A 56,357-nucleotide genomic window follows, 5' to 3' on the forward strand; every position below is an offset into this window, starting at 1 on the left:
GTTGGACCGTTGGACCGTTGGACCGTTGGACCGTTGGACCGTTGGACCGTTGGACCGTTGGACCGTTGGACCGTTGGACCGTTGGGCCGCGGCTGGCGAGCCGCAAGGGCACGCGAGCGGGCCCTTGCTGCAAGCCGACGGACGTGCGTGTGCCGCCTCCGCCCGTTCGCGAACGTCGAACGCCGATCGTGCTCGGGTCCAGGGTCGGTCGGGGCGCTGGTCCCCGGTCAGGAGGCGCCGTCGCCGGGGGCCGGAGCACGACCGGGGTGCGCCACACCTCCGGTCCGTGCGCCTGCGTCCGCACGGGAGCCCGGTCGCTCCGTGCAGCGCCTCGGCCCCCGACGGCGGTACAATCGACGCCGCCCGCCTCCGTAGCTCAGTGGATAGAGCAGGTGGTTTCTACCCTCCGTGTCGCGGGTTCGATTCCTGCCGGGGGCACGAACACGAGAGGCCGCCATCCCGATCGGATGGCGGCCTCTCGCCGTGGGAGCGGATGCTGCTCAGTCGTCGTCAGCAGCGCGTCGACGGAGCTCGCTCGCACTGATCGGCTGCGTGTACGGCGACACCTCCCGGTCGTCTCGGACGTCCCGGTCGTCCGGGTCGGCACCGCGGGACGCGGACCCGTCCGGAGCACCGGCGCGGTCGAGCCCGGACGCGGATGCCGAGGCACGGTTCACGTGGGCGTCGGCCGAGGTCGGGCTGGCCACGCGCGGTGCCGAGCCCGGACGCGGTGCAGACCCCTCCTGGTCCGTCACGTCGACGGCGGACGCGTCGGAGGTGTCGGCGTCCGAGCTGCCCACGTCGTTCCGTGTCGTCGTCCCAGCGCCGCCGGGGCGGGCCGACGCGATCGGGGACCCCAGCGGTGGCCGCACGGGCGACCCGTCGAGCTGCACGGTCTCACCCGCACCGTACGGTCGCGTGCGATTGTCGGTCGCCGGGCGGACGTCGTTGATCGGCGTGGTCGCGTCCAGGTCACGGCTGGGAGCCGACGAGGGCGACGACGTGCGCGGCCCATTCGCGGCGGCCGTACGCGCTGCGGCGCCGGTCGGCTGGGACGGCGCGGGACGCAGCGACGTGGTCGTCGGCGTGGGGCGCACGGAGCCGGGGTCGGTGCCGGTGCCGGTGCCGGGTCCGGTCGTGGTGGCGGTGTCGGTCGTGGTGCCTGTGCCGCGCTGCGCCTGCCGCCCCGCGTTCCAGTCCTGCTGACGTGCGATCAGTTCGGCGTCGGGGTCCGGGGAGTCGAACTTCCAGCGTTCCAGGTCCGACCTGAACAGCTTGCGCGCACGGTTCGGACGGGCCTGCCACTCGAGCAGGCGGTCCCGGAACTCGCCGAGCGACTGCTCGGCCTGCGAGGTGAAGGTCGACGAGTTCCGCTTGATGTCCGCGATCTCGTGCTGCGCCCAGTCCGCGGCGAGTGATGCCCCGCTGACCGGGAGCAGACGGAGCTGGATGTCGGCGTCCTCCGCGAGGTGGTCGGCGTACGCACGTTCCTCGTGCCCGAGCGCTCCCCAGCGCGTCGCCTTGCGGGCCGCGGACAGCACACCGGCGACCGCCGCGTTCCGGCTCTCGCGATCGTGCAGTGCGACGACGCGCTTCGCAGCCGCGCGACCGATCACCGCCGCGATCACCCCGGCGACGACGATCGCGACGAAGGGGATGATCGCTCCGGACAGCACCCGCCATCCCTCGTCGGACGCGGTCCAGTCGGTCAGGTCGTTCCACCAGTCCATGGGCGAACCCTACGCAGCCACGAGCGCCGATCCGCGGAGGCGGGGCGGCGTTCCGCGGACACGGTCCACGAGCGCCGATCCGCGGAGGCGGGGCGGCGTTCCGCGGACACGGTCACGAGCCGGTCGTGCAGACGCGGCGCTCAGCCCCATCGCAGGCAGTCGACGGCGTCGTCGGCGGACCAGACGTTCGGCAGCTCGACGAACCGACGCTCGGTGGCCACGTAGCGCCGCGCGCGGTACGCCGTCCCCCCGGCGACGTCCACCCGGTCGACGTAGCCGACGATCTCCCCGTTCGCCCGCGTCACCCGGCTCAGGTCATCACGGACGTCGAGGACCCGGAGGTCACCACGACTGCGAGCGACCGGCGTGGTGCGGATGCGGAACGCGGGTTCGGTGCTGGTCTGCACGGGGTGCCTCCTGGTCGTCGGTGGTGTTCTCGTACCCCAGACGGTAGGCCGGACCACCGACAGCGGCAGGGCTGCTGTCCCGGGCTGGGGAACGGCCGTCGGCCCTCCCGGCTTGTGCAGGAGCGACACCTGTCACGGCTCCGGAGGAGCCCCGGGAGGTAGGTTGACCGCATGACGACGTTCGTGCTCGCAGGTGGGTGTTTCTGGTGTCTCGACGCCGTGTACCGCACGCTCGAGGGCGTGCAGGACGTGGTCTCCGGCTACGTGGGCGGTGCCACTGAGAACCCGTCCTACGAGGCCGTCTGCACCGGCACCACCGGTCACGCCGAGGCGGTCGCGGTGACGTTCGACGAGTCCGTCATCCCCGCCGACGTCGTCCTCGACGTGTTCTTCACGCTGCACGACCCCCGTCAGCTCAACCGTCAGGGTGCAGACGTCGGCACGCAGTACCGCTCCGCGATGTTCCCGGCGGACGACGAGCAGCGGACGCTGTTCGAGCAGGCGATCCGGCGCGCCTCCGACATCTGGGACGGCGACGTCGTGACCACGATCGAGCCGTTGAGCACGTTCTTCCGTGCGGAGGAGTACCACCAGGACTTCTTCGCGAAGAACCCGGGGCAGGGGTACTGCATGGCGGTGGCACTGCCCAAGGTGAACAAGGTCCGCAAGGCTTACAGTCAGTACATCTCGGCGTCCTGACAGGCGGGCGCCGGAGCCACGAGGAGGTGGTCGAACGATGATGGACAACACCGGGACCTGGGTGGCCGTCGGTCCGGCTGGTGCGGTGGGGAGCATCCGCCGCGCGACGGACGGGTTCCACGTCGAGCTCTACGGTCGACGGGGCCGAGGGGGTACGTACCCCTCGCTCGAGTCGGCGAAGGGCGCGGTCCACGCGGCCCTCGGACCGCTCGCGGAGCGTCCCGAGTTCCGCGCACACTGACGGCGACCGGCCTGGAGGCACGGGGGACTCTTCCTCCACAGCCCACCTGATCGGGTCGTCCAGTCACAGGTCGAGCCCCGGCGCGCTGCCGCGCACCGGGGCTCGACGACGATCGAGACATGAACGACACCATCACCGTCTGCGGCATCGTCGCGACCGAGCCCCGCCACCTCGTCACCGACACCGGCATCGCCATCTCGAGCCTGCGCCTGGCCTCCCCGTCCCGCCGATGGGACCGCGGCACGTCGGCGTGGACCAACGGAACCACCAACTGGTACACCGTGACGGCCTTCCGATCCCTCGCCGCCAACGTGCACAAGTCACTGAAGAAGGGCGACCGCGTCGTCGTCACGGGTCGGGTGCGCATCCGCACCTGGGAGCGCGACGGTCGCGGGGGCACGTCGGTCGAGATCGACGCCGAGGGCATCGGTCACGATCTCGCCTGGGGCATCAGCAACTGGATCCGTGTGCCGCGGCACAGCAGCGAGTCGACGGCGGTGCCGGGCGATGCGCCCTCGGTCGACCCGCAGACCGGCGAGGTGCACAGCACGGCCGGTCCCGGCCAGGGGACGGGCCGTCCTGATCACGGCCCGGGCGGACCCGACCACGGCGCGGGAAGGGCGACGCCGGGCGCGACGGGTCCGGTGCAGGACCCCGAGAGCATCGAGGCGGTCACGGGCACGGTCGTGGCCGATGGGGTCGGCGTGGACGGCGAGGACCTGCCCGACCCGGCAGAGGCGGCGCGTCAGACGGCCGCGGTCCTCGGCGGCGACTTCGGGCCCGCGTCCGAGCAGGACGACCCGGAGCGAGCCGTTGCGTGATGCTGCGTCAGGCCGCTCAGCACCGGCAGGACCGGCAGGACCGGCAGGACAGGCAGGACCGGCACGTGCGACGCCGGGACGTCACACGTGCCGGGGAGGGCGCTGGCTCGCTCACCGGTGCCCGGCGCTCAGCAGCGTCGCACGCTCACCAGCGCTGGGTGATCATGGCGATGCCGGCGACCTCGGTCGTGTCCCAGTTCCCGCCCTTCGGCAGGCCGCTCACCCGGCCGTCGACCCAGAAGCTGGCGCCCTGGTCCTTGGCGGAGTTCGTCTGACGTGCCTTGAGCCCGTGGAACGAGAACTTCGTGTTCCAGGTGCCCTGCAGCCCGGTCACACCCGGACGGTTCCGGGTGATGATCTTCACGTTCTGCATGGACGAGTGCACGACGTCGCCGTTCAGGCGTGCGTTGCCCTCGACGTTGAAGAAGAGCCGGCCCTTGAGCGTCAACGGCACGGCGGCGACGGTGTGCCCGTTCGCCAGGAAGGTCCCGACGTTGTTCGGGTACCAGCGCAGCATCACGGGCGTCAGGCCGTGCGTGGCGGGCCCGAGGTAGCCGTACGTGAACTTGCCGTTCTGCACGCGCTCCCAGATGAAGCGGGGCTGCCCCTTGCTGACGGTCGAGCCCTTGTCGGACTGGATGCCGACCGAGAAGGCGTTGTTGTACGCGTCGTGCACGTTGATGTACGACGAGTACCCGGTCCCGGTACCGGTCTGCGAGATGTTCGCCGTGTACTCGACGAGCGGGGTGCCGTGCGGTGCGACGGTCGCCGCGGAGGCAGTCCCGCCCGGCACGACGAACCCGAGGGTGAGTGCGATCGCACCGACGAACGGCAGCACGATCCTGCGGAGGCGCTTGGTGGTCATCGTCCCTTGTTCCTGATCCCTGTCGGCTGCGTCGGGTTCCGCAGCGTGTCCCTGCCGCTGCGTCGGGTCCCGCAGCCGCCTCCCTGCGAGGCGATGGGTACCGTACGTCGTCCGCGCCTCGTGCAACAGCCCCCGTGCGGGATCCGCTCCGAGGACGCTCGGCGAGCACGGGCAGTGGCCGAGCACGGGGCAGTCACCGAGCACGGGCAGTGACCGAGCACGGGTGCGGCGGCGCAGTGTCGGGAACGGCGCCGTGTCAGTAGACTTGGCGCGATATGGCTGAGTACATCTACCAGATGGTCCGCGCCCGCAAGTCGGTCGGCGACAAGCTGATCCTCGACGACGTCACGATGTCGTTCCTCCCCGGCGCCAAGATCGGCGTCGTGGGTCCGAACGGTGCGGGCAAGTCGACGATCCTGAAGATCATGGCGGGTCTCGACCAGCCGTCCAACGGCGAGGCGAAGCTGACCCCCGGCTTCACCGTCGGCATCCTCATGCAGGAGCCCGAGCTCGACGAGTCGAAGACCGTCCTCGAGAACGTGCAGGAGGGTGTCGGCGAGATCCACGGCAAGATCACGCGCTTCAACGAGATCTCCGCGCTGATGGCCGAGCCGGACGCCGACTTCGACGCGCTCCTCGCCGAGATGGGCACCCTGCAGGAGGAGATCGACGCGGCTGACGCGTGGGACCTCGACTCGCAGCTCGAGCAGGCCATGGCCGCGCTCCAGTGCCCCCCGGGCGACGAACTCGTCACCCACCTGTCCGGCGGTGAGAAGCGTCGCGTCGCGCTCTGCAAGCTCCTGCTGCAGAAGCCCGACCTGCTCCTCCTCGACGAGCCCACCAACCACCTCGACGCCGAGTCCGTCCTCTGGCTCGAGCAGCACCTGCAGCAGTACCACGGTGCCGTCCTCGCCGTGACGCACGACCGGTACTTCCTCGACCACGTCGCCCAGTGGATCGCCGAGGTCGACCGCGGTCGTCTCTACCCGTACGAGGGCAACTACTCGACCTACCTCGAGAAGAAGCGCGCCCGGCTCGAGGTCCAGGGCAAGAAGGACGCGAAGCTCGCCAAGCGCCTGTCCTCCGAGCTCGACTGGGTCCGCAGCAACACCAAGGGCCGCCAGGCGAAGTCGAAGGCCCGCCTGGCCCGGTACGACGAGATGGTGGCCGAGGCGGAGCGCACGCGGAAGCTCGACTTCGAGGAGATCGTGATCCCGGTCGGTCCTCGCCTCGGTTCGCAGGTCATCGACGCCGAGAAGCTGCACAAGCAGTTCGGTGAGCGGGTCATCATCGACGACCTCTCGTTCACGCTGCCCCGCAACGGCATCGTCGGCGTGATCGGCCCGAACGGCGTCGGCAAGACCACGCTGTTCAAGACGATCGTCGGCCTCGAGCCGCTCGACGGGGGCACGCTGAAGATCGGCGAGACGGTCGACATCTCGTACGTCGACCAGAGCCGCGGCGGCATCGACCCGAACAAGAACCTGTGGGAGGTCGTGTCCGACGGGCTCGACTACATCCAGGTCGGCAAGACCGAGATCCCGTCCCGCGCCTACGTGTCGCAGTTCGGCTTCAAGGGCCCGGACCAGCAGAAGCGTGCCGGCATCCTGTCGGGTGGTGAGCGCAACCGTCTGAACCTCGCGCTCACGCTCAAGCAGGGCGGCAACCTCCTGCTGCTCGACGAGCCGACCAACGACCTCGACGTCGAGACCCTCGGCAGCCTCGAGAACGCGCTGCTCGAGTACCCCGGCTGCGCCGTGGTGATCACCCACGACCGGTGGTTCCTCGACCGCATCGCGACGCACATCCTGGCGTGGGAGGGGCTGAACGAGGACGGTACGCCGAACTGGTACTGGTTCGAGGGCAACTTCGAGGCGTACGAGGAGAACAAGGTCGAGCGCCTCGGCGCCGATGCGGCGAAGCCCGGCCGCGCGACCTACCGCAAGCTCACGCGCGACTGACCCGTGGCGAGGCTCCACGCTCCGATCCGCCTCCGGTGGAGCGACATCGACGCGTACGGCCACGTCAACAACTCCGCGATGCTGCGTCTCCTCGAGGAGGCGCGCATCGCGGGGTTCTGGGGGCACGACCCGTCCGACGTCGACGCCGACGGCGACCTGCCGGACCCGATCATCGACGGTCGGCCCGGTTCGGGCACCATGACGGTGATCGCGGCGCAGCGGCTCGAGTACCTCGCGTCGATCCCGTACCTGCGGCGGCCGCTCGACGTGCAGCTGTGGATCGGCCGCATCGGGGGTGCGAGCATCGACGTGTCGTACGAGGTGTGGTCGCCCGTCGGCGTCGAACCCGCCGTGCTGTACACCCGCGCGACCACCGCGCTGGTGATGGTCGACGCCGCGACGAACCGCCCGCGGCGCCTGACCGAGGCCGAGCGGGCGGCGTGCGCGCCGTACATCGAGGAACCGGTCGCGTTCTCACGCCCGTAGCCGATCGGACGTCGTGAACGCCGCGGGCGCCGTACGCAACCGCGGCCGCAAGCTCGTGCCGACGCTCGCGCGCCCGCACGTTCGTACCTGGATCCGTAGGTCCGTAGGTCCGTAGGTCCGTACGCCCGGAAGGAGCGCGCCCCGCTCAGCGCGGCACGCGCATCATGCCCTCCTGCGCCACGGACGCCAGCAACCGCCCGTCGCGCGCGAACATCCGTCCGAACGCCAGGCCCCGCCCGCCCTGCGCGCTCGGCGATTCCTGCACGTACAGCACCCAGTCGTCCGCTCGGCCGTCGCGGTGCCACCACATCGCGTGGTCGAGGCTCGCCAACTTCACCCCGGGCGTGCCCCACGCGACCCCGTGCCCACGCATGATCGGCTCGAGGATCGACATGTCGCTCGCGTACCCGAGCACCGCGCGGTGGAGTGCCGGGTCCTCGGGCAGGTCGCCCTCCACGCGGAACCACACCGCCTGGTGCGGCACCCGGTCGCCCTGCACGTCGACGAACACCGGACCCTCGACGTGTCGCAGGTCGAGGGACCGCTCCGCCCAGGCCCGCGCGGTCGGGTGGTCGATCGCCGACAGGACCGACGCCGCGGACGGCAGCGTCTCCGGCTCCGGGACGTCGACGGGGAAGGGGTCCTGGTGCTCCACGCCCTCGTCCGGCCGCTGGAAGGACGCGATCATCGAGAAGATCGGGATGCCGCGCTGGTACGCCTGCACGCGCCGCGTGGCGAAGGACCGACCGTCGTGGATGCGCTCGACGGCGAAGGTGATGGGCACGTCGATGTCGCCCGGGCGGAGGAAGTAGCCGTGCATCGAGTGGATGTCGCGGTCCTCGATGGTGTGCTGTGCGGCGACGACGCACTGCGCGAGCACCTGTCCACCGAAGACCCGTCCGCCCGGCGACCAGTGGCTCGCCCCCGTCAGGATGGTCTCGCCCGTGCTCGCGCCGGTGTCCTGCAGGCGGAGGGTGCTGAGGAAGTCGGGTTCGCCGTTCACACCCGCAGTCTACGAACCCGCCGCCGGTAGGATCGATGACGACATGGGCACCTCGTTCACGCTTCCCGACGCCGCTTCGCTCGGCGACCTCCGCACCTACCTCGGACGCGCTGCCCGCATCGAGGACGGGTCCGTCCGACTGATCGCCGACAACGGTGTCCTCGCGGTGTACACGGCGATCCTGTACCCGCTCGGTCTCCTCGACGAGCTCCCCACGGTGCTCGGCCTGCGCACGTTCTCGCTCACCGAGCCGGTGACGATCGACGCCGTCGTGCCGCTCGCCTCGCTGCAGGAGCGGCTGCGGGTCCTGGCCGAGGAGCACGACGCCGCCGGAGCCGACGGAGCGGACCCGACCCGCGCGACCCCGGTCGAGGTCGAGCTGCCGCACGAGGTCCACACCGTCACCTGGGCCGCCATCTCCCCGCCGCGCGGTGGCTGGGTGCCGCTGCCGGACGTCTCGCCGGAGCTCCTCCGGCGTGCTGCCCGCGACGGCATCGCCGAGGTCGCCGACGCCGTGCCGTCGAACGCGGGCGAGGCGATCGTCCGCCGCATCCGCGCCGAGGTCTGGGGCCGTCCGGTGCCGGGCATCGAGCACGTGCCCGCCGCGGCCGGCTTCGCGGGGGAGAGCCTCGGGTTCCTCGGACACGACCCGGTGCGCCTGTTCGAGAGCGGACCGTGGAGCCGACTGACGTCGTCCCGTGGGCACGTCCTCGTCAAGCGCCGCACCTGGAGCCTCGACCACTAGGCACGAGCGCCGCCGGGCGCGAGTACCGCCGGGCACGAGTACCGCCGGGCGCGAGTGCAGCCGGGCACGAGCGATCACCCCGCACCCCGTCGCCCGTGGTTGAGTGGCGCCGTGCACGTCTTCCTCACCGGCGCGTCCGGCTACATCGGGTCCTCCGTCCTCCGCGCCCTCGTCGCCCACGAGCACGAGGTCACCGCGATCGTCCGCTCCGACCAGAAGGCCCAGGCGGTCCGCGATGCCGGAGGCCGCGCCGTCGTCGGTGACGTCACCGACACCGATGTCGTCCGTCGGCTCGCGCACGAGGCCGACGCGGTCGTCCACACGGCCTCCGCCGAAGCGGTCGACCCGGACTTCACCGCCACGGTGACCACGGCCCTGACGGGCACGCTGAAGCCGTTCGTGCACACCGGCGGCATCTTCACCTTCGGTGACTCGACCGACATCTCCGAGCAGTCGCCCGTGTCCCCGCCGGCACTCACCGCGTGGCGTGCGCCGATCGAGGCGCGCGTCCGCGCGAGCGACGTCCGCACCACGATCGTCGCCCCGGGCATCGTCTACGGACGTGGTGCGGGCATCCCGGCGATGTTCGTCGGGGACGGCGAGCACGAGGTCCGCCTGGTCGGCGACGGCTCCCAGCGCTGGACGACGGTGCACGTGGACGACCTCGGCGAGCTGGACGTCCTCGCCCTGGAGCGTGCAGAGCAGGACGGGTACGTCGTCGCGGCGACCGGCGACAACCCGACGGTGCGTGCGATCGCCGAGGCGGGAGCGCACGGCTCGCCCGTGGTCGCCGAGAGCGCTGACGACAGCAGGCAGCGGCTGGGCACCGCGTACGCGGACGCCCTGCTCCTGCACCAGGAGGCCTCGGGCGCGCACGCGCGCGCCGCGTTCGGGTGGCGGCCGACCCGGCCGTCCCTGGTCGAGGACCTGACGGACGGCTCGTACGTCCGGTAGACGCACCACGAGACGGACGGTCAGTCGAACGTGTTCGTCATCGCGTGTGCGGCGCGGTCGAGGTACGCCCACAGTTCGGCCTCGTCGAGGGGCGCCAGCCCGAGCGACTCCACGGCCTCGTGCATGTGGTGCAGCCAGCGCTCGCGGGCCTCGGACGTGATGCGGAACGGGTTGTGGCGCATCCGGAGCCGCGGGTGGCCGCGTTCCTCGCTGTAGGTGCCGGGCCCGCCCCAGTACTGCTGCAGGAAGGCCGACAGCCGCCAGATCGCGCCCTCGAGGTCCTCCGCCGGGTACATCGGCCAGATGACCTCGTCCTGCTGCACGCCCTCGTAGAACCGCCGCACGAGCCGGTCGAAGGTCGGCGCTCCGCCGATCCGCTCGTACAGCGAACCGGTGGCGCTCGCCCCGTGCTCGCCGACCCGCAGCGTGATCGGCTGGGCGGGGACGCCGCGGGGGACGCTCCCGGGCACGTGCGGGGTGGGGTCGCTCACTGGTGGTCCTTCCCGGGGTCCTGGTCGCGGCGCTGGTCGTCCGTGCGGATCGCCCGTCCGAACAGGTTCCCACGCTTGCCGCGGGACTTCGTCGGCGCGGGGGTCGGCTGCGTCCGGACGGAGCGGAGCCCGTTGATCGAGGTGGCGTTCTCCCAACCCTCGGGCATGATCATCGCCATCGCCGGCAGCGTCACGCCGAGCTCGTCGATGGCGCGCTTCAGGCGGATGCGCATCTCGCGGCCGACGGCGTCGAGCTCGGCAGCGCGGGTCTTCACGACCAGGCGGAAGACCATGCCCTCGTCGGTGATCGACTGCAGCCCCCAGATCTCCGGCTTCTCGACGATCCGCTGACGCCACCGGGGCTCCTGCGACATCGTGACGGCGGCGCGGAGCAGGGCGTCCTGCACGGCGTCGATGTCGGTGTCGTAGGGGACGGTGACGTCGACGAGCACGCGGGACCAGCCCTGCGAGAGGTTGCCGACGCGCAGGATCTGCCCGTTCGGCACGAACCAGAGGATGCCGTTCACGTCGCGGATCTGCATCACGCGCAGCCCGACGTTCTCGACGACGCCGGTGGCGGGGCCGGTGTCGACGACGTCGCCGACGCCGGCCTGGTCCTCGAGGATCATGAAGACGCCGGACAGCAGGTCCTTCACGATGCTCTGTGCGCCGACGGCGAGACCGGCCGCGACGACCGAGGCGCCACCGACGATGCCGACGGCCGCCGTCGGGAACGACGTCGAGATGATGATCGCGAGCGCGATCACGGCGATGACGACGGTGGCGAGGTTCTCGAGCACGCTGCCGAGCGTGCGGGTCCGCTGCACCACGCGGGCCGTCTGCACCGGTGACGCGATGAGTGCCTGGGTGTCCTCGGCCCCCTGCCGCTTCTTCACGCCGTTGACGACACGGTCGACCACCTGCTTGATCGTCCGACGCAGCAGCAGTCGCAGGATGACCGCCGCGAGGATCGTGACGACGATCGTGATGGGGACGTGCCAGGTTTCGACGAACTGGGTGAAGGCGTTCGATGCCCACTTCGATACGTCGTCGGTCGTGTTCGCAGCCAGGATCATGATCGGACGATGCTAGACGGCGGGGCCTCGGTGTCCCTTGAGGAACACCGAGGCCCCGCGCCGATCCGCGTGTGTCGGTCGGATCAGGCGTCGGCCGCCTGGACCCGCAGGGCACGCTCGGTGCCCGCGAGGTTCTCGGACACGATGCGACGCAGCGCCGGGGTCTCCGGGTGCGCCTCGAGCCACGCGTTCGCGGCGTCGCGGAGCTCGACCGACGCGAGCGGCGCCGGGTACAGGCCGCTGACGATCGTGTCGGCGATGTGGTAGCTCCGCTCGGCCCAGATCCGGGTCAGCACGTCGAAGTACTTCGACACCAGGCCCTCGAGCACGACGGGGCTGTTGGTGTGCTGGAAGCCCACGGTCGTCTGACGGACGATCGCGTTCGGCGCCTCGGACGAGTCGACGAGCGACGAGAACGCCGCGAGCTTGCCCTCGGCCGTCGGGATCGTCGCGCGGGCACGAGCGGCCGCCTGCTCGCCGGACGCGGTCTTGTCGGCAGCCAGCTCGGCGTCGACCTCGGCGTCACCGGCGGCACCGGCGAGCACGAGGCCCTCGAGGAGCTCCCAGCGCAGGTCGGTGTCGATCTCCAGGCCCTGGAGCGTCACGGAGCCGTCCCGCAGGCCCTGCAGCGTCGTGACGTGCTCCGGCGTCGACGCGATCTGCGCGAAGAACTTCACGAACTGGAACTGGGCGTCGGACCCAGCCTCGGCCGAGGAGGCCAGCTGCCAGAGCGTGTCGCCCACCGTGCGGACGGTGGCGTCGACCTTCGCCGGCGCGACGTAGTTCCGGGCGGTCAGCAGCAGCTGCGAGAGCGTGGTGCGGATCGTCGTCGACTCGGTCTCGGTCGCGATGTTGCCGAGCACCAGGCGGACGTAGTCGCTCGCGGGCGACTCGGCGTCGCGCGTGGCGTCCCACATCGCGCCCCACACGATCGAGCGTGCGAGCGGGTTCGCGATCGAGGCGAGGTGCTCGATCGCGGTGCGGCGGGACTGCTCGTCGAGACGGATCTTCGCGTAGGCCAGGTCGTCGTCGTTGAGGAGCACGAGGTCACCGCGGTGCACGCCGACGAGCTCGGGGACCTCGGTGCGGGCACCGTCGACGTCGATCTCGACGCGGTGCGCACGCTCGAGCTTGCCGCCGGCCGAAGCGGTGTCCGCGCCGAACGGGGCCTCCGGGTCCTGCGCGAAGGAGTAGACCCCGATCGCCAGGCGGTGCGGGCGGAGGGTCGGGTGGTCCGCCGGGGCTTCCTGCAGCACGGCGAAGGACGTGATCACGCCGGACTCGTCGACCTCGATCTCGGGGCGCAGCGTGTTGACGCCGGCGGTCTCGAGCCACAGCTTCGACCACTCGGACAGGTCGCGGCCGCTGGTCGCCTCGAGCTCGACGAGCAGGTCGCGGAGCTCGGTGTTGCCGTGGTGGTGCTTCTTGAAGTACTGCGAGACGCCCGCGAAGAACGCGTCGATGCCGACCCACGCGACCAGCTGCTTCAGGACGGAGCCGCCCTTGGCGTACGTGATGCCGTCGAAGTTGACCTGGACGTCCTCGAGGTCGTTGATCGTCGCGACGATCGGGTGCGTCGAGGGGAGCTGGTCCTGGCGGTAGGCCCAGGACTTCTCCATCGCCTGGAACGTGGTCCACGCCTCGGTCCACTCGGTGGCCTCGGCCGTGGCGATGGTCGACGCCCACTCGGCGAACGACTCGTTGAGCCACAGGTCGTTCCACCACTTCATGGTGACGAGGTCACCGAACCACATGTGGGCGAGCTCGTGCAGGATCGTGACGACCCGGCGCTCCTTGATGGCGTCGGTGACCTTCGAGCGGAAGACGTAGGTCTCGGTGAAGGTGACGCAGCCCGCGTTCTCCATCGCGCCGGCGTTGAACTCCGGCACGAAGAGCTGGTCGTACTTCTCGAACGGGTACGGGACGTCGAACTTCTCCTCGTAGTAGGCGAAGCCCTTCTTCGTGGTCTCGAAGACGTACTCGGGGTCGAGGTACTCGGCCAGCGACCGGCGCGCGAAGACACCGAGCGGGATGGTCCGGCCGTCGCGGCTGGTGAGCTCGTCGCGCACGACCTCGTACGGGCCGGCGACGAGCGCGGTGATGTAGCTCGAGATCTTCGCGGTCGGGGTGAACGACCACGTCGCGACCTCGCCGTCGACGTGGGGCTCGGGCGTGGGGGAGTTCGAGACGACCTGCCAGCGGGCCGGAGCCGTCACGGTGAAGGTGAACTCGGCCTTGAGGTCGGGCTGCTCGAACACCGCGAACATGCGGCGGGAGTCGGGGACCTCGAACTGGGAGTACAGGTAGACCTCGTCGTCGACCGGGTCGACGAAGCGGTGCAGGCCCTCGCCCGTGTTCGTGTACATCGCGTCGGCGACGACGACGAGCTCGTTCTCGGCCTGCAGGTCCGCGAGCTGGATGCGCACGCCGTCGTTCACCGCGGCGACGTCGAGCGCCGTGCCGTTCAGCGTGACCGCGTGCACGGTCTTCGTGATCGCGTCGATGAAGGTCGAGGCGCCGGGCGTCGCCGTGAACCGGACGCGCGTGGTGCTGCCGAAGGTCTCGGCGCCGCGGGTCAGGTCCAGCTCGACGTCGTACGTCTGCACGTCGACGATCGCGGCACGTTCCTGGGCTTCGGTTCTGGTGAGGTTCTCTCCGGGCACGGACGCTCCAACTTCGCTTGCGGCGCGGACGATCGATGTCCGCGGTGAGGGGATCCCGGCAGGCGTCGTGCGCCGTCGGGACGATGGGATCAGCCTAGCGAGCGCGCGTACGCTCGCAGCGTGACCGAGACGACTGTGGACAACGCCGAGACCGCCCGCACCGCTGTGGAGTTCTGGTTCGACCCGAACTGCCCGTGGGCCTGGATGACGAGCCGCTGGGTGGGCGAGGTCGAGCGACAGCGCCCGATCGACGTGACCTGGCGCGTGATGAGCCTGTTCGTCCTCAACGAGGACCAGGACATCCCCGACGAGTACCGGGAGCGCATCCACAAGGGGCAGCTCTACCCGCGCATCGTGACCGCAGCGCTGCTCCGCCACGGCCAGGAGATCGTCAAGCCGCTCTACGACGCGCTCGGCGAGCACGTGCACCACCGCCAGGAGTCCGACCCGGACCAGGTGGTCCCCGCCGTCCTCCGCGAGCTCGACCTCGACGAGGACCTGCTCGAGTACGCCTGGACGGACGAGGTCGACCAGGCCGTGCGCGCGAGCCACCAGGACGGGATCGACCGCGTCGGGCAGGACGTCGGCACCCCGGTCATCGCGGTCGAGGGCACCGCGTTCTTCGGCCCCGTCATCTCCCCGGCCCCGAAGGGCCAGGAGGCGCTCGACCTGTGGGACGGTGTCGTGGCGGTCGCGAAGTACCCCGGGTTCTTCGAGCTCAAGCGCTCGCGGACCGTCGGCCCGATCTTCGACACGGTCGCGTAGCTCGGCGCGCCGGGGCGCGGACGATCGCACTCTGCTGTGGACACCGCGCCACGTCGTGACGGGGTGCGACGTCCGTAGCGGGGTGCGGTCCGCGAGGTGACCACCGGACGGACGGGAGGCGCGGTGACGGCTGGCAACGCGCCTCCCGTCCGTCGTCGGCCGCTCGCTCAGGTGAGCGGCAACCGCATCAGGGTCAGGTCCAGCCAGCGGTCGAACTTCCGGCCGACCTCGGGCAGCACGCCGACGACGGTGAAGCCGAGGCGGTCGTGCAGGGCGATCGACCCGGTGTTCGTCGAGCAGATGCCCGCCATCAGGACGTGCATGCCGGCCGCGCGGGCGTGCGCGACGAGGGCGTCCATGAGCACGGTCGCGATGCCGCGGCCGCGGAACGCCGGCACGACGTAGACGCTGTGCTCCACCGTGTGCCGGTACCCCTGGTGCGGCCGGAAGGCGCTGTACGTGACGTAGCCCGCGACCGCGCCGTCGACCTCGGCGACCAGCACGGGCAGGCCCGCCGCACGACGCTCGGCGAGCCAGCCGTCGAAGTACTCCCGCGGGTGCGGCTCCTCCTGCCAGATCGCGGTGGAGTGCAGGACGGCGTCGACGTGCAGCGCGTGGACGACGTCGAGGTCGCGCGGCTCGCAGTCCCGCACCGTGACCGGGGCCGCCGACTCCGTCGCATATGCTGTCGCCATGTCTCAGATCGTAGACGAACCGGTGGCGGAAGCGGAAACCGGCGGCGAGCACCCGGACGACGCCGACCAGCGGCGCCTGGGTGAGCGCCTGCAGCGTCTCCGCACGGAGCGGAAGTGGAGCCTGACCGAGCTCGCCGAGGAGTCCGGCGTCTCGCGCGCGATGATCAACCGCGTCGAGCGCGGGGTGTCCAGCCCGACGGCGACGATCCTCGGGCGACTGTCCGGCGCGTTCGGGCTGACGATCTCGCAGCTCCTCGACGAGGCACTCGACCACGAGGTGCCCAGGGCGACCGATCCGGACGAGGCACGTGGCGTGCAGCGGGGCGCGACCGCGGACTCCTGGACCGACCCCGAGACCGGGTACCGCCGTCGTCCGGTCTCGAGTGCCGAGTTCCCCGCGGACGTCACCGAGGTGCGCCTCCCGGCCGGTGAGCAGGTGGCGTACCCGGCGTCCGCGTACGCGTTCCTCCGGCACTGCATCTGGGTGGTCGACGGCGTGCTCGAGGTCGTCGTCGGCGGCGAGTCGACCCGCCTCGGCGCCGGCGACCGCATCGAGCTCGGGGAGCCCGCCGACGTCGTCTACCGGAACCCGGGCCCGGAGCCCGTGCGGTACGTCGTGGTGGTGGTCCGGGCCGCGCGGGGCCGGGAATAGGATCGGAACCATGCGCATCCACCTCGGAACGGACCACGCCGGCCTCGAGTTCACCAAGACCCTCGCCCAGCACCTGACGGAGGCCGGGCACGAGGTCGTCGACCACGGTCCGACCGAGTACGACGCGCTCGACGACTACCCCTCGTTCTGCATCAACGCCGCGCACGCCGTCGTGCAGGACCAGCGTGCGGGCGTGCAGGCGCTCGGCGTCGTCTTCGGCGGGTCCGGCAACGGCGAGCAGATCGCCGCGAACAAGGTCGAGGGCATCCGCGCCGCGCTGGTGTGGAACGAGTCCACCGCGCTCCTCGCCCGCCAGCACAACGACGCGAACGTCATCTCGATCGGTGCCCGCCAGCACACCGAGGACGAGGCCATGCGCTTCGTCGACCTCTTCATCGCGGAGCCGTTCTCCGGCGAGGAGCGTCACGCCCGCCGCATCGCCCAGCTGGCCGAGTACGAGACGACGGGGCACATCGCCGGTCGGCAGATCGACGAGTAGTCCGGGGAGGCAGGACCGATGCCCGAAGGTCACTCCGTCCACCGGATCGCGAACCAGTTCTCCCGGCACTTCGTCGGGAAGCGTTGCGAGGTGTCGAGCCCGCAGGGGCGCTTCGCCGCCGGCGCCGCCCAGCTCGACGGCAAGCGCATGATCGCGGCGCGGGCCGTCGCGAAGCAGATGTTCCTGGAGTTCGAGGACGACCTGTTCCTCCGCGTCCACCTCGGGCTCTACGGCGCGTGGGACTTCGCGGGCGTGATCTCGTCGGCCGAGGCACTGTCCGAGGACGGTGACGGCGAGGAGTCCCTGTCGTCGATCGGCGCCCCGCGGCTCGCCCGGTACCGGATGGCCGAGCAGGAGAAGGCCGAGGACCCGATCGAGTCCTTCCCGCCGGACCCCGTCGGGCAGGTCCGCGTCCGGATCCTGACCGAGGACACCGTCGCCGACCTCCGCGGTCCGACGGCCTGCGTCGTCGAGGACCCGGCAGGGGTGCAGCGCGCGCTCGACAAGCTCGGGCCGGACCCGATCAACGATGACGGCCCCGAGGCCGAGCAGACCTTCGTCGACAACGTCCGGAAGCGGAACGTCGCGATCGGGCAGCTGCTCATGGACCAGGCCGTCGTCGCGGGCATCGGCAACATCTACCGCGCCGAACTGCTCTTCCGGCAGCGCATCGACCCGTACAAGCCCGGCAAGAAGATCACCGTCAAGCAGGCGCGGGCGCTCTGGCAGGACTGGTCGAAGCTCCTGCACGCGGGCGTCCGCGACGGGCTCATGCTCACGATGGACGACCTGTCCGAGGCCGACCACGCCAAGGCCGTCCGCTCGCGGAAGGACCGGCACTGGGTGTACCACCGCCAGGGCGAGCCGTGCCGGGTGTGCGGGACCGAGATCCGGATGGCCGACATGGCCGGCCGGAAGCTCTACTGGTGCCCGAAGGACCAGAAGTAAGTCGGGGACCAGGAGGAGCCGACCGCCCGTCACACCTCTCGGTGCGTGAACCGCCCGGCGATCGCCGTCGCGAGCACCCGCATCCCGCGGAGCCCCGTCGAGGTCGCCGTCAGCGGGTCGTCCGCGAGCAGCACCAGGTCGGCGACGTCGCCGACCGACGGCGCGACGGCCCGACCGGTCGTCGAGGCACGCCACGCGGCGAGCGCCGAGAGCCGTTCCTCGGGGTGCCACGGCTGGCGGCCGTCGCGGTCCCGCCCGACCGCGGCCGCCATCGACACCCACGGGTCGAGCGGTGCGACGGGAGCGTCCGACCCCAGCCGGAGCTCGGTCCCCGCCCGCAGCAGCGACGCGAAGGGGAACGCGCGCTCGGTCATGCCGTCCCAGTACCGGTCGGCGATGTCCCGGTCGTCCATCGCGTGCTCGGGCTGCACGGACGCGGCGACCCCGAGCCGCGCGAACCGCTCGACGTCGGTGTCGACGAGGAGCTGCGCGTGCTCGATGCTGCCCCGGACACCGACCGTCTCGAAGACGTCGAGGGCGAGGGTGTTCGCCCGGTCGCCGATGGCGTGCACGGCGGGGACGAGTCCGGCGTCGGCGGCACGTCGCACCATCGCGACGAGGTCGTCGAACGCGTACGCCAGCACGCCCTCGCCCGACGTCATCGCGGCCGTCCGCGTGCCGAGGGACCCGTCGGTGATGACCTTGAACGGTCCCGTCCGGACCAGCCCTCGAGTCCCGTCCGCCACGTCGCCGGTGCGCAGACCGCGGGCGATCGCCGCGTCGAGCTCGCCCGGGTAGACGCCCGAGTCGACGCGCAAGCCGTCCGTGCCGCCCTGGACCCGTCGGACCCAGCGGTCGAGGCCGGACACCATCTCGAGGTCGACCACCCGCGTCACGCCGCGCGCTGCGGCTGCGTCGACGGCGTCGGCGACCCAGGTGTCGAGCACGTCGTCCGGCACGCGGGACAGCGCGGCGGTCACGTCGAAGGCGTCCTGCTCGCGCAGGACCCCGTCCTCGTCGGCCGGCAGCGGCCGTCCGACGAGCGCACCGAAGTGCGCGAGGGCGGTCGTGTTGCACCACACCGCGTGCAGGTCCGCGCTGATGACGACGGCCGGGAGGCCCGGTGCGGCCCGGTCGAGCAGCTCGCGTCGCGCAGGGCGGGGCCACATCCCGTCGCGGTAGCCGTGGCCGACGAGGACGCGGTCCGGCGCGTCGGTGCGTGCGACGGCGGCGAGCAGGTCGGCGGTCTCCTCCGCCGAGCCGCACCCGGAGACGTCGACGCGTCGGCGGACGAGGGCCCACTGGTCGAAGTGCACGTGGTGGTCGACGAGGCCCGGACCGAGCCAGGCGCCGCCGGCCTCGACGACGTCGGTGTCGGCCTCCGTGACGTCGAGCGTGCCGGCGGGGGCGACCGCCTCGACACGTCCGCCGACGATGCGGACGTCGCACGGAGCGCCGGAGGTGCCCACCCGCCGGACGGTGCGCAGCAGGACGTCGTTCACCGTGCCTCCCGACCGTCGACACGTGCGGTGTGCGCGCGTTCGACCTCGTCGGCGAGCGCCGGGGAGGCGTAGGGGCCGTCCCCGCGGAGGCCCGCGATGATCCGCTCGACCACCTCGGGTGCCTTGTTCTGGGACAGCTTCGCGCGGGCGTCGAAGCGTGTCACCCGGATGCGGATGCCCACGGTGCCCTTCGCGATCCGACGGGCGGTGTCCTCGTCGACGTCGAGGGAGACCGGCTCGGGCATCGCCCGTTCGAAGTGGTCGACGAGCTCGCCGAGGACGCGGAAGTTCTCGTCGTCGGACAGGACCTCCGGCGTGCCCCACAGGTGCGCGGTCACGTGGTTCCACGTCGGGACGAACTGCTCGGGCGGGTACCAGGCGGGGGAGACGTAGCCGTGCGGCCCCTGGAAGACGACGAGGACCTCGTGCTGCCCGAGCTCGTGCGCGACCTCGTCCGGACGCCCCACGTGCGAGACGAGCACGATCGCGTCCGGGTCGTCCTCGGCGCCGCGCTCCTCGAGCAGCACCGGGTAGTGCGACGCGACGATCCCCGCCGCGGTGTGCGACACGATCGTCGCCCACGGGTGCTCCGAGACCACACGCTTCACCGCGTCAACGTCAGTCATCACGAAGTGGGGTGTGTGCCGCATGCGACGAGCGTGGCACATGCGAGGCTGGTCGGCATGGAGAAGCGCGCCGCGTACGAGTCCGTCCTGCCCTACGTCCGTGAGTGGATCGCCTACAAGGTGTGGCAGCTCCGGCTGCCGGGCGTGCAGGTCGCGATCGGCTTCGAGGACGAGGTGCTGTTCTCCGAGGCCTGGGGCTGGGCGGACGTCGAGGCCGGACGGCGCCTGACGACCACGGACCTGTTCCGGATCGCGTCGCACTCCAAGACCTTCACCGCCACCGCGCTCCTGCAGCTCGCCGACGCCGGGCGGCTCCGGCTCGACGACACCGTCGGTTCGTTCGTGCCCGCCCTGGTCGACGCCGGGTCGCCGATCGCCGACGCCACCGTCCGCGAGCTGATGGAGATGGGCGCCGGGGTCGTCCGCGACGGCGCCGACGGCGACCACTGGGCCCTCGCGCACCCGTTCCCGGACGCCGACGAGCTGGTGGCGCTGGTCGTCGAGGGCGGTGCGAAGGTGCCCGTCGGGTCCGCGTTCAACTACTCGAACCTCGGCTACGGCCTGCTCGGACTCGTGATCGAGGCCGTCACCGGCACGAGCTACGCCGAGCACGTCCGTGCGGCGATCACCGAGCCGCTCGGACTCACGGGCACCGGGCCGGAGTTCGACCCGGCACGCGAGGACGAGTTCGTCGTCGGCTACACCGGCCTGCACACCGCACGCACCCGACAGCGCGTGCCGCACGTGACGACCGGGGCGCTCGCCGCGGCCACCGGCTTCCACGGCACCGCGTCGGACCTCGTGCGCTACTTCTCGGCGCACGTGCCCGGCCGGGGCGCGCTGCTGTCCGACCACGCCAAGCGGCTGGCGCAGCGGAAGGCCTGGAGCGCCCTCGACAGCGACCCGGCCGCCCGCGGCTACGGCGCCGGGTTCGTCGCCGACCGGATCAACGGCCGCGAGGTCCGTGGGCACTCCGGAGGCTTCCCCGGGCAGATCACCCAGTCGGTGTTCGACCCGGCGTCCTCGCTCGTCGTGTCCGTGCTGACGAGCAGTGCGACCGGCCCCGCGACCATGCTCGCGACCGGCATCGTGCACCTGCTCGACGCCGCCGCCGACGAGCACGCGCCGGGTCCGGAGCTGCCCGCGGACGTCGACACCGACCGGTACACCGGCCGCTTCACCACCTTCGAGGGCATCACCGACGTCGCCCGCATCGGGGACCGGCTGCTCGCGATCGACCCGACGCAGCCGGTGCCGACGGAGTCCCCGGTGCGGCTCGAGGTCGTCGACGCGGACACGGTGCGCATGGCGTCGGGCAACCGGTTCGGTTCGGTCGACGAGCTGATGACCTACGCCCGCGACGCCTCCGGCGCGATCGTCTCGGTCCGCGGTGACAGCGGCATGACGCACCGCCCCTGGTCGGTCCCCGAGGAGTCCCCGGAGGTCGCAGCCGCACTCGTGTGAGTCCGCCCTGTCACGGGGGTCGTGGTCAGCGCACCTCGGCGGTGTCGAGCAGGTGCCGGACACCCTTGCCGAGCGCGACCCACACCGGGCCGGTGACCAGGACGACGGCGACGAGGTACGCGGCGGTCCGGAACAGGACCGGGCCGGAGACCCAGAGGAGCGCGGCCGGCGACGCGCCGGTGAACGGGATGCTCGACGACGCAAGCGGCACCACGAGCCAGAGTGCCGCGAGGACAGCCAGAGCCCGGCCGAGGACGGTTCGCGCGATGAGCCCCGCCGCCACCAGGCATGCCTGCGCGACCGAGACGAGCACGATCGAGGACGGACCCGACACCGCCGCGGCGAGCGCCAGCGCGAGGGCGGACACGGCGACCGTGGACCGCACCCGGTCGTCGAGCCGGAGCGCGACGGGGATGCTGACCGCAGCGGCGGCACCCGAGACGGCAGTGCCGATGAGCAACCTCGTGGGGGAGGCGTCCGGCAGGAGGATCACCACCACCTCCGCGAGACCGGTGACGGCCGGGAGCAGGGCCGCTACGAGGGTGGTGACGACCACGAGACGTTCCTGGGTCTTCCTTCGCATGGGGCACACGGTACGGAGCGGACGGCCGCGGGCCATCCCTCTTCTGGACGAGGTGACGGGGGGGTAACCCCACCACGGACCTGGGAGGCGGCAGGATGGGGCGCGGGGTCCCGCTCCGGAAGGCTGGACCCATGACCGACACCGACCGCCTCGACCAGGCCGAGACCGTCCCGCTGGACGACCACGCCGCCGATCGTGCACGCACCGTCCCGCTGGACGACGCCGTGCCGCAGGGAGCCACGAAGCCGATGCCCGAGCAGCCCCGGACACCCGAGGCCGGTCCGGCGAGCGCCCCCGCGGGGTGGGCGGCGACGCCCGCCGCCGGGTCGTCGCCGTTCGCCGAGGCCGCTGCGCCCGGTGCACCCGGTGCGTCCGGTGCGCCCGGCGGTCCGGTCGGGGGCAGCGGCGGGGCCGGGGGTGGCGGGGCCGGGTCCGGGATGACGGCCGGCCGCTTCTACCGCGAGGCGTGGCGCCGCCTGCCGCGCGACGTCGGCTACATGGCGCTGACGACCGTGCTGCTCTGCACGCTCTACGCGGCCTTCCCGGCGGCACTGTTCGGCCGCGGCCTGCGCGACCTCTTCAACCCGTTCGTGCTGCTCATGTTCTTCATCGCACTGTTCGTGGCACGGTGGCTCGGCCAGTTCGAGAAGCTCCGCATCGGCTGGGCCGACCCGCGACCGATCCGGCCCGTCGACTGGACGCCGCGGTGGCAGCAGAACTGGTGGACCCGCACGGGGTCCGCGGTGGCGAACCCGCACTACTGGCTGTACCTGCTGCACGCGTCCGTGGTCTACCCGCTCGCGGCGGTGATCACCGTCGGGGCGGGAGGCGTCCTGGTCATCGGGTTCGCGTGGCCGCTGGTCCTCGGCACCGTGTTCCTGCTGAACGACGTCCGCGCCGGGTACTCCGGGGGCAGCGAGTTCGGCTTCCTGGTCGGGGTCGGGCTGCTCGGCCTGCTGTCGATGGCGGCGTCGGTCGTCCTGCTGCCGCTCTGGGCACGCGCGTCGGTGCTCGCGCACTACTGGATCGACTTCGGGCTGCTCGGCGGGTTCCGTGCGGAGCAGCTCGAGCGCCGCGTCGCCGGACTGCAGGCATCGCGAGCCGGTGCGGTGACCGCCGAGGGGCAGACGCTCCGCCAGATCGAGCGCGACCTGCACGACGGTCCCCAGCAGCGACTCGTCCGGCTGCGGATGGACCTGGCAGCCGCCGAGCGTGCGTTCGACCGCGATCCGGACCGGGCGAAGCAGCTCATCGCCGAGGCCACCGAGCACGCACAGGACGCCCTCGACGAGCTGCGCGCCCTGTCGCGGGGGTTCGCGCCGCCGATCCTGCTCGACCGCGGCCTGGTCGCCGCGCTCGAGGCCCTGGTCGCGCGCACGCCGATCCCCGTCGGCCTCGACGTCCGTCTTCCCGAGGGACTCGAGCTCGCGACCGAGATCCAGCGCAACGTGTACTTCACCGTGAGCGAGCTCCTGACGAACACCATGAAGCACGCGGGTGCCTCGGCCGCCGGGGTCTACCTCGGGCTGATGGTCGACGCCTCCGGGCTCTGGTACCTGACGGTCAGCGTCACCGACGACGGCCGGGGCGGTGCCCGCCCGCAGCAGGGCCACGGGCTCGAGGGGCTGAGCGGCCGGATGCGGGCGCTCGACGGCGAACTGGTGGTGAACAGTCCCGAGGGCGGTCCGACCGAGGCCACCGCACGGATCCCGCTCGGCGCCCTGAACGGCGTCCCAACCGGACGGTCGTGACGCCTCGGGGAGCGCGACCGCTCCCACTAGGCTGGTCGGCATGAGCGACGGCCCGGGTGCAGCACGCATCCGGGCCGTCGTCGTCGACGACGCCGTGCTCCTGCGCGAGGGTCTCGCCCGCGTCCTCGACGAGGCCGGCATCGAGGTCGTCGGGCAGTACGCCGACGCGGACGCCTTCCTCGCCACGCTGCCGCAGGACGCACCGGACGTCGTCGTGATGGACGTGCGGATGCCGCCGACCTTCACCGACGAGGGCGTCCGTGCCGCCGTCGAGACCCGTCGGGTCGCACCCCGCACCGGGGTCCTGCTGCTCTCGCAGTACGTCGAGGCCACCTACGCCGAGGACGTCCTCGCGGCCGGCGCGACGGGCATCGGCTACCTGCTCAAGGACCGCGTGACCCGGCTCGAGGAGATCGACGACGCCGTCCGCCGCATCGCCGCCGGCGGCACGGTGCTCGACCCCGAGGTCGTGACGCAGCTCATGGGCCGTCGCCGGGACCCGCTGGCGGCCCTGACGCCGCGGGAGCGTGACGTGCTCGGGCTCATGGCCGAGGGACGCACGAACGCGGCGATCGCCCGCGCGCTCGTGATCGGCACCGGTGCGGTCGAGAAGCACGTCTCGAGCATCTTCGGCAAGCTCGCCCTCGAGGACACCGGTGAGGACCACCGCCGGGTGCTCGCCGTGCTCGCGTACCTCGGCTGACCCGACGCATGGCGACCGCACCGTGACCCGGGTCCCCGCGCCGCTGTTGGCGCTCGCCGCGATGGTCTCCGTGCAGGTCGGTGCCGCGGTCGCGAAGACCCGCTTCGACGAGGTCGGCTCGGTCGGCGCCGCGACGCTCCGGCTCGTGATCGGCGCGGTCGTGCTCGTGCTCGTGGTGCGCCCGCGCGTGCGGCACTGGACGCGCTCCCAGTGGACCGCGGCGGTGCTCCTCGGACTGGCGCTGGGCGGCATGAACGTGTTCATCTACGTGGCGTTCGCGACCATCCCGATCGGCGTCGCCGTGACGATCGAGTTCCTCGGCCCCCTCGCGCTCTCGCTCGTGCACACCCGACGGTGGCGGGACGTCACCTGGGCGCTGCTCGCGCTCGCCGGGGTGGTGCTCCTCGGCGTCGGTCCGGCAGCGGTCACCGCGGTCGGGGGCGTGGTCGCCGCGGTCGCCGCGGCCGTGTGCTGGGCCGGGTACATCGTGATGAACCGACGGGTGGGCGCCGCGATCCCCGGGGTGGACGGCCTGGCGGTGTCGATGGTCGTCGCGATGCTCGTGTCGCTGCCGACCGGGCTGCGGCCCGCGGTCGAGGGCGTCGCCGGAGACCCGTCGCTGTTGCTCGTGTTCGGTGCCGTCGCGGTGCTGTCGAGCGTGCTGCCCTACGCGCTCGAGATGCTCGCGCTGCGGCGGATGCCGACGCGGGTGTTCGGCGTGCTGCAGAGCATGGGTCCGGGCATCGCGGCGCTCGCCGGCCTCGTGGTCCTGCACGAGGGACTCGCCGCGCAGGAGGTCGTCGCCCTCGCGTGCGTGAGCGTCGCGAGCGTCGGGGTCACCCTGTCGGCGCGACGTGCGCGCGGTCGGGCAGGCGCGGGCGGAGCCGGGGGCGCGGAAGCCGTTCCCTGAACCGGGGACGGTGGCCGCGCCCCCCCCCCCGGAGAAGACCGCCTACTCGACGCGGAGGAAGTCCGCGTACGTGGGTTCTGCCTGCACACCCGACAGCAGCGCCGGATCGTTGATCCGCCGCTCGACGTAGGCCGCGATGACCTCCGGCGGGGTGAGCACGTGCGCGACCCAGGACGGCACCTCGTGCTTCTTCATGGTGCCTCCTTCCGTTCGGCCGTCGTGACGAACTACACGATCAGTGAGTATCTCGACGCACCGGTGTGTCCCAAACGATCCTCGCGATGCCGGTGGAAGTCAACGCGGTGCGTTCGCCGGATGCCGATCGGCGCGGTCGGTCCGCAGAGCGCGGTGCTTCACGGCGGACCGCCAGACCCAGGCGTCCGCCTGCTGCCCGAACTGTGCCCACTCCACGAGCACGGCATCACGCGTCCAGCTCTTCGCGAAGCCCTTGACGCGGATGTGGAACGTGGGGAACTGGACCCAGGCCCAGACCGGGGCGGGCGTGACGGCGTGGCAGACGTCCGGTCCGCGGGCCTCCTCCGACAGGGAGTAGGCGCGCGGGCGTTCGACCTCCGGGTGCTCCGGGGGCTGCCACCGGTTCTCGCGACGCCGTCCCACACGGGTATTCGAACGTGTGTTCGAACCGCCGTCAAGTCCAGCGCGCGGTCACCGCGGGGAGCGGCCCGACGACGGGCGTGTCGGTGCCCGCCCGGTCGAGTCCCGCACGCTCAGTGTCAGGGACGGCCCGGGTCGGGACGGCAGGGTCGTCCCGCTGTCGATCTGCTCGCGCAGGAGCACCGCCGCACGCTGGCCGAGTTCGACGGTGTCGCGTGTCAGGGACGTGATCGCCGGGCGGACCAGTCGGATCATCGCCGAGTCGTCGAACGAGACGATGGACACCGCGCCGGGCACGGCGACGCCCATCTCGCTCGCCACCCCGAGCCCCGCGACGGCGAGCACGTCGTTGTCGTAGACGATGGCGGTCGGACGGTCGGGCCCGGACAGCAGTGTGCGGGTGGCGCGGGCCCCCTCGTCCGCGGAGTAGTCCGTCGGCACAGACACGGTCCGCTCGAGGCCCGCTGCCGCTGCGAACGTCCGGAGGCGCTCGACGCGCATCGCCGTGTGCTCGAACTCGGGGCGGCCCGAGACGTGCGCGATGTGCCGGTGCCCGAGTGCGTGCAGGTACCGGAGCACCGTGTCGGTCGCGTCCGAGTCGTCGATCCAGACGCTGGGGGCCGTGCCCTCCAGGGTGGGGTGCGACCCGACGACCACGGCGGGCATCCCCAGCTCGGCGAGCAGCGTGAGCCGGTCGTCGTCGCGGCGCGGGTCGATGACGATCACGCCGTCCACGCGGTGCCCGCGCCACCAGTCGCGGTAGGTCGTGAGCTCCTCGTCGGCATCGCGCGCGACGAGGAGGTTCATGCCGACGTGCGAGCCGGCGAGCCCGAGCTGGATGCCCGAGATGAGGTCGCCGAAGAACGACTCGGTACCGAGCGTGCGCGCCGGGCGGTTCAGCACGAAGCCGATCGACCCGGCCCGGGCGCCGCCGAGCGCACGTGCGGCGGTGTGCGGCTGCCAGTCGAGCTCGCGGGCGATCTCCTGCACGCGGCGCCGGGTCTCGGCCGACACCCCCGGCCGGTCGTTCAGCGCGAACGACACCGCGCTGATGGACACGCCGGCGCGGGCGGCGATGTCGGCGATCGTCGTCCGACGCTTCGAGGGCACGGGGTTGACTATAGCGCTTTAGTCCCGCACAGTGGCAAGCACATTGCGGATCAGCACACGACAGCTGAACCGCTTGAGCAGGATGACGAAGGAGTCACAACGCCATGAGGACCACACCGAGAGCGACGAGGGGCCGCGCTGCAGCGCTGCTCGCGACCGCAGCCGCCACCGCACTCGTCCTGACCGGCTGCTCGGGCGGCAGCAGCGGCGGCGCCAGCGGCGGGGGCAGCGGCAAGGTCGAGGGCACCATCACCCTGCAGACCTGGGCGCTCACGCCGACCTACACGGACTACCTGCAGGGCGTCATCGACGGCTTCGAGAAGGAGCACCCGGATGCGAAGGTCAAGCTGCAGGACCAGCCGGGCGACGGCTACGCCGACAAGGTGCTCAGCCAGGCCTCGTCGAACTCCCTGCCCGACGTGATCAACCTGCCGCCGGACATCGCCCTGCCGCTCGCGAAGCGCGGGTTCCTGCAGGACGTCTCGAAGGACGACAGCAAGCTCTCTGACACCTACGTCGCCGGCGCGCTGGACTCGTACGAGTACAAGGGCCTCGACGGCACCTACGGCTACCCGTGGTACCTCAACACCGACGTCGACTACTGGAACAGCGACATGTTCGCGAAGTGCGGACTCGACGCGAACGACCCGCCGAAGACCACCGACGAGCTGTTCACGCAGGCGAAGACCATGCACGAGAACTGCCCGGACGACTACCTGATGAGCCGGAAGCCCGGCCTCGGCGACTTCACGCTCGCCGGTGTCAAGGTGGTGAACGGCGACGGGACGAAGTTCACCTTCGCGGACTCGTCGAAGGCCGCCGACCTGATCGACCGCTACAAGACGGCGTACCAGGACGGCTACATGCCGTCGAACGTGCTGAACAGCGACTACCTCGGCAACTCGACGCTCTTCACCCAGGGCAAGGTCGCCTGGACCACCGGCGGTGCGACGAGCCTGGCGGACTTCGAGAAGAACAACCCCTCGCTCAAGGGGAAGGTCACGGTGAGCCCGGCGCTGGACACCCCGCCGCTCTACGTGCAGGGTCTGTCGGTCTCCAGCAAGTCGAAGCACCTCGCCACGGCCGAGGCGTTCGCGCGCTACATGACGAACGCGACGAACCAGGAGGCGTTCGCCCACCAGGTGAACATCTTCCCGTCCACCATCTCGTCGCAGTCCGACCCGTACTTCTCGAAGGACGACGGCACCGTGAACGGCAAGGCCCGCGTCCTGGCCAACGAGGCCCTCAAGGAGGCGAAGGTCCTCAACCCGGTCGAGGCGAACTCCGCGATGACGGACTTCCTCGACCAGCAGATCGCCCTCGCGATGAAGGGCCAGGTCTCCCCGGAGAAGGCCCTGCAGACCGCGCAGGACAAGATGAACAGCCTGCTGGCCAACGGCTGATGCGCGCCAACCGCTGGTTCACGCCCTGGCTCCTCGTCCTGCCGGCGCTCGTCTGGCTCGTCGGGTTCAGCCTCTGGCCGTCGATCAACACCGTCCGGTTGTCGTTCACGAACGCCAGCCCGCTCGGGGGCGTGAGCCAGTGGGTGGGCGTCCGGAACTTCCAGACCCTGCTCGCCGACCCGCAGGTGTGGGAGGCGCTGCTCAACAGCGTCATCTACATGGCGGTGTGCCTGCCGCTGCTGACCGTCGGCCCGCTCCTCATCGCCGTGCTCGTGCAGCAGAAGCTGCCCGGCATCGCGTTCTTCCGGACCGCGTTCTACACGCCGGTGATCGCCAGCGCGGTGGTCGTCGGGCTCATCTGGACGTGGATCCTCGACGACCGCGGCGTCGTCAACGAGATGGCGCAGGCGCTCGGCGTCGTGCAGGGCGCCGTCCCGTTCCTGACCGACCGGTGGCTGCTGCTCTTCAGCGCGATCAGCCTGACGGTCTGGAAGGGCCTCGGCTACTACATGATCATCTTCCTGGCGGCGCTCGGGAACGTGGGCAAGGACCTGCACGAGGCCGCGGCGCTCGACGGCGCCGGAGCCGTGCGCCGGTTCTGGTCCGTCACGATGCCCGGTGTCCGCGGCACCATGACGCTCGTCGGCATCCTCGTGTGCGTCAGCGCGCTCCGGGTGTTCAGCGAGCTCTACATCCTCACGAACGGCACGGGCGGCCCCGGCGGGCAGGACAACTCGCTCGTCATGCTCATCCAGCAGTACGCCCGCGGCTTCACCGGGAACCTCGGCTACGCATCCGCGCTCAGCCTGCTGCTCTTCGTGGTGACGCTCGTGCCGATGCTCGCCCTCGCGCGCATGAACAGCAAGGCGGACAAGTGACCAACACGACCAGCACCACCGAACCGGTCATCGGGGGCGCCGCCGGCGCCGCTGCACCCGCACCGGACGTGACCGGCGCGACGGACGGACGCCGCGCCTCCCGGCCGAACGGGCGAGGCGGGCGCGACGGACGAGGCGGAACCCGCCGGCGCCGCCAGGTCTGGGGCGTCATGTCCACCCGCGAGAAGGTCGTCCGCTACGTCCTCCTGATCGTGGTCCTCTTCATCACGATCGGCCCGTTCCTCTGGCAGCTCTCCACCTCGCTCAAGGGCGCGGGCGAGGACATCTACACCGCGAACCCGTCCTTCATCCCGAGCGAACCGACCATCGAGAACTACCTCAAGGTCGCCGCAGCGATCCCGGTCTGGCGGTACATCGGCAACTCGCTGCTCGTCGCCGCGATCGACGTGTTCGGCAACATCGTGTTCGCGACGCTCGCCGGCTTCGCGCTCGCCCGCCTGCAGTGGCGCTACCGCAAGGTCGTGCTCGGCCTGTTCCTGGCGACCCTCGTGCTGCCGGGCGAGGCGACGATCATCAGCCAGTTCGTCACCGTCAAGGACCTCGGCCTCGCCGACAACCTGGTCGGCGTCGCGCTGCCCGGCATGATCGCCGCGCTCAACGTCCTCCTGATGTTCAACGCCTTCCGGCAGATCCCCGAGGAGATCGACCAGGCGGCCGTGATGGACGGCGCGAACGCGATGCAGCGCCTCCGGTACATCTCGCTGCCCGCGGTGCAGGGGACCATCGCCGTGATCGCGATCTTCTCGTTCATCGGTGCCTGGGACGACTTCCTGTGGCCGCTCATCGTGCTGCAGTCGCCGGAGAACCTGACGCTCACCGTCGGTCTGCAGTACCTGCAGGGCACGTTCGCGACCGACCAGCGCATGATCGCTGCGGGCACGATGATCGCGTTCATCCCGATCGCCGTGATCTTCGCCGTCCTGCAGCGCTTCTTCTTCAAGGGCGTCGAAGAGGGCGGGGTGAAGGGCTGATGCGCTTCGGTGTCAACCACACCCCGTCGGTCGGGTGGTTCCACTCGTGGCTCGACTTCTCGGCATCGGACACCGCGCGCGACATGGAGCAGATCGCGTCGATCGGTGCCGACCACGTGCGGATCTTCCCGCTGTGGCCGGTCGTGCAGCCGAACCGGACGCTCATCCGGCAGGCGGCGCTCGACGACGTCGCGACCGTCGTCGACATCGCCGGGTCGTTCGGGCTCGACGTCAACGTCGACGCGCTGCAGGGGCACCTGTCGAGCTTCGACTTCGTGCCGTCGTGGCTCGACAGCTGGCACCGGCGGAACATGTTCACCGACCCGGACGTGGTCGCGTCGACCGCCGCGTACGTCGAGGCGCTCGCCGCGGCGGTCGCCGACAAGCCGAACCTGCTCGGCATCTCGGTCGGCAACGAGGTCAACCAGTTCGCGCACGCCCCGCACCCCGCCCCGCACGACATCACCGCGGAGCAGGGGCACGCGTGGGCGGCGGCGATGGTCGCCGCGGCGCGACGCGGGCTGTCCGGCGGGTCGTCCGTCGGGGCAGCGACCGGCCGGGAGGCACGGCACGGGTCCACGCCGTCGCGCACCGCCGCCACCGGGTCACCCACCGCCCCGCTGGTCACCGTCGCGCAGTACGACGCGGCCTGGTACGACGACGCCCAGCCCTTCGGGCCGGAGCACGCGGCGGACCACGGTGACGCGACCGTCACGCACTCGTGGGTGTTCAACGGGTCGGCGGCGCTCCACGGCGCGCTCGGGGCCGGGTCGGTGCGGCACGGCGAGTACCTGCTCCAGCTCGCCGCCGCCTGGAACCGGGAACCCGGGCGGCCGAACTGGCTGCAGGAGGTCGGCGCCCCGACGAACGTCGTCGACCCGGCCGACGCTGCCGCGTTCACCGAGCGGACGATCCGGCACGTGGCCGGCACCCAGGACGTGCTCGGCGTCACCTGGTGGTGCTCGCACGACGTGTCACGGTCGCTCGCCGACTTCCCCGAGCTCGAGTACGACCTCGGGCTGTTCACGAACGACGGTCGGCTCAAGCCCGTCGGCGAGGCCTTCGCCGCCGCCGCTGCCGCCGCTCGCGCGAGCACGACCGCGCGGGCCGCGCCGCCGTCGACCGCGATCGTCCTCGACGACGTCCTGGCCGACGGATCGCCCCGGTACGGCACCCGCGCCGACTGCGCACCGGGCGGGCGGTTCGCCGCCGCCTGGCTGTCCCTCGCCGAGGCCGCGGCGGACGGCCGGGGCCCGCAGGTGCTGCTCCGCTCGCGGATAGACGACGCGGTCCTGCGGACGGCGCGCGGGATCACGACGATCGTGGACGTGCCGGCCGACCTGGACGGCACCACCCTGACCGTGGCACACCCGGCGACCATGCCCTGACCCGTCCGCCCCGGCACCACGCCCGACCCACTCGCTCACGACCCTGCCGCCGGCACCGACGCCGGCCCCCGATCCGTGAAGGACCCCATGCACGACGACATCCCCCTCACCACCGGACGCGCCCGACGGGTCCTCGACGAGCGCATCCTGCCGGCCGTCCACGCGACGGCGACCCCGCTCGAGACCGCCTGGCACGAGCTGCCGGGCGAGCCGATCGCCCCCGCGGACGGGCTCGCGCTCGAGTTCTCGCCGTACGAGGTCGGCACCCCGTGGGGAGCAGCGTGGGGCACGACCTGGTTCCGGCTCACCGGGACGGTCCCCGCCGAGTACGCCGGGCAGCGGGTGGAAGCCGTGATCGACCTCGGCTTCGACAAGAACATGCCCGGGTTCCAGTGCGAGGGGCTCGTGTACCTGGCCGACGGCACCCCGGTGAAGTCGATCAACCCGCGCAACCAGTGGGTGCTCGTCACCGAGCGCGCCGAGGGCGGCGAGACCGTCGAGCTGTTCGTCGAGGCGGCGTCGAACCCCGTCCTGCTCGACTACCACCCCTTCCTGCCGACGCAGGAGGGGGACGTGCAGACCTCGTCGGCGAAGCGCCTCTACACGAGCCGCCGGATGGACCTCGCGGTGTTCGCGTCCGACGTGCACGAGCTCGCGCTCGACCTCGAGGTCCTGCTCGAACTGCAGGCCGAACTGCCCCAGGGCCCGCGCCGGATGCGGATCCTGCAGGCGCTCGACGACGCCCTCGACCGGCTCGACCTCCAGCACATCGCGGAGACCGCCGCAGACGCCCGGGCCGCGCTCGCCGACGTGCTCGCCGCCCCCGCCGACGCCTCCGCGCACACGATCTCGGCGATCGGCCACGCGCACATCGACTCCGCCTGGCTGTGGCCCGTGCGCGAGACGATCCGCAAGGTCGCCCGCACCACCTCGACGATGACCGAGCTCATCGACCAGACCGACGACTTCCTCTACGGCATGTCGAGCGCCCAGCAGTACGCCTGGATCAAGGAGCACCGGCCCGAGGTGTACGCCCGCGTGCAGGCAGCCGTCGCGGCCGGGCGGTTCCTGCCCCTCGGCGGCATGTGGGTCGAGTCCGACACCGTGATGCCGACGGGCGAGAGCATCGTGCGGCAGTTCTCGCAGGGCCAGCGGTTCTTCGAGCGGGAGTTCGGCATCCGACCGAAGGGCGTCTGGCTGCCGGACAGCTTCGGGTACTCGCCGGCGCTGCCGCAGCTCATGCGTCGCGCGGGCTTCGCGTGGTTCTTCACCCAGAAGATCTCGTGGAACCAGGTGAACAAGTTCCCGCACCACACGTTCCTGTGGGAGGGCATCGACGGATCGCGGGTGTTCTCGCACTTCCCGTCGATGGACACCTACAACTCCCGGCTCAGCGGGGAAGAGGTGGCGAAGGCCTCGCGGCAGTTCCGCGAGAACCGCCTCGCCACGGGCTCGATCGCGCCGGTCGGCTGGGGCGACGGTGGTGGTGGCACGACCCGTGAGATGACCGGCACCGCGCAGCGCCTGGCCGACCTCGAGGGCAGCGCGAAGGTCCGGTGGGAGCACCCCGACGCGTTCTTCGACCGGGCGAGGTCGGAGCTGGCGGACCCGCCCGTCTGGGTCGGCGAGCTCTACCTCGAACTGCACCGGGCGACGCTGACGAGTCAGCACCAGACCAAGCAGGGCAACCGTCGGTGCGAGCAGCTGCTCGTCGAGGCCGAGCTCTGGGCAGCGACCGCCGCCGCGCGGACCGGTTTCGCGTACCCGTACGACGAGCTCGACGCCCTCTGGCAGCAGGTCCTGCTGCAGCAGTTCCACGACATCCTGCCCGGCACCTCCATCGCCTGGGTGCACCGCGAAGCGGTGGCGCAGTACGCCGGGACGGCCGCCGCGCTGACCGCGATCATCGAGCGGACGCTGTCGGCACTGACGGGTGCGGGCGACGCGACGGTCGTCGTCAACCCGGCCCCGTTCCTCCAGGCCGGTGCACCCGCGCAGGGCGCGGTCGCGGCGACCGACGTGTCGGGCGCGACCCCGGTCTCGCTGACGGAGCAGGACGGCGGGTACGTGCTCATGAACGAGCTCGTCCGGGTCGTCGTCACCGCCGAGGGGCTCGTCACGAGCGCCGTCGACCTGACCACCGGTCGCGATGCGATCGCCGCGGGGCAGGCCGCGAACCTGCTGCAGCTGCACCAGGACTTCCCGAACATGTGGGACGCGTGGGACGTCGACCGGTACTACCGGAACCGGGTCGAGGACCTGGTCGCCGTCGACTCGATGGAGGCGTCGGTGGACGCCGAAGGCGTTGCTCGCATCGTCGTGTCGCGCTCGTTCGGGGTCTCGACCGTCGAGCAGCAGATCGTGCTCGCGCCCGGCTCCCGGACCCTCGAGTTCGACCAGACGACCGACTGGCACGAGACCGAGAAGTTCCTCAAGGTGGCGTTCCCGCTCGACGTCCGCGCCGAGCACACCGTCGCCGAGACGCAGTTCGGCGCGCAGAAGCGGGTGACGCACACGAACACCTCGTGGGAGGCCGCGAAGTTCGAGACCTCGATGCACCGCTACGTGCTCGTCGAGGAGCCGGGGTTCGGCGTCGCCCTCGTGAACGACTCGATCCACGGCTTCGACACCACGCGCGACGCCGTCGACGGCCACGTCACGACGACCGTCCGTCTGTCGCTGCTGCGCGCCCCACGGTTCCCGGACCCGGAGACCGACCAGGGCGTGCAGACCCACCGGTACGGCATCGTGATCGGGACGGACCAGCTCGGGGCCACCGCGGCCGGTGTCGTCATGAACGCCGGAGCACGGACCGTGGCCGGCGCGCACGGGTTCGACCCGCTCGTGCAGGTGTCCGGCGACGTCGTGCTGTCGAGCGTGAAGCTCGCCGACGACCGCTCGGGCGACCTGGTCGTCCGCGTGTACGAGCCGGCGGGACGGCGGGGGACCGGTGGGATCGCGATCGACGGGCCGTTCGCCGAGCCGGTCGAGGTGACGCTGCTCGAGGAGGCCGACGAGACGCTGCCCGGTGTCGCCGGGGTCACCGGCGGTGTCGCGGCCTTCCCGGTCGACGCGTACGAGGTGCGGACCTTCCGCTTCCCGCACGCCTGAGACCCCGCCGCCGGGGCTCCGGGTGCCCCGGCGGCGGTCCCCGGCCGACGCCTGTCGACCGGTCCATCGCTCGACGAGGAGTGACATGAAGCAGTCCGTGAAGATCGGGATCGTGGCGGCGCTCGCCGCGATGCTCGCAGCACCGATGGTGCCCGCCGCAGCGTCGGCGGCACCGTCACCCACCGGCCTCGCACACGGGGTCGGCGCGCACCACGGCGTCGGCCACGGGAAGCAGCCCAACGCCGTCCCCACCAAGTCCGGCCCGACGAGCATCGCCTACGTCGAGGTCAACAACGACCAGCTCGCCAACGTCGGCCGCTACCAGCTCGCGAACGGTGCGAACGCCTTCGACGTGGCGATCATCTTCGCCGCGAACATCAACTGGGACGGCTCGAAGGCGGTCCTGTACAACAACGAGAACGTGCAGCGCACCCTCGACGACGCCGCCACGCAGATCCGCCCGCTGCAGGCGAAGGGCATCAGGGTGTCGCTGTCGATCCTCGGCAACCACCAGGGTGCGGGCATCGCGAACTTCCCGACGCAGCAGGCGGCTGCGGACTTCGCGGCGCAGGTCTCCGCGACCGTCGCGAAGTACGGGCTCGACGGGGTCGACCTCGACGACGAGTACTCCGACTACGGGGTGAACGGCACCCCGCAGCCGAACCAGCAGTCGATCGGCTGGCTCGTCAGCGCCCTGCGCGCCGACATGCCCGGCAAGACCATCTCGTTCTACGACATCGGTCCGGCGTCGGACGCCCTGTCGTCGTCGAGCAGCACGATCGGCTCGCAGCTCGACTACGCCTGGAACCCGTACTACGGCACGTACTCGGCACCGTCGATCCCGGGCCTCGGCAAGGAGCGGCTGTCCGCAGCGGCGGTCGACATCCAGAACACCCCGCAGTCGACCGCGGTCTCGCTCGCGAAGCGGTCGCAGGCCGACGGGTACGGCGTCTTCATGACGTACAACCTGCCGGACGGCGACGTCTCGCCGTACGTGTCGTCCCTGACGAACGTGCTCTACGGGCAGGCCGCGTCGTACCACTGACGCGCGTCCCGTGCGGCGGCTCGCGCCCCGCGTCTCCTGGCTCCGGCCAGGAGGCGCGGGGCGCGTCCGTTTCGTCGTGTCGGTAGTGAGGGGGACCCGCGTGTACCCCGTTCGCGGGCTGTCGTGTCCGTGGAACGCGGAGTGGAATGGACGGTGCAGGACACCCCTGTGCGCTTCACCCGAAGGAGCCGCATGACCGTCACGCTCTCCCGGTCCGGACCGGTGCCCGTCGGGACCGCGCCCGCCGCCGCGACGCTGCGCCCGCTGCCGACCCGCACGGCGCGCTGGCTGCTGCGTGCCGCCCTCGCATCGCCGTACGTCGTCCTCGCGCTGATCGCCGGGCAGGCCACGCCGACGACGCTCCTCGGGCTGACGGGCAACCAGGTGACGCTCGAACGGGCGACGACCGCGCTCGACGCCGGCGTCGTGCAGGCCATCGGTCAGCTCTACCCGCTCCTGTCCGGGGTGCTGCTCCGCTTCATGCCCTTCGGTGCGCAGGGCGCCGCTGTGCTCGGCGGGCTCGTCGCCGGCGTGCTGCTGCAGCTCCTCGCGCAGGACATGCTCCGCCGCGGCCTGCGCATGCGCGAGGTCGTCGCCTTCACCATCGCCCTCGGCGCGAACCCGCTGTACGCGTTCGTCGCCCTGAACGACCTGCAGGCGTTCCTCGGGATCGCGCTCTTCGCCCTGGCGGTGGTCGACATGGTGCGGTTCTTCGCGTGGGGTGACACCCAGGCGGGCTTCCGAGCCGGCCTCGCGCTCATGCTCTCCACGCTCGTCGACCCGATGGGGTTCGTCTACGTCGGCATCGCCGCGCTCGCGGCGCCGGTCCTCGACCTCGCACGCCACGAGCAGCGCGGCATCCGGCAGGCGAACGTCCTGGTCCTCGTGTTCCCCAGCGTCGCGGTCGCGGTCTCCATCGCCGCACTCGACTGGATGGTGCTGCACGACCCGCTCGCCGCGATCCGTGGGACCGTCGACGTGTCCGAGCAGCGCCTGGCCGGCCTGCAACACCTGTTCGCCACGGCCGACGGCCTGCTCCTCGTCGCGATGGTCGTCGCCGGAGCGACGCTGGCGCTGCTCGTCGGACGTCCGGGGGCGATCGCGCTCGTCGTCGCGCTCTTCGGCGGGGTCATCGGCGGCTACGCGATCGGACTCGTCCCGGTCGCAGCGGCCGGCAACGTCTTCGTCACCATGCTCAGCGTCGCGATCGCGATCCTGCCGCCCGTGCGGGGCCGGGTGACGAGCACCCTCGTCGTCGTGCTCGCCGTCCTGCAGGTGCCGCTCGCCTGGGCCGCGGCGTTCCAGCGCCAGGTCGTCGTCGAGTGGATGCACGCCCTCGTCGCGGTGGTGCTCCGATGACCACCGTCGAACCGCTGCCCGTGGACGTCACCTCCGACCGTGCGGGGGTCGGCACGGCCGACGCGCTCGTCCTCCGGCAGGGTCGACACCGCGGTGAGGAGTCGGACTGGCGCCCGCCGCACCGGTGCTCGGTGCAGCGGCACGTCGACGAGGGCTGGGTCGCCTCCGCCCGGCTCCGCGAGGGCGTGCTCGTGCTCACGAGCGGCCGCTCCGACCCGGAGGTCCTGCGGGCGGCACTCACCGAGGAGTTCGGCGAGCCCGTCGTGCTGCGCACCGCGTCCGAGGCCGACGTGCGGCAGCGCATCGCCTACGAGCTCGAGGAGGAGGTCGCCGACCTCGCCGCCCACGGCCTCGCGCGGACGAACCCGGCGCTGTCCGCGAAGACCGTCCTGTCGCGCGGACAGCAGATCGGCGGCGCGGTCGCCCTGCTCGTCGTCGCGGTGTGCCTCGTCCTCGCTCCGGGCAGCACCGTCGCCGTCGCGACCGCCGTGCTCTCGCTGGGGTTCCTCGCCGGCATCCTCTTCAAGTTCTGGGTCTCGATGGTCGGCGCGCGCTTCGACCTCGTCGAACAGGTCTCCGTCGAGGACGTCGCCGCCCTCGATGACGAGGTCCTGCCGACCTACACCGTGCTCGTCCCGGTGTTCCGCGAGGCGAACATCGTGCACGACCTCGTCCGCAACCTCGAGGTCCTCGACTGGCCGAAGGACCGGCTCGAGGTCCTCGTGCTCGTCGAGGCCGAGGACCACGAGACCCGACAAGCCGTGCTCGACGCCGAACCGCCGGCGTGGATGCGCATCGTCATCGTGCCGCCGGGGTCGCCGCAGACGAAGCCGCGAGCCTGCAACGTCGGTCTGGCCATCGCGCAGGGGGAGTACGTCGTCATCTACGACGCCGAGGACCGCCCCGACCCGGACCAGCTGAAGAAGGTCTTCCTGACGTTCGACCGAGCCGGCGACGACACCGTCTGCGTGCAGGCCGCCCTGAGCTACTTCAACGCCGACGAGAACGCGCTCACCCGCATGTTCACGCTCGAGTACTCGTACTGGTTCGACTACATGCTCGCCGGCCTCGACGCCCGCCAGCTGCCGATCCCGCTCGGCGGCACCTCGAACCACTTCCGCACCGACCTGCTCCGCGAGCTCGGCGGCTGGGACCCGTACAACGTCACCGAGGACGCCGACCTCGGCATCCGCGCGTCCGCCGTCGGGTACCGCGTCGCCGTCGTGAACTCCACGACGATGGAGGAGGCGAACACCTCGATCCCCAACTTCGTCCGGCAGCGGTCCCGCTGGATCAAGGGCTACATGCAGACCGCCCTCGTGCACGCTCGGCGTCCCCGGGCGCTCGTCGCCGAGATCGGCCTCCGGCGCGCCGCCGCCTTCGCCCTGCTCATCGCCGGCACCCCGCTGACGTTCCTCGGCATGCTGCCCGGCATCGTCGTCACGATCGCGACCCTGGTGCTGCCGGCGGACTGGACGGCGCCGATGTTCCCCGCCCCGGTCCTCTGGCTCTGCGTGCTCGACTTCCTGCTCGGCAACGCGACGATGATCTACCTGACGATGATGGGGCCGTACAAACGGGCACGGTTCGACCTGATGGGGTGGGCGCTCCTCAACCCGCTCTACTGGGTCCTGCACTCCGTCGCCGCGTACAAGGGTCTCTGGCAGCTCGTCACCCGCCCGCACTACTGGGAGAAGACGGAGCACGGCCTGACGAAGACGACCGCCTGAGCCGTACGATCCCCGCGTGGACATCGAGTTCGACGGCGACGTCATCGAGTGGCGGGGGCCCGCGCCGTTCGTCTTCGCGGTCGTCCCGCCCGAGGTGGTCGACCTCGTGCACGAACTGGCGTCCGAGCTGACCTACGGGTGGGGCGTCGTGCCGGCCGGCGTGACGATCGGCAGTGTCCGTTGGACCACCTCGTTGTTCCCGAGGGACGGCGGCTACCTCGTGCCCCTGCGGACCGCGGAGCGGCGACGAGCGGCGGTCGAGGTCGGCGACACGGTCCACCTGACCCTGACGTTCGCCGCTCCCTGACCACGCGAGCTCCTCGCACGGGTAGCGGTGACCGACTCCACGCGCTCAGCGACACGTCTCGCGCGCCACCGCCCGAGAGGTGTCGCCCAGCGCGTGAGATCGAAGCCGACGCGGGCGAGGCGACCGCTCGGAACGCTGCGACGAGGTGGTGCCACCGCCCTGCAGCTCCGGGTCGATCGACCGACGACCGCGCGGAGCGCTGACGAGAACGGAGGGGATGACGGGAATCGAACCCGCGTGGCCAGTTTGGAAGACTGGGGCTCTACCATTGAGCTACATCCCCGCGCTGCGACACCAAGTCCGCAGCGCCACCATCGTAGCGGACGAACGACCTCCCCTCATGCCATCGAACGTGCTGCCCCAGCCGGACGGCTCCGACACACGCCGCATCAAGCGTTCGCGGGTGCTCTCGTTCGTGTTGCTGGCCGTCGCCGCCGTGGTCTTCTCACTCCGTCCGGAGGCCTTCGGCGACCCGCAGACCCAGCCGTGGCACGCCCTGCTGCACGTCTGGCGCATCGTCCTCGGTGTCGCGCTCATGGTCGCCGCGCTCGGGGTGCAGGTGGTCGTCGGCGTGCGGTGGCGGCAGGGGCTCCGACGCGACGCGGAGGCGGAAGCATCCACACACGGCACGCCGCCCGGGAACCGCGCACCGGGGGACCGCTAGACTCGTCGCGGTCGTGCGTGCCCTCGGGCGTGCGCGACCACCCTGGCCCAGTCACGGGGCGTAGCTCAGCTTGGTAGAGCGCCCGCTTTGGGAGCGGGAGGTCGCAGGTTCGAATCCTGTCGCCCCGACCAGGTCCACACGAACGTCAACCAACAGGAGTACATCCCTTGGCCACCAGCACCGTCGACAAGGTGAGCGACACCCGCGTCAAGCTCACCGTGAACGTGACGCCGGAAGATCTCAAGCCGAGCATCGACCACGCCTACAAGCACATCGCCGAGCAGATCAACATCCCCGGCTTCCGCAAGGGCAAGGTCCCGCCGGCGATCGTCGACCAGCGCGTCGGCCGCGGCGAGGTCCTGAACCACGCCGTCGGTGACGCCATCGACACCTTCTACCGCCAGGCGGTGGAGGAGCAGGAGCTGCGCATCCTCGGTCGTGCCGAGGCCGACGTCGCCGAGCTCCCGAACGTCAAGGACTTCTCGGGCGACCTCGTCCTCACCTTCGAGGTGGACGTCCGTCCGGAGTTCGACCTGCCGAAGTACGACGAGTACGAGCTCACGGTCGACGCCGTCGAGGTCTCCGACGACGAGGTCGAGGAGGAGCTCCAGAACCTGCGCACCCGCTTCGGCACGCTCGTGACGGTCGACCGTCCGGCCAAGACCGGCGACTTCGCCCAGATCGACCTGACCGCCACCATCGGCGACGACGAGGTCGACTCGGCCACCGGCGTCTCCTACGAGATCGGCTCGGGCGACCTGCTCGAGGGCATCGACGAGGCGCTCGAGTCCCTCACCGCGGGTGAGTCGACCACGTTCGAGTCCACGCTGGTCGGTGGCGACCGCGAGGGCGAGACCGCGCAGATCGCCGTCACCGTCACCGCCGTCAAGGAGCGCGAGCTCCCCGAGGCCGACGACGAGTTCGCGCAGATCGCCAGCCAGTTCGACACGATCGACGAGCTCAAGGCGGACCTGAAGGAGCAGATCGCGAAGTCCAAGACCTTCGGTCAGGGCGCCGCGGCCCGCGACAAGCTCGTCGAGAAGCTGATCGAGGACGTCAACATCCCGATCTCGGAGCAGCTCATCGAGGACGAGGTGCACCGTCACCTCGAGCAGGAGAACCGTCTCGAGGACGAGGAGCACCGCAAGGAGGTCTCCGAGTCCAGCGAGAAGGCCTTCCGCTCGCAGATCCTCCTCGACGCCATCGCCGAGAAGGAGGAGATCCAGGTCTCCCAGGAGGAACTGACCCAGTACCTCATCCAGGCGGCGGCGCAGTACGGCATGGAGCCGGCCGAGTTCATCAAGGTGATCGACCAGAACGGCCAGATCCCCGGCATGGTCGGCGAGGTCGCCCGCTCGAAGGCGGTCGCGACCGTCCTGTCGAAGGTCACCGTCAAGGACACCAACGGCGACGCCGTCGACCTCTCCGCGTTCACCGCGGGTGTCGCGCAGGAGTCGGCGGACGACGAGTCGGCTGATGCCGACGAGACCACCGAGGCCGACGCGAAGTAACGCGACGCGCTGACGGACGGGAGGCACGGTGCCAGCTGGCACCGTGCCTCCCGTCCGTCGTTCCCGGACCATCCGACCGCCCAGAGCGAACACAGGCGAAGTGGTGCGTTGCACCCGATAAGTTCGACATCAAGCGACAACTGAACGGGAGCTTTTCCATGGCCGAAGCGACACTGAACCCCAGTGTTTTTGACCGCCTTCTGAGAGACCGGATCGTGTGGCTCGGCTCTGAGGTCCGCGACGACAACTCGAACGAGATCGCAGCGAAGCTGCTGATGCTCGCCGCCGAGGACCCCGAGAAGGACATCTACCTCTACATCAACTCGCCCGGTGGCTCGATCACCGCGGGCATGGCGATCTACGACACGATGCAGTTCGTGCCGAACGACATCGTCACCGTGGGCATCGGGCTCGCGGCCTCGATGGGGCAGTTCCTGCTCTCGTCGGGCACCCCGGGCAAGCGCTACATCACCCCGAACGCCCGCGTGCTCCTGCACCAGCCGTCCGGTGGCTTCGGCGGTACCGCTGCCGACATCCAGACGCAGGCCAAGGTCATCCTCGACATGAAGCAGCGGATGGCGGAGCTCACGGCCGAGCAGACCGGCAAGTCGATCGAGCAGATCCTCAAGGACAACGACCGCGACAACTGGTTCACGGCGCAGGAGGCCCTCGAGTACGGCTTCGTCGACCACCTCCGTGCATCCTCGGTCGAGGTCGTCGGCGGTGGCGGCACCGTCGGTGACGGCGAGACGCCGACCTCGGCGGCCGAGCCCGAGTCCAACTGACCCCCACCGAAGAGAAGGAAACGAGAATGCACCTCCCCATGCTCGGTGGCGCGCAGAACGTCCCGGCTCCGTCCGATCGCTACATCCTCCCCAGCTTCGAGGAGCGCACGGCCTACGGCTTCAAGCGGCAGGACCCGTACGCGAAGCTCTTCGAGGACCGCATCGTGTTCCTCGGCGTCCAGGTCGACGACGCGTCGGCCGACGACGTCATGGCCCAGCTGCTCGTGCTCGAGTCGATGGACCCGGACCGCGACATCGTGATGTACATCAACTCGCCCGGTGGCTCGTTCACCGCGATGACGGCGATCTACGACACGATGCAGTACATCCGTCCGCAGATCCAGACGGTGTGCCTCGGCCAGGCGGCCTCGGCCGCGTCGGTGCTCCTCGCTGCCGGTACCCCCGGCAAGCGTCTGGCGCTCCCGAACGCCCGCGTGCTCATCCATCAGCCCGCCGTGCAGCAGGGTGGCGGTCAGGCGTCGGACATCGAGATCCAGGCAGCGGAGATCCTCCGCATGCGCACCTGGCTCGAGGGGACGCTGTCGAAGCACTCGAACCGCACCCCGGAGCAGGTCAACAACGACATCGAGCGCGACAAGATCATGTCCGCCGAAGAGGCGCTCGAGTACGGCCTGATCGACCAGGTCCTCACGAGCCGCAAGAACCTGCCGGCGCTCGTCAAGTAGCGCTGCACGACACGACGAAGGCGGCCGAGGTTCCAGCATCCTGGAACCTCGGCCGCCTTCGTCGCGCGTAGGGGAACCCCGGCGATGTCGGCGCGGCGAGTCGTGGGACCTCGCCGCGTGCTGACGGCCGGGAGGCGCGGGCCGTCCCCGGCGCGTCGGTGTCAGTATTCGTCGTGGTCGTCGGCCGCGGGGGCGGGGCGGCGACGCAGCAGCAGCAGGACCGCGACGACGACGCCGGCCAGGACGATCCCGCCGGCGCCGATGAACAGGGCATCGGTCGCGCTCGAGTCGCCTCCGGTGTCACCGGCCGCGGCATCGGGCGCGCTGGTCGCCCCCGCCCCGCCTCCGGTGCCGTCGGCGCAGGTCGCCGGCGCGGCGGTGCCGCGGTCGGGGGTGAAACCCTCCGGAGCCTTCCACGTGAAGTCGTACCGGTCGGAGACGGTGTGCCCGTCGGCGGACACGATCTGCCACTCGACCTCGTACTTGCCGGAGTCGCCGAGCGCGGCCTTCGTGGTCATCGAGGGGCCGTCGACCGCGACGCAGCCGTCCTCGTGGTACCGGCCGTCGGGACCGATGACGCGGAAGGCGAAGCCGGAGTCCGAGCCGCCGATCGCCAGCAGCCGGTCGTTCGTGGTGATGTCGAAGCGGTCGGGCAGCTCCGTCAGGGTCCCGCCGACCTGCGGCGTCGACGACACCAGGTAGTTGTGCGCACTGGCGGGGGCGGCGAGGCCGAGGACCGCACCGCCCACGACGGCGAGGGTCGCGGCGGTCGCGGCCACGGGCCTCCAGGCAGGACGCCGGCCACCCGCGGACCGATGACCGCGTGTCGGACGCGCGTCCCGGGTCACTTCGAGGCGTCCCGGCGGCGCGTCGCAGCGACGGCGACGACGAGGCCGACGGCCCCGACGAGGAGACCGCCCAGGCCGAGGAAGCGGCCCACCAGGTCGGGCTGTGCGGTGGCCGTCGTCGTGTCGCTCGCGGTCGCGGTGGTCGCGTCGTCGTCACCCGTGGATGCGCTGGCCGCGGTCAGGACGATCGACGGTGCCGGGTGCTCCGGCTCGGCCTTCCCGCTCTCCTGCGCCTGGTCCCAGTCGACCGAGCCCTCCTCGCACGTCTGGGCGACGGGGAATGACACGCGGTCGCCGGGCTTGCCGTCCGGCAGTGCGAACGAGAGCGCGAAGGTGTCGCGCTCGTCCGCGGGGAGCGGGGTCTTCGCCGTGTACGTCACGCTCGTGACGCGCTCGGCGCCGGCCTCGGTCTCCTCGTCGCTCGCGGCGCTGCTCGACGGGGCGGTGTACGGCTCGGTGGTCTTCGTGATGGTCCAGTTCGGGTTCACCGTGGGCGTGACCTCGATGACGGACTCGGGCACCTGGAACACGAGCTTCGTGGTGGGGGAGCCGTCGCAGCCGTGCGGCACCGAGAACGTCGCGGTCGTGTACGAGTTCGCCGCGGTCGAGGTCGCGTCGGCCTCGACGTGTGCGCTCGCCGCCGCCGCGGTGCCGAGGACGATCGCGGCGGTGACGCCGAGGGTGCCGGTGCCGAGGAGGGCGAGGCGCTTGGTCATGGGGTCCTTCCGAACTTCTACAACTTGTAGAGCAACGGCTGCAACGGTACCAGGTGCACACGCCCTGGGCGAACGAGCCGGGACAGGCCGGACGGCGTCGCGGTGGGTGTCACCGGATGCGGTTAGAGTCGATCACATCGGGCGGGTCACCAGCCTGCATCGGTCAACCGCACCGGTCATCCAAGGAGGGCACCGACATGGCACGCATCGGGGAGAGCGCTGACCTGCTCAAGTGCTCCTTCTGCGGCAAGAGCCAGAAGCAGGTCCAGCAGCTCATCGCCGGGCCGGGCGTCTACATCTGTGACGAGTGCGTCGAGCTCTGCAACGAGATCATCGAGGAGCGCCTGGCCGAGGCCGGCGAGGACACCACCGGCGGTGACTTCGAGCTGCCGAAGCCCCGCGAGATCTTCGACTTCCTGCAGGAGTACGTCATCGGGCAGGACCCGGCGAAGCGCGCGCTGGCCGTGGCCGTCTACAACCACTACAAGCGCATCCGGGCGCAGGGGCAGATCACCGCTGCCGAGGACCGCGACGACGTCGAGATCGCCAAGTCGAACATCCTGCTCATCGGGCCGACCGGATGCGGCAAGACCTACCTCGCGCAGACGCTCGCGAAGCGCCTCAACGTGCCGTTCGCGGTCGCCGACGCCACGGCCCTGACCGAGGCGGGCTACGTGGGCGAGGACGTCGAGAACATCCTGCTCAAGCTCATCCAGGCCGCGGACTACGACGTCAAGCGTGCCGAGACGGGCATCATCTACATCGACGAGGTCGACAAGATCGCGCGGAAGGCCGAGAACCCCTCGATCACGCGCGACGTGTCGGGCGAGGGCGTGCAGCAGGCACTGCTCAAGATCCTCGAGGGCACGACCGCCTCGGTGCCGCCGCAGGGCGGTCGTAAGCACCCGCACCAGGAGTTCATCCAGATCGACACGACGAACGTGCTGTTCATCGTGGCGGGGGCGTTCGCCGGGCTCGAGGACATCGTGTCCTCGCGTGTCGGTAAGCGGGGGATCGGCTTCGGTGCCCCGCTCCACAGCCCGCTCGACCAGCAGGACCTGTTCGCCGACGTCCTGCCGGAGGACCTGCACAAGTTCGGGCTCATCCCCGAGTTCATCGGCCGGCTCCCCGTCGTCACGACCGTGTCGCAGCTCGACCAGGACGCCCTGATGCAGATCCTCACCGAGCCGAAGAACGCGCTCGTGAAGCAGTACCAGCGGATGTTCGCGATCGACGGGGTCGAACTCGAGTTCGACCGTGGAGCACTCGAGGCGATCGCCGACCTGGCCGTGCTGCGTCAGACCGGTGCCCGTGGGCTCCGTGCCATCCTCGAAGAGGTCCTCGGCCCGGTCATGTTCGACGTGCCCTCCGACGACGACGTGGCGCGCGTGGTGATCACCCGCGAATCCGTGCTCGAGAACGCTGCGCCGACGATCGTGCCTCGCGCTCGCGCGAAGCGCGTCGAGAAGTCGGCCTAGCGACCACTGCACGACGGCCCGGTCCCCGCGAGGGGCCGGGCCGTCGTCGTCCTCGGGCGGCGGTGTGCGCGCGGGGCGGTGTCGTCGCCGGGCGGAACCAGGTTCCGGACGTGGAACCGCGCTTCCACGTGGTGCTGTGTCCGGAACCTGGTTCTGTGTGCGCCGCGCCGCGCCGCGCGCCGCGCGCCGGCCGCGCCGCTACTCGAGCCCGCGGCGCCGCAGCAGCGGGCCGACCTCGGCGTCGCGCCCGCGGAACGCGCGGTACGCCTCGAGGGGGTCCTGCGCGCCGCCGACGCCGAGCACCATCGACGCGAAGCGCTCCCCGGCCGACCGGGACAGCCCGCCGTTCTCGCGGAACCACTCCACCGTGTCGGCGTCGAGCACCTCGGACCAGATGTAGCCGTAGTACCCGGCGTCGTACCCGCCCGAGAACGTGTGCGCGAAGTACGTCGACGAGTACCGAGGCGGAACCGCGCGCACGTCCACACCGGCAGCGGCCAGGGCGTCGCGCTCGAAGGCCTCGACGTCCGTGACCGCCGCGGCCTCGGCGGACGACAGCCGGTGCCACGCCTGGTCGAGCAACGCGGCGGCGAGGTACTCCGTGGTCGAGAAGCCCTCGTTGAACCCGGCCGAGTCGCTCAGCCCGAGCACGAGCTCCGGCGGCAGCGGCTCCCCGGTCTCGTGGTGCTTGGCGTAGTTCGCGAGCACCGACGGCCACGACACCCACATCTCGTTCACCTGCGACGGGAACTCGACGAAGTCCCGCTCGACGTTGGTGCCCGAGAACCGCGGGTAGGTCGTCCGTGCGATCAGCCCGTGCAGCGCGTGTCCGAACTCGTGGAAGAGCGTCTCGACCTCGTCCTGGATGAGGAGCGTGGGGGAGCCCGCCGCGGGCTTCGCCACGTTCAGGTTGTTGACGACGACGGGCAGCGTGCCGAGCAGGTGCGACTGCTCCACGACGGGGTTCATCCAGGCGCCACCACGCTTGCCGTCCCGCGTGTACAGGTCGAGCAGGTACAGCCCGACCGGTTCGTCGTCGTCCGAGCGCACCTCGAACACCCGGACCTCGTCGTTGTAGCCGTGCAGGTCGGGACGCTCCGTGAAGGTCAGCCCGTAGAGGGCACCGGCGGCGTGGAACACGCCGTCGCGCAGGACGCGGTCCGCCTCGAAGTACGGCCGGAGTGCCGAGCTGTCGGCGGCGAACTGCTCGCCCCGCAGGACCTCGGTGGCGTAGGCCCAATCCCACGCCTCGACGTCGAAGCCGACGGTGCGCGACCGCACGGCCCGCTCGTCGTCGGCGTTCGCCGCGGCCGCCGGCACGAGCGACGAGAGGAGCCCCTCGACGGCCTCCGGCGTCCGCGCGGTCTCGTCCGCCGTGACGACGGACGCGTGGTCCCGGAACCCGAGCAGCTCGGCCCGCTCGGCACGGAGCCGCACGATGCGCAGCAGGACCGCGCGGTTGTCGTACGCGTTGCCGCGGCGGCCGCGGGAGAGCGAGGCGCGCATGATCCGCTCGCGGAGCCCGCGGTCGGTCAGCACCGCGAGCCACGGGTGTCCGGTGTAGAGCGGCAGCGTGACGAGCCATCCGTCGAGCCCACGGTCGCGTGCGGCTCCCGCGGCGGCGGACTTCGCGCCGTCGTCGAGCCCCGCGAGCTCGTCCTCCGCGGTGACGTGCACGGCGAGGTCGTTCGTGTCCTCGAGCAGGTTGCGCTCGAAGGTCGTGGTGAGGGTCGACAGCTCCTGGTTGATCGCGGTCAGGCGCTCCTTGCCGGCGTCGTCGAGACCCGCCCCCGCGAGGGTCATCTCGGTGTGCACACGCTCGACGAGACGGCGGTCCTCGTCCGTCAGGTCGGTCCGCTCACCCAGCGAGGCGCGCACCGCGTCCACGCGGGCGTACAGGCGTGCGTCGAGCGTGATGGCGTCGCGGTGCGCGGCGAGCAGCGGGGAGACCTCGGCCTCGAGGTCGTGGAGCTCGGGCGTCGAGTCCGCCGACGACAGCGTGAAGAAGACGTGCGAGACGCGCGCCAGCAGCTGCCCGGACCGCTCGAGGGCCACGAGCGTGTTCTCGAAGGTCGGTGCCTCGGTCGCGGCGGCGACGGCCTCGACCTCGGCGCGCTGCTCGGCCGTGCCGGCCTCGAAGGCGGGCCGGAAGTGCTCGAGCCGGACGTCGTCGAACGGCGGGAGGGCGTAGGGGAGGGTGCTCGGTTCGTCGAACGGGGTTGCCATGTCCCCACCATACGGACCGGTGTCCGGACCGCGGCGGCATCGAGCAGTCGGCGAGGGCGGGGCGTGCTCAGCGCCGCATGCCCCAGCCGGCGAGCACGACGATGCTGGCGAGGACGACGACGTTCTTGATGACGTACTGTCCCTCGAGCGTCCCCACGCCGACGCTGCGCCAGGTCTCGACGGGGAACAGGACCAGCGGGGTGAACGTGCCAGCCATGTGCCCGAGGAGCACCAGGAGCACCAGCGGCATGCACCGCCCGAGCAGGAGCGCCACCCCGAGGGTGACCTCCAGGACGGCGACCGACAGTCGGGCGACGTCCCCGGTGACGACGCCCGCGGTGAGTGCGTCGAGGGTCCGCACGACCAGGTCCTCGGCGGGGCTGCCGCCGGGGACCACCTTCGGGATCCCGAACCAGAGCATGAGGACCGCGATCGCCGCGCGCACCACGGGGACGGCTGCGCGACGGGCGGAGCGTTCGACCGTGGCGAGGCACGCCTGGAGCACGGGCAGGGCAGCGCGGGGCACCCGGTGCCGTTGCGGTGTCCTCGCGTACGGGTCGGTCGGCAGTGGGAGGGAGGTGGTCGTCGTCGTCATGATGGGGCCGGTCTGGTCGGGGTCGAGGTCGTGCCGGTGGGGTCGGCACGACGACCGTAGGGAACGACGCCGGACCGGGCACGTCCGCGAACGGAGACGTGACGGACGGGAGGCGCCGGGCGGGCCCGCCTCGTGACTCCCGGCCGTCAGGTGGTGGCGATCAGTGCGTCGCCGCGTCCACGAGGACCGCTGCGGCCCGGCGCGCGTGGCGCGCCGGCGACGCGTCACCGGCGATGGCGGCGGTGGTCTGCGCGCCCTCGGCGAGGAGCGCGAGCTGGGCGGCGAGTTCCTCGGCGGTCTCGACGTCGGCGACGACGTCGGCGGCCAGGCGGGCCACGAAGCGCTGGAACGAGTCCTTGTGGTCGCGGGCGATCTCGGCGACCGCGGGGGAGGTGCCCCCGAGCTCGCCGAACGCGTTGATGAACCCGCACCCGCGGAACGTGTCGTCCGCGAACCACTGTTCCAGGAAGTCGTACATCGCCAGCAGACGGTCGCGGGGCGCGTCCTGCGCGGCGACGGCGGCCGTGATCCCGTGCTCCCACGTCGCATGCCGCCCGGCGAGGACCGCGGCGACGAGCTGCTCCTTGCCGGCGAACGCCGCGTACAGCTTCTTCAGCGAGACGCCGGCACCCGTCCGGATGTCGTCCATGCCGACCGACTGGAACCCGCGGGCGTAGAACAGCGCGTCGGCGACCTCGAGGATGCGGGTCCTGGTCTGCGGATCCACCGTGCTGGTCACGTGCGTCCCTTCGCTGGCGTGCATCGACCGCGTCGCCCTCACGGGAACGCCCGTTCCCGAGTGTAGGCCCCGTCCGACCCCACCGATGCTGTGCCATCGAGACTGTCATACCTATACTTCGTGTGTGACGTTCCAACATGTGCTCGTGCGGCCCGCTCCGCATGGTCCGGCTCGCTGGCTCGAGCGGATCGTGGACTCCCCGGACGAGCGCACACGGCGGTTGCTCCGGACCGCGGCGCTCCTCCTGCCGACGCTGACCACGGTCTACAGCGTCTGGTACGACGCACTCGCCGCCCGGCAGGCACCCGACGCGCTGCAGGTGCTGGCGTTCGTCGCGGGCGGGGTGTCGCTCCACCTCGTGCGCCGTGCCCCCGCCGTGCCGGTGGTCGTCGCTCCGCTCGTCTGGGCCGTCACCGGGTCGTGCTCCTTCGTCATGGTGGTGAGCGTGGTGCTCGCGGCGCGCCGGCCCCGCGGCTGGCTCCTCGTGCTCGGTGCGTTCACCCTGCTGCACCCGCTCGGCCTGGTGCCGGACCCGTGCTCGTTCCGCGCCGGTCACGTCGCGCTGCCGGAGGAGACCTCCCCGCTGCTCGCGGTCGTGCTGCCGGCGCTGGTCGGCGGGGTCGTGGGGGAGACCTCACGGCTGGTCGCCCTGCGCGAGGACCGGCTGCGGCTCGCCGCCGAGGTCGCGGCCGCCCGTGCCGCCGACGCCGTCGCCCACGAACGCCTCCGGCTCAGTCGGGACATGCACGACCTGGTCGGTCAGAACGTCAGCCGGATGACCCTGCACGCGAACGCGATCGCCGCGCGCACGGCCGACGACGAGACCCGTGTGCTGGCCACCCGGATCGCGGATGCCGGCGTGGACCTGCTCGAGGACGTGCACTTCGTCGTCGGTCTGCTCCGCCGAGGAGACCGTGGTGAACCGGACCCCGACGCAGGACCGGGCTCCCTGACGGGTGCGGTCATGCCCGACCCTGCGCCCGCTCCCGTCACAGCCCGCCCCGTCACAGCCCGCGCCGGGCGCTCGTGGCAGGACCTCATCGAGGCGGCCGAGCACGACGGCACGACCGTCCGACGGCACGGCGCTGCGGTCGGACCGATCGCCCGGACCGCCGGTCTCGACGCCGAGCGCACGGCGGTGCTCGACGCGGTGCTCGCCGAGGCGCTCCACAACGCCGTGAAGCACGCTCCGGGAGCCGTCGTCGACCTGCGGGGCGAGATCTGGCCCGACCGCGTCAGGATCGTCGTCGAGAACCCGCTGTCGGACGCCGCGTCGGTCCTGCCGCCGGGCGGCCACGGGCTCGCCGTCGCCGCGGAACGGGCAGCGGCGGTCGGTGGTCGGCTCGACCACTGCGTCATCGACGGCCGGTTCCGGCTCGACCTGGACGTGCCCCGGTGATCCGCGTCCTGCTCGTCGACGACGACGCGGAGGTCCGGACCAGCCTGCGGCTCGTGCTCGACGCCGACCCCGAGATCGTGGTGGTCGCCGAGTGCGCCGACGGCGAGCGTGCGGTTGCGGTCGCCCGACGCGTGCGGGCCGACGTGGCGGTGGTGGACCTGCGGATGCCGGGCGGCCCGGACGGGGTCGCGACCACCGAGCGGCTGCGGCTGCTCGACGAGCCGCCACGCGTGCTCGTGCTCACCGCGTTCGAGCACGACGATGCCGTGCTCCGGGCGCTCAGCGCGGGGGCGAACGGCTTCCTGCTCAAGGGGGGACGGCCGCACGAGCTCCCGACGGCGGTCCGGGACGTCGCGGCGGATCGCTGCGTCCTCGCGCCGGCGGTGGCGTCGGCGGTCGTGGCACGCGCGGTGTCCGCCGAGGTCGCGACGGCCGTCGTCCCGGAGCCCGAGGACGACCTCGCCGACCTCACGCCGCGCGAGCGCGAACTCGCGATCGCCGTGGGCGGGGGACTGACCAACGCCCAGATCGCCGCGCGACTCGGCGTCACGCCGACCTCGGCGAAGACCTACGTCTCGCGGCTCCTCGACAAGCTCGGCCTGCAGAACCGCACGCAGCTCGCGATCGCCGCGCACCGGGCCGGCCTGGTCTGACGGGACGGGCTGCGGGGTCACCCTTCGGTGACACCCGTGCCCCTGCGCGCTCGTCGGACGATGGCTCGTCCCCGTTCCGCTCACCAGGAGTCCTGATGCCGTTCCCCCTCCGCCACTGCGTCCTCCGACCGGTCGTCGCCGCCGCGATCGGCGGCGCCGTGCTCGTGTCCGATCCCGCGCTCGCCCGGGCAGCCGAGCGGGCTCCGGTGCCCGCCGCCGACGGGTCCGCCGGTGTCAGCGCCGCGCTGGAGCTGACCAGCGCCACCGAGTGGTACACCGGCGGGCAGTTCGTCGTCCGCAACACCGGTGCCACCACCGCTCGGTGGTCGCTCCGCTTCCGTGCGACCGGTCGGACGTTCGACAGCTGGGCGGGCTGGATGAGCGACGTCTCCCGCGACGGCGACGTCGTGACCATCACCGCGAAGCCCGGACAGGAGCTCGCTCCGGGTGCCGTCGCGGACCTGTCGTTCGGGATCACCGGGGACGGGTCCGTGGTGCCGACCGTCACGGACTGCACCCTCGACGGTGCCCAGGTCACCGGGTGCGCCGCGGACGGCGGCGACCCGGAGCCGCCCGCCGGCGACACCGAGGCACCCGGGGCGGTCCCGGCCGTGACCGGGTCGGCCCTCGACGCGCACACGGTCGAGCTGCGCTGGGACGCTGCGGCCGACGACCACGGTGTCGAGGCGTACGTCGTGACCCGGGAGGACGCCGAGCCCGTCCGCGTCGACGGGGGTGCCCGCTCGGCGCGGATCGGCGGGCTGCCGGACGGCGCGACCCACCGGTTCCGGGTCGCGGCGGTGGACGCCGCGGGCAACACCGGACCGGGCACGCCGGTCGAGGTCGCGACGCCCGCCGAGCCGGCAGCGCCGCAGGAGCTCGTCGTCGCGGCGTCGCACTCGATCGTGCCGGTCCGTGCGCGTGGCGACGCCGAGGCCGCTCGCGCCGCCGAGGGGCGGTGGTTCCGGCACTCGCCGTACGAGCCGACCGGTCGCTTCGTGACCGCCGGTGACGAGGTGACCGTGACGGTGCCGGAAGGAGTCTCCGGTCTGGTCGCGCGCTTCGGGATGATCGGCGTCTACGCGGGGCTCAACGGCGGCAAGGACGTGGGGACGACCGAGGTCGGTCTGCGGCCCGGCAGGCAGACCATCACCGTGCCGAAGACCGGCTCCCTGCAGATCCGGGACTCGGCGCCCGAGGACGCTCGGACGACGACCGTCCGCGTCGACGGGGGTCGGGCGATGGCGACGGCGGTCGAGGGGGAGACCACCGAGGAGGAGTGGGTCGAGCGCATGGCCGCGTTCGACGCCCCGATCGTCGAGCTCGTGGGCAGTAACGTCCTCGTGCAGGTGCAGAAGCCGGTCGCGCAGCGCTGGCTCGTCGACAACGACATCGCGGTCAACCCCCGCATCCGCATGATGGAGCGGGTGATCACGGAGACCGACCGGGTGTACGGCCTCGACCGGCAGGGCACCGGGCTCGCGCACCGTGCCGACCAGCGGATCCTGGTCGTCAACCCCGACTCCGGGACCGGTCTGGCGAACGCCTCGCACGACCGCGTGATGTTCCACAACCAGCAGGGGGCGATGCAGCAGCTGCTCACCGGCCGTCCCACGGACAAGTGGGCGTTCTGGCACGAGGTCGGCCACACCTACCAGCCGGACTGGATGCGGTGGAACGGCCTGACCGAGGTCACCGCGAACGTCCCGGCGCTCGCGAACCAGGAGCGCGAGGGTGCCCCGAACCGCCTCGACACCGCCGAGGTGCGCCGGAAGGCCGCGGCGTACTTCGCGCTGCCCGAGGACGAGCGGTCGTTCGACCGGCAGGATGACGTGTGGCTGCGGCTGCTCATGTTCGACCAGCTCCGACGGGCCTTCGGCGAGGACGTCTACGCGCGCGCGGCGCAGCAGGTGCGGGTGGACCGCCAGCTCGGCGCCCCGGTCGTCCCGACGTCGGACGTCGCCGCGGCCGAGCAGGTCTTCGCACGGACGATGGCGACGGTCACTGGGCGTGACCTCTCCGGGTTCTTCGCGAAGTGGGGCGTCCGGCTGACCGATGAGACCCGCGCCGCGATGACCGACCTGCCGGAACCGTCGTTCGACCTCACCGCGAACCACGACCGCACGACGGACGTCGTCGACCACGCCGTGTCGTACACCCTGCCGACCGGATCGGTGCGCGCCGAGGGCTCGGCCGTCCTCCACCAGCGGGGGGTGGGCGGCGCTCTCCAGGTGACTGCCGACCACCCGGCCGGTGTCCGGATCGGCCGCCGCAGCGTGCTCGCCGACGCCGTGGGAGCGGGAGCCGGTCGGGTGGTCGTCGAGTTCCTCGCCGCCGACGGGACCCCGGGCGCGCGCAGTGTCGCGGTCGACGTGCGGCGCGGGACGATGGCGCAGTTCCAGGGTGCGTCCGATCGAGTCATCGCGGAGCTGGCCCTCGACCCGGGCACCAGGACGCTCCGGGTGGACCGTACCGGTGGCCCGGAGAAGGCGCACTGGCTCTTCGACTCCCGGTACTTCGGCGCTCGCGTCGTGGCGGAGGACGGACGGACCGTGCGCGACGCCTGGCTCAAGGGGACCGAGACCGCCGGAGCGTTCTGGAACCGCTTCGGCGAGGTCCCGGTCGAGGACGGACAGTTCCTCGTGCTCGACCACCGCGAGCCCCGGAACCGGCTGCTCGCGTGGAGCGACGACGTCCGGGTGCCGGCGTCGACCGCCGAGCACCAGGCCTTCCGGATCGACGGGTCGTCCCTCGTGCCGGTTGCGCTGAGCGAGGTCCCCGGGCACTGACCCGCCACCCGCCGGCGACGCCCGGCGACGACGGAGGGGCCCCACCGCAGCTGCGGCGGGGCCCCTCCGTCGTGCCGGTCGAGTCTCCTGCCGGCTCAGTCCTCTTCCGGCGCGTCGTCCGGGTTCGTCACCTGCGCGTGTCCCGCGGGATCGAGGTGGACGGACGTGCCGTCGTCGAGCTCGATGATCGGCTTGCCCTCCAGGTACGTGAGCGTCCACCGCCACGTCGACGCGTCGACCGACTCCGCCGCCAGCTCGTCCTCGACCCCGCGCACGGCGACGACCATCGTCTCCGGCAGTCGCGACGGCGGCTCCCCGCCGACGTTCCAGCGTGTGCCCAACTGCATCCGTGCCTCCAGTCCGTGTGCCGTACCCGTCGTGCCGCAGGCCGGACCGCGGACGGTCCGGCCTGCGACGGCGACGCTACGCCTGCTGCTCGGCGAGCTCGATCTCGGTGACGGCGAGCTCGTCGCCGTCGGTGAACGACAGGTTCTCGATGCGGCCGACCGCCGCCAGGTCGACCGCCGCGCGCTCGATGAGCGCGCGCTGCTCGGCGGGCGCGGCCACGACGGCGCGCGTCACGGGCGTCTTCTGCGAGGCCTTCGCGGCGGTCTTCGCGCCGCGGATGCCGATGAGCGCCTGACCCACGGCGGCCAGCAGGCCGGTCGGTGCCGCCTGTGTCGGCAGCTCGGCCACGGTCGGCCAGGAGGCGCGGTGGACGCTGGTGTCGTGGGTCCAGGCCCAGACCTCCTCGGTCGCGAACGGGAGGAACGGTGCCAGCAGGCGGAGCAGCGCGTCGATCGCGGCGCGCAGCGCCAGGACCGCGCTCGCCTGGGTCTCGTGCGTCGCGTCGGTCGCGGTGCCGTAGGCACGCTCCTTGACGAGCTCGAGGTAGTCGTCGCAGAAGGTCCAGAAGAACCGCTCGGTGACCTCGAGGGCGCGGGCGTGGTCGAAGGCGTCGAACGCCGCGGTGGCCTGCTCGATCACGCTGCCGAGCTCGGCGAGCACGTCGACGTCCAGCGGCTCGGTCACGCTCGTCGCACCGCTCGGGAGCTCGAAGCCGTACACGAACTTCGCGGCGTTGAGCACCTTGATCGCGAGACGACGACCGACCTTGATCTGCTTCGGGTTCTGCGGGTCGAAGGCCGCGTCCGTGCCGAGCTTCGACGATGCCGCCCAGTAGCGGACCGCGTCGGCGCCGTGCTGCTCGAGGATCGACAGCGGCGTGACGACGTTGCCCTTCGACTTCGACATCTTCTTGCGGTCGGGGTCGACGATGAAGCCCGAGATGCTCGCGTGCTTCCACGGCACCGTGTCCGCCTCGAGCTGGCTGCGGAGCACGGTGGTGAACAGCCAGGTCCGGATGATGTCCTGCGCCTGCGGGCGGACGTCGTACGGGAACACCAGGTCGTAGAGCGCCGGGTCGGTCTCCCACTTGCCCGCGAGCTGCGGGGTGAGCGACGAGGTGGCCCAGGTGTCCATCACGTCGAGCTCGCCCTGGAACCCACCGGCCACACCGCGCTGGGACTCCTCGTAGCCGGGCGCCGGCTCGGAGGCGGGGTCGACGGGGAGCTGGTCCTCGGTCGGGACGATCGGCTGGTCGTACACCGGGTTGCCGTCGGCATCGAGCGGGTACCAGACCGGCAGCGGCACCCCGAAGAAGCGCTGGCGCGAGATGAGCCAGTCGCCGGACAGCCCGCCCACCCAGTTGTCGTAGCGGACGCGCATGAAGTCCGGGTGGAAGGCGATCTCCTCGCCGCGCTGCCGGAGCGTGGTCTTGAGCTGCTCGTCGCGGGCACCGTTGACGATGTACCACTGGCGGGTCGAGACGATCTCGAGCGGCTTGTCGCCCTTCTCGAAGAACTTCACCGGGTGGTTGATCGTCTTCACGTCGCCGACGAGCTCGCCGGACTCGGTGAGGGCATCCACGAGGACCTTCTTCGCCGAGAACACGGTCTTGCCGGCCATCTCGGCGTAGAGGGCCTTGCCGCGCTCGCTCTCGATCCAGGTCGGCTCCTCGGAGCGCACGCGGCCGTCGAAGCCGATGATCGCGCGGTTCGGCAGCTGCAGTTCGCGCCACCACACGACGT

At 71.5% G+C, this 56,357-nt stretch carries 53 protein-coding genes and 3 tRNA genes (1 of these 56 running past the window's edge); 34 read left to right on the top strand and 22 right to left on the bottom strand.

Translation table 11 applies throughout. The features are described 5' to 3' along the window. Positions 1–365: 365 nt before the first annotated feature. A tRNA-Arg gene (locus tag QUG93_RS11810) sits at positions 366–438 on the top strand. 62 nt (positions 439–500) lie between these two features. Here the strand turns inward: QUG93_RS11810 and QUG93_RS11815 are convergent. Beyond that, positions 501–1,730, bottom strand: a complete 1,230-nt coding sequence (locus tag QUG93_RS11815; protein ID WP_289474101.1) for a hypothetical protein — start codon at positions 1,728–1,730, stop codon at positions 501–503. 140 nt (positions 1,731–1,870) lie between these two features. Continuing rightward, the gene (locus tag QUG93_RS11820) at positions 1,871–2,137 is read right to left on the bottom strand and encodes a hypothetical protein (protein ID WP_289474103.1); all 267 of its coding nucleotides are present in this window, start codon (positions 2,135–2,137) and stop codon (positions 1,871–1,873) included. A gap of 171 nt (positions 2,138–2,308) precedes the next feature. Here QUG93_RS11820 and msrA point away from each other — a divergent pair, with 171 nt between their 5' ends. The 3 genes from msrA (at position 2,309) to QUG93_RS11835 (ending at position 3,898) form a co-directional block, all read left to right on the top strand. After that, positions 2,309–2,836, top strand: coding sequence for a peptide-methionine (S)-S-oxide reductase MsrA (gene msrA, locus QUG93_RS11825; RefSeq protein ID WP_289474106.1), 528 nt, complete (start codon positions 2,309–2,311; stop codon positions 2,834–2,836). 37 nt (positions 2,837–2,873) lie between these two features. Beyond that, positions 2,874–3,077 (top strand): methyltransferase, encoded by a 204-nt coding sequence (locus QUG93_RS11830; protein ID WP_289474108.1) that lies wholly within the window; start codon positions 2,874–2,876, stop codon positions 3,075–3,077. A gap of 119 nt (positions 3,078–3,196) precedes the next feature. Further along, positions 3,197–3,898 (top strand): single-stranded DNA-binding protein, encoded by a 702-nt coding sequence (locus tag QUG93_RS11835; RefSeq protein WP_289474110.1) that lies wholly within the window; start codon positions 3,197–3,199, stop codon positions 3,896–3,898. A gap of 145 nt (positions 3,899–4,043) precedes the next feature. Here the strand turns inward: QUG93_RS11835 and QUG93_RS11840 are convergent, their stop codons facing one another. Beyond that, positions 4,044–4,763 (bottom strand): hypothetical protein, encoded by a 720-nt coding sequence (locus QUG93_RS11840; protein WP_289474111.1) that lies wholly within the window; start codon positions 4,761–4,763, stop codon positions 4,044–4,046. Between the two features lie 275 nt (positions 4,764–5,038). On the opposite strand from QUG93_RS11840, the gene ettA reads away from it, so the two are divergent. Then, positions 5,039–6,724, top strand: coding sequence for an energy-dependent translational throttle protein EttA (ettA, locus tag QUG93_RS11845; protein WP_289474113.1), 1,686 nt, complete (start codon positions 5,039–5,041; stop codon positions 6,722–6,724). A gap of 3 nt (positions 6,725–6,727) precedes the next feature. Then, positions 6,728–7,210 carry an acyl-CoA thioesterase gene (locus QUG93_RS11850; RefSeq protein WP_289474115.1) on the top strand — a complete coding sequence of 161 codons (483 nt, stop codon included), beginning with the start codon at positions 6,728–6,730 and terminating at the stop codon, positions 7,208–7,210. 145 nt (positions 7,211–7,355) lie between these two features. Here the strand turns inward: QUG93_RS11850 and QUG93_RS11855 are convergent, their stop codons facing one another. After that, complete coding sequence (locus tag QUG93_RS11855) at positions 7,356–8,213, bottom strand: acyl-CoA thioesterase (RefSeq protein ID WP_289474116.1); 858 nt, start codon at positions 8,211–8,213, stop codon at positions 7,356–7,358. 43 nt (positions 8,214–8,256) lie between these two features. On the opposite strand from QUG93_RS11855, the gene QUG93_RS11860 reads away from it, so the two are divergent. Beyond that, positions 8,257–8,958, top strand: coding sequence for a DUF8185 domain-containing protein (locus QUG93_RS11860; RefSeq protein WP_289474118.1), 702 nt, complete (start codon positions 8,257–8,259; stop codon positions 8,956–8,958). 111 nt (positions 8,959–9,069) lie between these two features. Further along, positions 9,070–9,912, top strand: coding sequence for an NAD(P)H-binding protein (locus tag QUG93_RS11865; RefSeq protein ID WP_289474120.1), 843 nt, complete (start codon positions 9,070–9,072; stop codon positions 9,910–9,912). A 20-nt stretch (positions 9,913–9,932) separates the two neighbouring features. Here QUG93_RS11865 and QUG93_RS11870 read toward each other — a convergent pair whose 3' ends face one another. The 3 genes from QUG93_RS11870 to pepN all read right to left on the bottom strand — a co-directional run bounded on the left by QUG93_RS11870 (position 9,933) and on the right by pepN (position 14,142). Further along, positions 9,933–10,403: a globin gene (locus tag QUG93_RS11870; protein WP_434533110.1), complete on the bottom strand. Its 471-nt coding sequence runs from the start codon at positions 10,401–10,403 to the stop codon at positions 9,933–9,935. After that, on the bottom strand, positions 10,400–11,479 hold the full coding sequence (locus QUG93_RS11875; protein WP_289474122.1) for a mechanosensitive ion channel family protein: 1,080 nt from the start codon (positions 11,477–11,479) through the stop codon (positions 10,400–10,402). Before QUG93_RS11875 ends, QUG93_RS11870 begins: the two co-directional genes overlap by 4 nt. Before the next feature lie 83 nt (positions 11,480–11,562). Further along, positions 11,563–14,142 (bottom strand): aminopeptidase N, encoded by a 2,580-nt coding sequence (gene pepN, locus QUG93_RS11880; protein ID WP_289474124.1) that lies wholly within the window; start codon positions 14,140–14,142, stop codon positions 11,563–11,565. A 120-nt stretch (positions 14,143–14,262) separates the two neighbouring features. On the opposite strand from pepN, the gene QUG93_RS11885 reads away from it, so the two are divergent. Then, positions 14,263–14,907, top strand: a complete 645-nt coding sequence (locus QUG93_RS11885) for a mycothiol-dependent nitroreductase Rv2466c family protein (protein WP_434533111.1) — start codon at positions 14,263–14,265, stop codon at positions 14,905–14,907. Between the two features lie 167 nt (positions 14,908–15,074). Here the strand turns inward: QUG93_RS11885 and QUG93_RS11890 are convergent, their stop codons facing one another. Next, complete coding sequence (locus QUG93_RS11890; RefSeq protein WP_289474126.1) at positions 15,075–15,602, bottom strand: GNAT family N-acetyltransferase; 528 nt, start codon at positions 15,600–15,602, stop codon at positions 15,075–15,077. Here QUG93_RS11890 and QUG93_RS11895 point away from each other — a divergent pair. Genes QUG93_RS11895 through QUG93_RS11905 form a run of 3 tightly spaced genes read left to right on the top strand, consistent with a single transcriptional unit; the run spans position 15,601 to position 17,701 of the window. Further along, entirely contained in the window at positions 15,601–16,254 is a 654-nt protein-coding gene (locus QUG93_RS11895) for a helix-turn-helix domain-containing protein (protein WP_289474128.1), read from the top strand. The two genes, QUG93_RS11890 and QUG93_RS11895, sit on opposite strands and share 2 nt — an antisense overlap. A 10-nt stretch (positions 16,255–16,264) precedes the next feature. Next, positions 16,265–16,753, top strand: a complete 489-nt coding sequence (locus tag QUG93_RS11900) for a ribose-5-phosphate isomerase (RefSeq protein WP_289474130.1) — start codon at positions 16,265–16,267, stop codon at positions 16,751–16,753. A gap of 18 nt (positions 16,754–16,771) precedes the next feature. After that, positions 16,772–17,701, top strand: a complete 930-nt coding sequence (locus QUG93_RS11905; RefSeq protein WP_289474132.1) for an Fpg/Nei family DNA glycosylase — start codon at positions 16,772–16,774, stop codon at positions 17,699–17,701. A 29-nt stretch (positions 17,702–17,730) separates the two neighbouring features. Here QUG93_RS11905 and QUG93_RS11910 read toward each other — a convergent pair whose 3' ends face one another. Both QUG93_RS11910 and QUG93_RS11915 read right to left on the bottom strand, forming a co-directional pair. Then, the gene (locus QUG93_RS11910; protein ID WP_289474134.1) at positions 17,731–19,203 is read right to left on the bottom strand and encodes an amidohydrolase; all 1,473 of its coding nucleotides are present in this window, start codon (positions 19,201–19,203) and stop codon (positions 17,731–17,733) included. Next, complete coding sequence (locus tag QUG93_RS11915; protein WP_289474136.1) at positions 19,200–19,853, bottom strand: FMN-binding negative transcriptional regulator; 654 nt, start codon at positions 19,851–19,853, stop codon at positions 19,200–19,202. The genes QUG93_RS11910 and QUG93_RS11915 overlap by 4 nt, the downstream gene beginning before the upstream one ends. Before the next feature lie 33 nt (positions 19,854–19,886). Between QUG93_RS11915 and QUG93_RS11920 the strand changes: the two genes are divergently transcribed. Further along, positions 19,887–21,293 carry a serine hydrolase domain-containing protein gene (locus QUG93_RS11920; RefSeq protein ID WP_289474138.1) on the top strand — a complete coding sequence of 469 codons (1,407 nt, stop codon included), beginning with the start codon at positions 19,887–19,889 and terminating at the stop codon, positions 21,291–21,293. Positions 21,294–21,318: 25 nt separating this feature from the next. Here QUG93_RS11920 and QUG93_RS11925 read toward each other — a convergent pair whose 3' ends face one another. Further along, entirely contained in the window at positions 21,319–21,876 is a 558-nt protein-coding gene (locus QUG93_RS11925) for a hypothetical protein (protein ID WP_289474140.1), read from the bottom strand. A gap of 131 nt (positions 21,877–22,007) precedes the next feature. On the opposite strand from QUG93_RS11925, the gene QUG93_RS11930 reads away from it, so the two are divergent. From QUG93_RS11930 to QUG93_RS11940, 3 genes are read left to right on the top strand one after another with little or no spacing between them, the layout of a single operon-like run. Continuing rightward, positions 22,008–23,627, top strand: a complete 1,620-nt coding sequence (locus QUG93_RS11930) for a sensor histidine kinase (protein WP_289474142.1) — start codon at positions 22,008–22,010, stop codon at positions 23,625–23,627. Positions 23,628–23,667: 40 nt separating this feature from the next. Continuing rightward, positions 23,668–24,330: a response regulator transcription factor gene (locus QUG93_RS11935; RefSeq protein WP_289474144.1), complete on the top strand. Its 663-nt coding sequence runs from the start codon at positions 23,668–23,670 to the stop codon at positions 24,328–24,330. A 22-nt stretch (positions 24,331–24,352) separates the two neighbouring features. Next, positions 24,353–25,240, top strand: a complete 888-nt coding sequence (locus QUG93_RS11940; protein ID WP_289474146.1) for an EamA family transporter — start codon at positions 24,353–24,355, stop codon at positions 25,238–25,240. Between the two features lie 42 nt (positions 25,241–25,282). On the opposite strand, the gene QUG93_RS11945 is transcribed toward QUG93_RS11940, so the two are convergent. The 3 genes from QUG93_RS11945 to QUG93_RS11955 all read right to left on the bottom strand — a co-directional run bounded on the left by QUG93_RS11945 (position 25,283) and on the right by QUG93_RS11955 (position 26,965). After that, positions 25,283–25,435: a hypothetical protein gene (locus tag QUG93_RS11945; RefSeq protein WP_289474147.1), complete on the bottom strand. Its 153-nt coding sequence runs from the start codon at positions 25,433–25,435 to the stop codon at positions 25,283–25,285. A gap of 99 nt (positions 25,436–25,534) precedes the next feature. Next, the gene (locus tag QUG93_RS11950; protein WP_289474149.1) at positions 25,535–25,858 is read right to left on the bottom strand and encodes a hypothetical protein; all 324 of its coding nucleotides are present in this window, start codon (positions 25,856–25,858) and stop codon (positions 25,535–25,537) included. Between the two features lie 48 nt (positions 25,859–25,906). Next, positions 25,907–26,965 (bottom strand): LacI family DNA-binding transcriptional regulator, encoded by a 1,059-nt coding sequence (locus QUG93_RS11955; RefSeq protein ID WP_289474151.1) that lies wholly within the window; start codon positions 26,963–26,965, stop codon positions 25,907–25,909. A 104-nt stretch (positions 26,966–27,069) separates the two neighbouring features. Here QUG93_RS11955 and QUG93_RS11960 point away from each other — a divergent pair, with 104 nt between their 5' ends. The 9 genes from QUG93_RS11960 to QUG93_RS12000 all read left to right on the top strand — a co-directional run bounded on the left by QUG93_RS11960 (position 27,070) and on the right by QUG93_RS12000 (position 39,178). After that, positions 27,070–28,368, top strand: coding sequence for an ABC transporter substrate-binding protein (locus QUG93_RS11960; protein WP_289474153.1), 1,299 nt, complete (start codon positions 27,070–27,072; stop codon positions 28,366–28,368). Next, entirely contained in the window at positions 28,368–29,246 is an 879-nt protein-coding gene (locus QUG93_RS11965) for a carbohydrate ABC transporter permease (protein ID WP_289474155.1), read from the top strand. Before QUG93_RS11960 ends, QUG93_RS11965 begins: the two co-directional genes overlap by 1 nt. Then, complete coding sequence (locus tag QUG93_RS11970; protein ID WP_289474157.1) at positions 29,243–30,238, top strand: carbohydrate ABC transporter permease; 996 nt, start codon at positions 29,243–29,245, stop codon at positions 30,236–30,238. The genes QUG93_RS11965 and QUG93_RS11970 overlap by 4 nt, the downstream gene beginning before the upstream one ends. Then, positions 30,238–31,626, top strand: a complete 1,389-nt coding sequence (locus tag QUG93_RS11975) for a glycoside hydrolase 5 family protein (protein ID WP_289474159.1) — start codon at positions 30,238–30,240, stop codon at positions 31,624–31,626. Before QUG93_RS11970 ends, QUG93_RS11975 begins: the two co-directional genes overlap by 1 nt. Positions 31,627–31,713: 87 nt before the next feature. Further along, complete coding sequence (locus tag QUG93_RS11980; RefSeq protein ID WP_289474160.1) at positions 31,714–34,737, top strand: alpha-mannosidase; 3,024 nt, start codon at positions 31,714–31,716, stop codon at positions 34,735–34,737. A gap of 85 nt (positions 34,738–34,822) precedes the next feature. Next, a complete protein-coding gene (locus QUG93_RS11985) occupies positions 34,823–35,782 on the top strand; it encodes an endo-beta-N-acetylglucosaminidase H (protein ID WP_289474162.1) in 960 nt (319 codons plus the stop codon). A 192-nt stretch (positions 35,783–35,974) separates the two neighbouring features. Then, positions 35,975–37,141, top strand: coding sequence for a hypothetical protein (locus tag QUG93_RS11990; RefSeq protein ID WP_289474164.1), 1,167 nt, complete (start codon positions 35,975–35,977; stop codon positions 37,139–37,141). Next, entirely contained in the window at positions 37,138–38,871 is a 1,734-nt protein-coding gene (locus QUG93_RS11995) for a glycosyltransferase (protein ID WP_289474166.1), read from the top strand. The genes QUG93_RS11990 and QUG93_RS11995 overlap by 4 nt, the downstream gene beginning before the upstream one ends. Before the next feature lie 16 nt (positions 38,872–38,887). Then, positions 38,888–39,178, top strand: a complete 291-nt coding sequence (locus tag QUG93_RS12000) for a DUF1905 domain-containing protein (protein ID WP_289474168.1) — start codon at positions 38,888–38,890, stop codon at positions 39,176–39,178. A gap of 212 nt (positions 39,179–39,390) precedes the next feature. Here the strand turns inward: QUG93_RS12000 and QUG93_RS12005 are convergent. After that, positions 39,391–39,461: transfer RNA gene (locus QUG93_RS12005), tRNA-Gly, on the bottom strand. A gap of 57 nt (positions 39,462–39,518) precedes the next feature. Here QUG93_RS12005 and QUG93_RS12010 point away from each other — a divergent pair. The 5 genes from QUG93_RS12010 to QUG93_RS12030 all read left to right on the top strand — a co-directional run bounded on the left by QUG93_RS12010 (position 39,519) and on the right by QUG93_RS12030 (position 42,824). Continuing rightward, positions 39,519–39,842, top strand: a complete 324-nt coding sequence (locus QUG93_RS12010) for a hypothetical protein (protein WP_289474170.1) — start codon at positions 39,519–39,521, stop codon at positions 39,840–39,842. A gap of 54 nt (positions 39,843–39,896) precedes the next feature. Continuing rightward, positions 39,897–39,973, top strand: a tRNA-Pro gene (locus tag QUG93_RS12015). A gap of 36 nt (positions 39,974–40,009) precedes the next feature. Then, entirely contained in the window at positions 40,010–41,353 is a 1,344-nt protein-coding gene (gene tig, locus QUG93_RS12020; protein ID WP_289474172.1) for a trigger factor, read from the top strand. Between the two features lie 158 nt (positions 41,354–41,511). Continuing rightward, positions 41,512–42,138 carry an ATP-dependent Clp protease proteolytic subunit gene (locus QUG93_RS12025; protein ID WP_289474174.1) on the top strand — a complete coding sequence of 209 codons (627 nt, stop codon included), beginning with the start codon at positions 41,512–41,514 and terminating at the stop codon, positions 42,136–42,138. A gap of 26 nt (positions 42,139–42,164) precedes the next feature. Then, positions 42,165–42,824: an ATP-dependent Clp protease proteolytic subunit gene (locus QUG93_RS12030; protein WP_289474176.1), complete on the top strand. Its 660-nt coding sequence runs from the start codon at positions 42,165–42,167 to the stop codon at positions 42,822–42,824. Positions 42,825–42,985: 161 nt separating this feature from the next. Here QUG93_RS12030 and QUG93_RS12035 read toward each other — a convergent pair whose 3' ends face one another. Beyond that, the gene (locus tag QUG93_RS12035) at positions 42,986–43,603 is read right to left on the bottom strand and encodes a copper resistance CopC family protein (protein ID WP_289474178.1); all 618 of its coding nucleotides are present in this window, start codon (positions 43,601–43,603) and stop codon (positions 42,986–42,988) included. A gap of 65 nt (positions 43,604–43,668) precedes the next feature. Beyond that, positions 43,669–44,388, bottom strand: a complete 720-nt coding sequence (locus QUG93_RS12040; protein WP_289474180.1) for a YcnI family copper-binding membrane protein — start codon at positions 44,386–44,388, stop codon at positions 43,669–43,671. Positions 44,389–44,585: 197 nt separating this feature from the next. Between QUG93_RS12040 and clpX the strand changes: the two genes are divergently transcribed. After that, positions 44,586–45,866, top strand: coding sequence for an ATP-dependent Clp protease ATP-binding subunit ClpX (clpX, locus tag QUG93_RS12045; RefSeq protein WP_289474182.1), 1,281 nt, complete (start codon positions 44,586–44,588; stop codon positions 45,864–45,866). Positions 45,867–46,064: 198 nt separating this feature from the next. Here the strand turns inward: clpX and QUG93_RS12050 are convergent, their stop codons facing one another. The 3 genes from QUG93_RS12050 to QUG93_RS12060 all read right to left on the bottom strand — a co-directional run bounded on the left by QUG93_RS12050 (position 46,065) and on the right by QUG93_RS12060 (position 49,450). Continuing rightward, positions 46,065–48,092, bottom strand: coding sequence for a M3 family metallopeptidase (locus tag QUG93_RS12050; protein WP_289474184.1), 2,028 nt, complete (start codon positions 48,090–48,092; stop codon positions 46,065–46,067). A gap of 67 nt (positions 48,093–48,159) precedes the next feature. Continuing rightward, complete coding sequence (locus tag QUG93_RS12055) at positions 48,160–48,687, bottom strand: hypothetical protein (protein ID WP_289474186.1); 528 nt, start codon at positions 48,685–48,687, stop codon at positions 48,160–48,162. Between the two features lie 160 nt (positions 48,688–48,847). Continuing rightward, on the bottom strand, positions 48,848–49,450 hold the full coding sequence (locus QUG93_RS12060; RefSeq protein WP_289474188.1) for a TetR/AcrR family transcriptional regulator: 603 nt from the start codon (positions 49,448–49,450) through the stop codon (positions 48,848–48,850). Between the two features lie 100 nt (positions 49,451–49,550). On the opposite strand from QUG93_RS12060, the gene QUG93_RS12065 reads away from it, so the two are divergent. From QUG93_RS12065 to QUG93_RS12075, 3 genes are all read left to right on the top strand, one after another. Next, positions 49,551–50,825, top strand: a complete 1,275-nt coding sequence (locus QUG93_RS12065; RefSeq protein WP_289474190.1) for a sensor histidine kinase — start codon at positions 49,551–49,553, stop codon at positions 50,823–50,825. Then, positions 50,822–51,478, top strand: coding sequence for a response regulator (locus QUG93_RS12070; protein WP_289474192.1), 657 nt, complete (start codon positions 50,822–50,824; stop codon positions 51,476–51,478). Before QUG93_RS12065 ends, QUG93_RS12070 begins: the two co-directional genes overlap by 4 nt. Positions 51,479–51,573: 95 nt before the next feature. Beyond that, positions 51,574–54,267 carry a M60 family metallopeptidase gene (locus QUG93_RS12075; RefSeq protein ID WP_289474195.1) on the top strand — a complete coding sequence of 898 codons (2,694 nt, stop codon included), beginning with the start codon at positions 51,574–51,576 and terminating at the stop codon, positions 54,265–54,267. Positions 54,268–54,362: 95 nt separating this feature from the next. Here the strand turns inward: QUG93_RS12075 and QUG93_RS12080 are convergent, their stop codons facing one another. Both QUG93_RS12080 and valS read right to left on the bottom strand, forming a co-directional pair. Further along, a complete protein-coding gene (locus QUG93_RS12080) occupies positions 54,363–54,614 on the bottom strand; it encodes a hypothetical protein (RefSeq protein WP_289474197.1) in 252 nt (83 codons plus the stop codon). Between the two features lie 76 nt (positions 54,615–54,690). Beyond that, positions 54,691–56,357, bottom strand: the 3' portion of a protein-coding gene (gene valS, locus QUG93_RS12085) for a valine--tRNA ligase (protein ID WP_289474199.1). 925 nt of this gene lie beyond the right edge of the window; 1,667 of the gene's 2,592 nt are visible here — the last part of the coding sequence; its start codon lies off the right edge, out of view; the stop codon is at positions 54,691–54,693.

Source organism: Curtobacterium caseinilyticum, from assembly GCF_030363035.1.
Lineage (GTDB): Bacteria > Actinomycetota > Actinomycetes > Actinomycetales > Microbacteriaceae > Curtobacterium > Curtobacterium caseinilyticum.

Coding starts and splice junctions, on each gene's coding strand:
- ettA (WP_289474113.1), top strand. CDS start 5,039: ATGGCTGAGTACATCTACCAGATGGTCCGCGCCCGCAAGTCGGTCGGC.
- QUG93_RS11905 (WP_289474132.1), top strand. CDS start 16,772: ATGCCCGAAGGTCACTCCGTCCACCGGATCGCGAACCAGTTCTCCCGG.
- QUG93_RS12055 (WP_289474186.1), bottom strand. CDS start 48,687: ATGACGACGACGACCACCTCCCTCCCACTGCCGACCGACCCGTACGCG.
- QUG93_RS11975 (WP_289474159.1), top strand. CDS start 30,238: ATGCGCTTCGGTGTCAACCACACCCCGTCGGTCGGGTGGTTCCACTCG.
- QUG93_RS11990 (WP_289474164.1), top strand. CDS start 35,975: ATGACCGTCACGCTCTCCCGGTCCGGACCGGTGCCCGTCGGGACCGCG.
- QUG93_RS11935 (WP_289474144.1), top strand. CDS start 23,668: ATGAGCGACGGCCCGGGTGCAGCACGCATCCGGGCCGTCGTCGTCGAC.
- QUG93_RS12010 (WP_289474170.1), top strand. CDS start 39,519: ATGCCATCGAACGTGCTGCCCCAGCCGGACGGCTCCGACACACGCCGC.
- QUG93_RS11960 (WP_289474153.1), top strand. CDS start 27,070: ATGAGGACCACACCGAGAGCGACGAGGGGCCGCGCTGCAGCGCTGCTC.
- QUG93_RS11915 (WP_289474136.1), bottom strand. CDS start 19,853: ATGCGGCACACACCCCACTTCGTGATGACTGACGTTGACGCGGTGAAG.
- QUG93_RS12050 (WP_289474184.1), bottom strand. CDS start 48,092: ATGGCAACCCCGTTCGACGAACCGAGCACCCTCCCCTACGCCCTCCCG.
- QUG93_RS11895 (WP_289474128.1), top strand. CDS start 15,601: ATGTCTCAGATCGTAGACGAACCGGTGGCGGAAGCGGAAACCGGCGGC.
- QUG93_RS11945 (WP_289474147.1), bottom strand. CDS start 25,435: ATGAAGAAGCACGAGGTGCCGTCCTGGGTCGCGCACGTGCTCACCCCG.
- QUG93_RS11980 (WP_289474160.1), top strand. CDS start 31,714: ATGCACGACGACATCCCCCTCACCACCGGACGCGCCCGACGGGTCCTC.
- QUG93_RS11930 (WP_289474142.1), top strand. CDS start 22,008: ATGACCGACACCGACCGCCTCGACCAGGCCGAGACCGTCCCGCTGGAC.
- QUG93_RS11875 (WP_289474122.1), bottom strand. CDS start 11,479: ATGATCCTGGCTGCGAACACGACCGACGACGTATCGAAGTGGGCATCG.
- QUG93_RS12080 (WP_289474197.1), bottom strand. CDS start 54,614: ATGCAGTTGGGCACACGCTGGAACGTCGGCGGGGAGCCGCCGTCGCGA.
- clpX (WP_289474182.1), top strand. CDS start 44,586: ATGGCACGCATCGGGGAGAGCGCTGACCTGCTCAAGTGCTCCTTCTGC.
- QUG93_RS12030 (WP_289474176.1), top strand. CDS start 42,165: ATGCACCTCCCCATGCTCGGTGGCGCGCAGAACGTCCCGGCTCCGTCC.
- QUG93_RS11995 (WP_289474166.1), top strand. CDS start 37,138: ATGACCACCGTCGAACCGCTGCCCGTGGACGTCACCTCCGACCGTGCG.
- msrA (WP_289474106.1), top strand. CDS start 2,309: ATGACGACGTTCGTGCTCGCAGGTGGGTGTTTCTGGTGTCTCGACGCC.
- QUG93_RS11860 (WP_289474118.1), top strand. CDS start 8,257: ATGGGCACCTCGTTCACGCTTCCCGACGCCGCTTCGCTCGGCGACCTC.
- QUG93_RS12040 (WP_289474180.1), bottom strand. CDS start 44,388: ATGACCAAGCGCCTCGCCCTCCTCGGCACCGGCACCCTCGGCGTCACC.
- QUG93_RS11900 (WP_289474130.1), top strand. CDS start 16,265: ATGCGCATCCACCTCGGAACGGACCACGCCGGCCTCGAGTTCACCAAG.
- QUG93_RS12025 (WP_289474174.1), top strand. CDS start 41,512: ATGGCCGAAGCGACACTGAACCCCAGTGTTTTTGACCGCCTTCTGAGA.
- QUG93_RS11830 (WP_289474108.1), top strand. CDS start 2,874: ATGATGGACAACACCGGGACCTGGGTGGCCGTCGGTCCGGCTGGTGCG.
- QUG93_RS11920 (WP_289474138.1), top strand. CDS start 19,887: ATGGAGAAGCGCGCCGCGTACGAGTCCGTCCTGCCCTACGTCCGTGAG.
- QUG93_RS11965 (WP_289474155.1), top strand. CDS start 28,368: ATGCGCGCCAACCGCTGGTTCACGCCCTGGCTCCTCGTCCTGCCGGCG.
- QUG93_RS11835 (WP_289474110.1), top strand. CDS start 3,197: ATGAACGACACCATCACCGTCTGCGGCATCGTCGCGACCGAGCCCCGC.
- QUG93_RS11840 (WP_289474111.1), bottom strand. CDS start 4,763: ATGACCACCAAGCGCCTCCGCAGGATCGTGCTGCCGTTCGTCGGTGCG.
- QUG93_RS11890 (WP_289474126.1), bottom strand. CDS start 15,602: ATGGCGACAGCATATGCGACGGAGTCGGCGGCCCCGGTCACGGTGCGG.
- QUG93_RS12060 (WP_289474188.1), bottom strand. CDS start 49,450: ATGCACGCCAGCGAAGGGACGCACGTGACCAGCACGGTGGATCCGCAG.
- QUG93_RS11985 (WP_289474162.1), top strand. CDS start 34,823: ATGAAGCAGTCCGTGAAGATCGGGATCGTGGCGGCGCTCGCCGCGATG.
- QUG93_RS11815 (WP_289474101.1), bottom strand. CDS start 1,730: ATGGACTGGTGGAACGACCTGACCGACTGGACCGCGTCCGACGAGGGA.
- QUG93_RS12075 (WP_289474195.1), top strand. CDS start 51,574: ATGCCGTTCCCCCTCCGCCACTGCGTCCTCCGACCGGTCGTCGCCGCC.
- QUG93_RS11925 (WP_289474140.1), bottom strand. CDS start 21,876: ATGCGAAGGAAGACCCAGGAACGTCTCGTGGTCGTCACCACCCTCGTA.